The organism is Vibrio metschnikovii CIP 69.14 (assembly GCF_000176155.1).
Taxonomy (GTDB): domain Bacteria; phylum Pseudomonadota; class Gammaproteobacteria; order Enterobacterales; family Vibrionaceae; genus Vibrio; species Vibrio metschnikovii.
On sequence record NZ_ACZO01000003.1, the window covers coordinates 57,672 to 113,990 of the forward strand.

Here is a 56,319-nt window from a genome sequence, read left to right on the forward strand (position 1 = left end):
AACCCCTTTTATATTCAGGAAGGAGTTCACCCCCTTGAACATATTGATTATTTGAAGGCCATCTTTAATGCAAGTTTCTCGCTTTATGGCCCAATGCCCAGCATCGTCGAAAAATGCCTTCATTCTATATATATAAAGAAAGGGTGGGATCTGACTTTAGGCACCCACCCTAATTTTATAGATAAGAATGGGGATTATGATGGAGGCCGATACCAGTTTGATGAGCACTATTACTGCTTTCCCACACTGAGCGACCTTAAAAATGAGGTGGATCGTTATATCAAGACGGAGCTCGATTATAAAGGTGAGCTGCGGGACAATATCCGCACAGCCATCATTGTTCGCCTTGAGAGCCTTTGCGTTGGGACCAAAGGACTGATGTTCAATACTCATGACTTCTTTGCAATGGACAAGCTCTTACACAAAAACACTATTTTTGAAATGGAGAGTTTAGCTGATGATGATGACAAGGCATTTTTTGTTGGTCTAGTCCTTGTCCTAATCAGTGAATATCGACAGAAAGAAAATCCGGCAGTAAACCCGGGAATGGGAAATAAAGGATTGCGTCATTTCATGGTTATTGAAGAGGCTCATCGGCTGCTTAAAAATGTTGAGACTGAGCGGTCAAGTGAGATGATGGGCAACCCTAAAGGCAAAGCAGTTGAAGTATTTTGTAATATCCTTGCTGAAATGCGCTCGCTTGGTCAGGGTGTTGCTGTTGTAGAACAAATACCATCAAAAATTTCGCCTGATGTAATCAAAAATTCAAACACAAAAATTGTACATCGTCTCGTCTCGAAGGACGATCAATCTCTTCTTGCGGGGTCTCTTAGCATAGATGATTATGATGCACTCTATCTTAACAGGTTAAAAACCGGTCATACTCTATGCCACAAGGAGGGAATGGGAAGACCTGTAGAGTGTTCTGTTTTATGCAATGTGGACTCTCATGCTATTAGCGATCACAAGGTCAAAAGGTTAATGACATCGTTGAATTATAAGTCCTTGCACACTTATCAGGCCTATCAGATAGATGCATGGCTTGGCGATGCGGGGCGAGAGTTGTGTATCCGATTTTTCAATTCACTCATAACAATACAAGCTGAGGGTTTAAACCATCTCATTGGAGTAGCTCATAACGAACTGAAAAAATTGCTCATTTTATATGATGTCCACTATCAGGTTGATATGTTACTTTTACAGGATTATTTTAGCTTGCAGATTATGATGTTATTAAATAAGGGCCTTTACGCTCGGAGAAATGCCATGCCGAATGATTTAAAAGCAATATTTAGTAGCGCGATAAGTAAGCCAACTAAAGAATGTAGGGATCGGTTGGTCGACAGCTTGAATCTGCTATGGCAGCCCTTTGTTGCGGGTGATTATATAAACGACATTATTGACAATCTGACTATTCAGTACTTGTACAAGAACGATCTTAAATTTAATCAGGAAGAAGTTGAAGGTGTAGTTTCCTCATTTTTGTTATGCATGGATAATGACCTGACACGGAATATTGCGCGTAATATCTTAAACAATGAGAGGGACGCCCATGCTTGAACAACTTAGTGCAATTGCCTCCAAAGGGGTGGAGTCAATAAAAGACGCTTTCAAGGAAGTAGCGGCCCAAAGCTTTAAGGAGTCATCCCCACTCAGATCTTCCATGGAGATAATTGAAAACGCTTCGCTTGAACGGCTGAAGGCTCAAAACGAGACCATGCCGTTTACTGAAACGGATAATATAACCCCATCAGAAACCGAAGAAGGTGATAACAGCGAGGAAAACAAAGGGCTCTCAGAAGAAGAAAAACAACAAATTAAGAATGAAACCGGTTGGTCTGATGAGATAATTGACGCCATTGGCTCTATGGAAGAGTATAGAATTTATAGAGATGCGGGACTTCAAGAAGTGGAGATAAACGGTAGAAAATGTTTGGTTAGAAGCGATATTGACTGGGATCAAAAGGATTCAATGGGGCGCACTAACAAAGAAAGAGTAGAGGCTAAGCCTAATGGTCTTTCCCCAATTAATAAAGATGGAGAAAAAGTTGAACTACATCATATAGGCCAAAAAAGCAATAGCCCGCTCGCCGAGTTAACTGAGAGTGAACATCGAAAACCTCCAAATAACTTGACATTGCACAAAATTCGCGATGGATCTGAAGTAGAGCATGGTAGTGGCTGGAAAAAAGAAAAAGAATCTCATTGGAATGAAAGAGCAGGCGAAGGAGTTCAAAATGCGTAATACGATCAAGAGAATTGAAGAGAAATATAAACTTTACAGGACAAAAGGCGCTTCCGAGGAGCTCATTGCCGAGGCTGAAAGGCAACTCAATTTGAGTTTCCCGGAGGATTACAAAGAATATTTATTAGAGTTTGGAGCAATTTCCTTTGGCTCAACAGAGCTAACGGGGCTTAATATTGATAGCTATGCAAATGTTGTCAGCGTCACGTTGAAAGAAGCACAATGGAATAAATCCTTCCCAAAAGGATCTATAGTTCTGGAAAATACTGGTATCGAAGGGCTATTAATATTGCAGCGGCAGGATGGCGAAGTATACGAATGGCAGAATGGCATCAAGGGAGCCACGTTCAAAAACTTAGAGCTGTTTTTAGAAAGTAGGCTGAATTAATCAGAGGTTACAATAGCCTCTGATTAATTCAATGTATCGTTTGAGAAGAACAAATAACCATACTCTCGCATGGTAACTTGGGTCACTTGAACAAGGCTTATAAGTTATGGCTTTTATAGTTAAGAAGACAGGCAGCCTCAACAAGATATCTAAAATATTTAGTTTAGAACCTTCACTTAAACCTACTCAGAGCCATATATTTTCTGTAAGCGCGTCATAAACACCGCATTCTAATCAACCTCAGCACGCTATACGATCAAATCTCCAACCTCAAGGAGATCTGAAATGGCAAAACGACGCACATGCGCCTCTAACCAGTAAGACTTTCCTTGGCTGGGGAAGGCTTCCACATAAGTGTAGTTGGACGCGCCTAAGCTTGCTACGAACACTTCTGCTTCGCGCACTTCGCCTGTGTCAGGATTGACTACCTGAAGCCGAGGCCCACAGTAATCGATAAACAGCTTATCACCTGCCACATGGAGCTGACGCATACTGCGCTTTTGGGTTTTGAGCCAGCGAGTGAAGTGCTCGCAGAACTGAGTGTAAGCGTAAGCTTTCTCTTGATATTGCTCATGATATTCCTGCCAGAGCAGCATCTTCGTCATGCCTTTGCGTCTGAGTTCGACAGCGTATTGCGTAAAGTCTGACATCACCTTATCGCGACAGGCTTTCTTGCCGTGATACAACACCTGAGTGAGTTCTGTGTCACTGCAACCTTCGGGTAGAGGCCAGCCAAGTTGGCTTTGTTTAAAGCGAGTGAGGAGTTCCGAGATGGTGGACGGCCCGAGTTTCAGGCAGGAAGCGATGCTGCGGTTTGAGAGACCGCAGTCGTACTTCAGGCGTAATACCTCTTTAATTTTGTTCATTGGAGTTCTCTTTTTAGCCATGGTCGCTTCCTTACGTTCTTGTTTAAGAAGTAAAGAATAGCGAGTGATTGATTTAAAAGAGAAAAAGGAAGGATTTCGGGCATTCCGATCGCGGTTTTCGCTATTCCGATCACCGATTTCGGAGTTAGGCTAAAAGTGATCGGATAATCGCTGAATCAGCGATCGGTTTAAACCGAAATGGGTGATCGGATAATCCCGAAATGACTGATCGGAATGCTCCGAAATATGCACTCACTCTTGTCGGTGGAGTCAATGCCGATTTTAATTATTGCCTTTATATTCATTGGCATAAAGTTTGTTCGTTCAACTAACTATGACTATTGGCTTAAAAAAGCATAAATTTCTTCATAAAGGTAAAGCTTATTATGAAGACTCTGGTCAATTTGATGGTTTTTACATAGCATTTGAGCTCGCGAAAACTACAATTATGCTTTTGTGTCAAAATCGCTTGTGGTTACTTTCATGAATGCTGACAAAAGTTTTGCTCTAATATTGAAGGGCGAGGCTTGGGTACAGAATGTCTGATTTGCGTTCAGTCGTAATAAATACCGTACCAACATTTCAAGCAAGATAACCAACGTGTGACATTTTTACTATATGTTGGTTTTTTGTGAATACAGAGTTGTGCACTTAGTTGGTAGTGGCCTCCTCCCCTAAAACGAAGATTTTTTTGCCGATTTTGGTAAAAATCTAATAGTGTTATATAATTATATTTATATAACACTATCGGGCACGGTTTATCATGGCGGACTCCTCTAAACAGATAGTAAAACTGCAAAGCCAAGTGACACTGTCACAATTAAAATCTCAAGAAGATGTCGGTAACAAGTGGCAAGAAAGTAAAAGAAAACTAAAAAGATTTAAGGTTGAGTTTCCAGATCTATCGAAGAGTTTTGATCCAGACTGGCATGAATTACCGAAAGCACTATTTAACTTGAAAAGCTTCGACGAAGATAGAGGCGGTTACAGTATTAATACTTTAAGGATGCTTTCTTTTGTTGTTGGGAAGTGGGACAAATATTGCAAAAATGCATCGGTTTACAGTTTTCCAATCAGTGAGCACATCTTTCTAAATTGGCTCAAGGAACTAAAGTTAAATTTAGATATAAAAATTAATACCTTGAAGCAATATCGAGCCCAGATTAGTTTGTTTCTTAACATTATGGGGGCTCAAGATGTCACTAAAAAACCTATTGTAAAAAACTTTTTCAATTCTTTAGCGAAAGATGAAGTTGAATTAACCGGGTCTCAATTAATCGAGCTACAAGCTAAACCTTTTAGAAAGCATCATTTGACATCACTTATGTCAATATGGAGTAATGAGCAAAACGTAATCCAATACCGAGATCTAACGGTTTTAACCGTGGCCTATGGAACAATGTTAAGAGAAGCAGAAATAGGTGCCATTAGAAAAAAACACATCAAAATATTAACCAATGGTGATGTAAATATTGAGCGTGTTACATCAAAAACGTCAATTAACCCAGAACCGAAACGCTTAACGGGAAAGTTTTCTTTCATCTTAAGACGTTATTTAGAACTATATTGTCATAGCTTAGATGACGACAACTATATCTTCAGCTGGTTAACTAAAAACGGCTTAAGACCCGTTGAATATAGAGAAACACCTATGTCAGGTATGACAATTGATAGAATTTATCGCCGTGCACACGATGCGCTGGGTGAAAGATGTGACGGCGTCACTTTTGGGGCTGTACAAAGAAAGAAATGGAGCGGTCATTCGAGTCGAGTAGGCGCTTTACAAGATGGTTATTTGGCGGGAATGAATTTAACTCAATTGATCCAGCTAGGGGACTGGAAAAGCAATGAAATGGTCTTGCGCTATTTAAGAGGTTTAAATAATGATCAGAGCCCTAACTTACTCTTGCAAGATTGAGTAAAAAGGATGCATGAGTTGATGAGATAATAACTATATTTAAATAAACGAGTTATAGTGCATCAGGGCGCGTTAAGTTGATTTCGAGGTAGTTTTACCAAATTTCGTGACTACTCACCGCCTCTATCTTAGCTAATGTTCGATAGCATCGAGAGTTCGAGAAACTTTGTGTTGAAAATCAGCACAAGCATTAGCTACTTTTTCATATCACTTGGCTACGAGCCGGCAATCTAGCTTTCGCTCTATTTTCAATGTCTTTTGCTTTTCTAGATAGCTGACGCAGCTTACGCCTGAGGTTCTTCTCAGCGTGTTTTACAAATCTTGGATTAGCTATATTTCTGACCTTTGGGGCTTTGTTGCGTAATTCGAGGGAACTAAATCAGAAGGTTGCGATCTGATCGGCTAAGTAAGTTAATCATCCTAGTCTCATGCCGAAACCTCGCTACAAAACAACGAACTGGAAACAGTACAACAAAGCCTTAATCAACCGCGGTTCACTCACTTTCTGGATTGATGAAGAAGCCATTCGCCAGTGGAAGCAGAGCAAACAAAATAAACGAGGTAGACCTCGTCAGTTCAGCGACTTAGCCATTACTACTGCGCTTATGGTGAAACGAGTTTTCTCAATGCCGTTGAGAGCATTGCAAGGGTTTATCGATTCTGTTTTTTCATTGGCTAACGTCCCTATAGTCTGCCCACATTACAGTTGTATCAGTCGAAGAGCTAAGCAAGTCGAGGTTTCATTTAAACCAAAGAGTAGAGGCGCAATACAGCATCTAGCTATTGATGCAACAGGTCTCAAGGTTTATGGCGAAGGTGAATGGAAGGTCAAGAAGCATGGTACTGACGGGAAGCGTAGAGTCTGGAGAAAGTTGCATTTAGCGGTAGACACCAGCACTCACGAAATCGTCGCGGCAGAACTGAGTTTATCTAATGTTACCGATGCAGAAGTCCTCCCTAACTTGCTCAAGCAAACCCGCCGAAGAATTATCGAGATATCTGGCGATGGCGCTTATGACACAAGGGATTGCTACGATGCCATACGGTTCAAGCGAGCTGTTCCACTCATCCCTCCAAGAGAAGGGGCAGCCTTCTGGGAGAATGGTCACCCTAGGAATTTAGCGGTAGGTTGCCAGAAGCTCTACGGCTCCAACAATAAGTGGAAAAAGCGGTACGGCTATCATCAACGCTCACTATCAGAGACAGCAATGTATCGAGTGAAGCAGTTGTTAGGTGGGCGATTAAGTCTGAGAAACTACAATGCTCAGGTTGGTGAAACTTACGCGATGATTAAAGCGCTGAACAAACTTACAGGGCTTGGTATGCCAGAAACTCAGTGTATTGTATAAGAATCAACCAATTGCAGGCAGTTTAGTTCTCTGACCGAATTACGCAACAAAGCCGCATAAACGTAACAAATTTAGTATGCAACTTTATTACTCATCGATTTTTATTTTGTGTACATAATCAATTAGTATCAAATTTACCAAAAATTGATAATTCGTGTCACGATATAGATTCGGTACAACAGAATCGCTTGGTGATCACAAGTCTAAGCAGGTCTCTGTAACAAATAAATCCATGTTAGGGAGTTATTAAATTAGAATCTGACGAGTTGAATCCCTACCTTTTCACAGACAAGAAGAGCCCTACGATGAGGGCTCGTAGTCGTTAAGTGTCAGTCCCTATTAGTACTTAAAGCGACTTATCTGATTCGACAAGTCACCAGTGTGATGAGAAATCTCATCAGCTAGAGTTTGCAAGTTAGAGTTAACTGCCTCTAGTTCACCTGCGCTAACATCAAGCTGGTTTATATCTTCTGTAATGTTTGCACTTACGTTTGATTGCTCTTCACAAGCAGAGGCCACAGAGTGAACCATGCCATTGATTGAAGATACTGACTCAATAATCACACCAAGCGCAGACTCGATTTCATCTGAACTTTGTTTAGTTTTCTCAATTAATTCTTTTGATTCTTGAGTCGCTTCGAAAGACGCTTTGGTTTCGCTCTGCAGACGTTCAATGATGGACTCAATCTCATTAGTCGATTCATGCGTTTTAGAGGCAAGGGCACGCACTTCATCGGCAACAACCGCAAAACCACGACCACTTTCACCAGCACGTGCGGCTTCAATAGCGGCGTTCAATGCCAGTAGGTTAGTCTGCTCTGCAATTGCTTTGATTACTTCTATCACGCGACCTATGTCTTCACTACTAATGTTAAGTGAGTTAGCACACTCTGCAGCACTTTCTAAGCTGCTAACAAGCTGATCGATATTTTGAGCGTTAAGCTTGATAGTCTCGCCACTCTTATGACTAAGATCTAGCGCTTCGTTAGTTTTCGAAAGTGTGCTGTCCGTGTTTGAAGCAATCTCTTTGATAGCCAAGTTGAATTGCTCAATCTTGCTTAGGCTCTCGTGGGTTAGAGCTGATTGAAGCTGAGTCTTCTGGTTCATCTCATCTCGCAGGCGGCTGATCTCTTGACCGTTAGTACTAAGCTCTGCGGTTGTTTGTGCCGTATCTACGATGATTGATTGTACCGTTTTAACAAATTTGTTGAACGCGTTAGCCAGTTCCGCAACTTCATCATCACCTTGAGCTTTTACACGTGACGTTAGGTCACCACCACCTGCTGCAATATCATTCATTCGATCAGACATCAGTTTAATTGGTGTTACTACGCCTTTATCTAGTACAAAGCCGATTAGCAAAATATTTACGACAACGATCGCAAAGATAATCGCTGACGAAGTCTTAGTCATGTTAGCTAGTTCGTGTCGTTCCGCGGCTCGGTTATAACCAATTTCTACTTCACCAACAGGCAGGTTATCCCACGTGATTTTGATGTTAGCGCGAGATTCAATTTCACGTAGGTTAACTTGAGCCAATGCCTTTCCGTTCTGATCATTAACCTTAATTGAAGATATCAGTGATTTTTGCGCGTAGGCATCAATGATATTGTGAATCAATGATTTGTCATAAACGTAAACAGGCTCTTGCAGAATGACCGCTAATTCACTTTCCATTGCTTGAATGGTCTGTTGTGTTTTCAACTCAATCGAGCTTTTATTGATAAAATACTGTGTTGGTAGTGCGATTGCAGACACTATAGCCATGACGACAGTAACTAGCACCATTATTTTTTTTGTAAGTTTATTCATATTTAACTCAACTATGGCTGAAGTGGGTTATAGAAGAATCGCTCCGGAATCGAACGAGTTTCACCTGTTAAGTAAGGATTTTCAAGATCGATAATCACTCTGTTCTTGAGATTAGCTTGAGATAGCACAGCTTTAATTTCAGAGTCGTTAAAGAACATTTCGTCGTACAAGCCTTCATCGAAAATTTCAGTCATAATTTCAAGCAAGTGCTCAGCGAGATCTGGGTTACTCTTGCTGACAAACAACATATATGGCATGCGGTAACGCAGCATGATGTGGGAATCAACAGTGAGTGGTAGTTCAGGATGAGAGGCAACCTCAGCAAACGGCTCCATTACGCCTCGAGCGAAAAAGTGGCAGCGGTTTCCTGCAAGCATCATTTCAAATATGTTTGGATACTTAAGCGATTTCGCGGTGACTAATCCGTTTGCATCCAAGATGTGAGTATCTGGCCAAGTTTTACCTGTACAGATCTTAAAGCGCATTAAATCGGCTTTGGATTGAACACTAGATAGCAGTTGGCTGTCTTTTTGGTGGATCAAACCTATACGCATTCCAAGCAATCCGCGAAAAATCGGAAAACGCACAGGAATGAATCTCTTTTCAAGATCTGTACTGGTTGCAGTCCATACTATATCAAGCTTTCCAGACTCAAGGTCAGATAGAACTCGAGTGGCTGCAGGCTCACCAGTTTTGGCATAAATATATTCGATGCCGTCAAATCGTTCTGAGCGTTTAACGACTTCCTTGACTAAAGTAAGGTGCAGCTTTTTATCATCAGGTCTACCTGCCACTTTTAAAGGTGCAGCAGAAGCAATTGATGACAAAGAAGCTAGCAAGACCAAAGCAATCGATTGTTGAAGCTTCATATATCCTCGTTACTAAATATCTTATCTTGTTGGTATTTATCGGCGGTTATATCATTTACTTGAGTAGAAGTTTATTCTAATCGACGTATTCGCTAAAAAGGGTCATAAGGCCAAAAGTAAACATTTCATTGGGATCATGCGCAGGGTGAGATTGCGAACACTTTTTAACCAAACTCATGATCGATTTGACGATCACATTTAGTTGTGATCATATACTCCCTTTTTAGGGAGAGCACTATGTACATTGACCACTTCAAAGAACATTTTCAAACGATTATCGACCAACGCCAAGGTGCAAAGGTTACATATTGCCTGTTTTATCCGTTGGACACCAGGCGCGAAGTTGGAGGTTCACTGAACTGTCAGCCAGCATGTGGACAATCACTTGAGGCTCAGGATCTTTAAGAATGTGTGGCTGAGATAATGCCAGTTCTTTAAGCACATTCAATCCGACCTCGACTGAATCTTGGTAAGAGATGCAAACCGTGATATCCATACGACGTTTGCTGTTTCGACTAAAATTACGGATAGTTGAATTCCAAACGGCACTGTTCGGGCTGGAAATGTAGAGGCCATCCGCCGTCTTGAACACAGAAGTGAATAGGCCAATATCGACCACGCGACCAGAGTAGCTTCCGAATTCAACGAACTCGCCTTTTTTGATCGGTTTCAGAAATAAAATCATGATACCTGCGGCAATGTTGCTCAGTGTGTCTTTCAGAGCAAGGCCAATAGCTAAACCCGCAGCACCGACTAAGGCAACCAAGCTGGCGGTATTCACACCAAAGAGGTCTAAAACGATGACCAACGCGACTAAATAAACCGCATAAGAAGCCACTTGAGAAAGCAAGCGAGCGATAATTTCATCCCTACCGCTAATTTTCTCTGTCGCTTTAAATACCCCGTGATTGACGAGCTTAGATATCACAGAAGCCAAGATAAAAATAAAAATCGTCAAGAGTGCATTTTGCAAGATCTGCATAATAAGCGCCTGATGCGTATCGTAAAAACCCGTGATATGTTCCATGGTTACTCCTCTATCTCTTTTTGTACGGATTGATAATGGTTACTACGTGAATCAATAAGTTCACCGTTCAGTATTTGTCTATTACAGCGCTCCATAGATGAGATAACCGTTGTACCCCAAATAACACAACAACAGAACAGCGCCTTCACTGCGAGAAATCGTCTGTGATTTGCCAAAACGAGCGGCGGTCAACAGCAGTAATCCCGTGACAAAAAGCATCGATGTCCAGTCACGCCAGAAGACTTCAGCACCAATATTGGCAATAGGTTCAATGGTACCAGCAATACCGATGACGGCTAAGGAGTTAAACATATTTGAGCCGACCACATTACCCACAGCTATATCATGCTCGCCTTTACGAGCTGCCACGATGGATGCTGCTAATTCGGGTAAGGACGTTCCTAAGGCAACAATAGTTAGGCCAATCAATAAATCGCTGACACCGAGTTGTTGTGCGATTTCCACCGCTCCCCACACCAAAATACGCGAGCTGATAATCAGTAACACTAACCCTGTAATCAGCCAGAAAATGGATGACTTCAGTGACATACTTTGTCTAGACAGTTCGTCGTCCATCTCTTGTTCTAAGTGGTCTCCCTTTGAGCGTAAGACGCTCCAGATTGACCAACCAATCAAAAGCATGAATCCACCAATCAACGCCCAGGCTTCTAATGTGCTGATATGGTGATCCCACAGCATTGCGCCAATGACAAGCGTGACGACCAAAAGAATGGGAAGTTCTTTACGGATGATGCTTGAATGCACAGCAATCGGTGCAATGATCGCGGTTACACCGAGTATTAAGGTAATGTTGACAATGTTCGAACCGACGGCATTTCCAAGCGCCAGAGCAGGATTGCCATCCATAGCCGCCATAGCCGAAACCACCATTTCAGGTGCCGATGTACCGAATCCGACGACCAGCATACCAATCAATAAAGGTGGCATTCCTGCGTAGTTGGCACTAGCGGCTGCTCCTTCAACAAATTTATCTGCACTCCAGACAAGCAGTGCAAAGCCAGCGATAATCGCGAGTGAAGCTAATAGCATGTTTAATCCCTATTAAATAACGTAAAAGTATAGAATAACGGCCAAAATTAATCGGTAGATGACATAAGGCATCATCCCAAATTGATTCAGGAATTTGAGGAAGTAGTGGATCGCAAGTATTGCGGTGAGAAAAGATGTAACGCTACCCATTAAAAGTGCCAGCCAATCTACGGTTACCGAACTATCCATCGCTACTTCAGCGATTTTAGCTGCTGCCGCGAGAGCAGTAATCGGTATGGCAAGCAAAAAGGACAGGCGAGAGGCTGCTTGTCGATTAAATCCTAGTATCAATGCTGCGGTGATGGTTACACCTGAACGAGAGGTGCCAGGGATTAAGGCTAATGCTTGCGCACACCCGACAATCAGTACATCTCTCCAACCGAAAGATTCTAACTCTCTAACTTTTCGACCAAAGATATCGGCTAAGCCCAGCATCACGCCATAACCAACGGTTGTAAACAGAATAACTATAACAGAGCGAAGCTGGTCATTGGTTAAGTCAAGAAGAAATAACCCAGCTAATGCCGCAGGAAAGGTTCCCCACAAAATCGCCCAACCTAAGCGACTGTGGGCAGAGAAATATTGACGATGAATGATCGACTTCCCCCATTCAGTGATCAATAGAACAATATCTCGTCGAAAATAGACGAGTACGGCGAGCAGCGTACCGATATGAGTGGCGAGATCAAAGCTAACTCCCTGGTCGACTACACCAAGGAAGGTAGGCATTAAGATCAAATGAGCAGAGCTAGAAATGGGGAGAAACTCGGTGATCCCTTGCACAATCCCTAAAAACAAAGCGTACCATGCATCCACAGCAGGTTTCCTTTTGTCATTTCGGGCAGGCAAAAAACAAAAGCTAAATCGCGATCCTACCCGTATCGCGATTTAGCTTAAGTCTTGCCAGAACATGTCGAACGTGAATACCACAAGCGTGAGGCTTGGAGACTGTTGATATTCACTCCACTACTAATCGGTGGTGGAAGGCTACTCCCTTAAACGAGCGGAATTGTAACTAATAAATACAATTTATATCAAATGTTAAATGAATAAGTTGAAATAAGAAAAAGTTTGGGCTGATAGTATGTGTACGAGTTTTTGCTCTAACTAACAATACACAGTTTCACAATTCATCAGAGATAAGTTTTGTGAGGGCTACGCATAGTACAGTTGACAGTAATGCGCTTTGCTGCAAAGAAGGAATGGGGCAAAGGTGTGTTTGCCACGATTAGCTTTAGCACACCTCTGTCGGATAGGCGACACCTGTTACCAGATGCCGCCCTCCTAAGAACCGTACGTGCAACTTTCACTGCATACGGCTCAAGCCTCCACTAAGGCGTTATTGTTACCCAGCAACTCACAAAGCAGTGGCGACAGGATCAAACCATGAGTTGCGACCTGTATTTTTCACCTTACGTTCATTGAGAAAACCTTCCCAAAAAGGATCAAACGGATTCGCTTGACTCATGATTTTAACATGTCGCTTAATTGGCACCTTAGCGATGTCAAACAGCCTGAACACGCCATACTTTCCTGCCTTTTTGAACCAGCCATGGAAAGTCCACTCATCCCTCCAAGAGAAGGGGCAGCCTTCTGGGAGAATGGTCACCCTAGGAATTTAGCGGTAGGTTGCCAGAAGCTCTACGGCTCCAACAATAAGTGGAAAAAGCGGTACGGCTATCATCAACGCTCACTATCAGAGACAGCAATGTATCGAGTGAAGCAGTTGTTAGGTGGGCGATTAAGTCTGAGAAACTACAATGCTCAGGTTGGTGAAACTTACGCGATGATTAAAGCGCTGAACAAACTTACAGGGCTTGGTATGCCAGAAACTCAGTGTATTGTATAAGAATCAACCAATTACAGGCAGTTTGGTTCTCTGACCGAATTACGCAACAAAGCCACGGATGCCTAGATCTAAATAGCGAGGTTTGTAATTCTCAACCACAATATTCATCACGCCGTTGATATTGACCGCTTTAGCCGTCGCCCCCCAACCGCCAAGTTCTTTGGCAACTTCATAAGCGCCTTTCAGTCCCATTCCAACGCCAGTGTAATCTTTCCCAACAGAAAGCTGTCCATGCGTATCTTTGATCAATAAATCCAAATATTCGTTCGCTTCTTCAAGTGTCAAAATGGCAATACTGACATTCTCTTGTTGGGATGTATCCCATTGATATTCTTTAGCCAGCTTTTGTAAGTCTTTGTTCCACTCTTTTTCTGTGAGTTGATACGCTGAATTAGCCGCACGTCTATTCGCTAAGGTTTCAGCTCTTTGTGCTGCATAGCGATCTTCATTTGCTTGCACGTATTGCCAATTACGTTCACTTTGAGCAAAGCGCTCACTGCGTTGTCGTTCGATTTTTTCTTTCAGCGTTTCTTTTATTGGTTCCGGCTCTGAAACAGCGTTCACACTAGAAAAGCGTCTTCCTATGTGAGCCAAATTACGGGCTTCCGCCGCTCTTAAGGCCGCCTGACTTTTTGCCATCTCATTTTTTAAATGGCAGGAGCTACAGGTACAGGTTTGGGGATTTGGACTTCCTATTGGGCAGCGATAAGTTTGATCAAACATTGATGATTTCTCTTCATTTATTTATCGAGCACTCTCTCAGCCATGAGATAAGCTTCTTTTCTTTCACGTTTACCGATGGCAAGCACGAGAACAAGCAGCTCACCATCTTCCACTTTATAGACCAACCGATAGCCAGATTGTTTAAGTTTTATCTTGTAACAACCAGACAAAGCGCCATAAAGCCTATTGGCTTCGATGTGTGGGTTTTCGAGCACTTTTCTGAGCTTCTCTTTGAACTGAGACTTTACGGGCTCACCGAGTTTTGAAAATAACTTTTGGGCTTTACGCTCAAATTTGAGGTTATAAGTTGTCAAGATCGACCTCGACAAAATCACCGTCTTCATAGGCTTGCTGTGCCATTTTCATCAGTTCGATATTTTCAAGCTCTTCAACCATATGCTCATAAAGAGCGACGGGAACGGCATAGAACGCAGGCTTATTTCGATTTAGGATAGCCACAGGAGCGCCGTGTCCTTCTTCCAGTACCCCCATCGGGTTTGATTTCAGTTGGGTAAGCCCCGCACTGACTTCCGTCAATATGTTGTTCGTTAGACTCATGATATAACCCTCGCTATGGAGACTCTTAAAAGACTTTAATAAGGGTTATTATAATATCTTTAAAAAGCCTTGTCATCATCTACCTGATTACCATTATAAAAACAAGCATCAGTTAAGAATAAATCAGTTCTTTTAAAGTATACCTCATGAAAACCACACACTAACGCTGCAAAATTGGTTCGTTTATTATGGAAATAAAACCCTACGCGAACTATTATTGTGAACTCTACCCAAAACGAACCAGTAGGTTGAAAAATGTTCATAAGAGGCTACTTAAGAGCATCAACAGATGAACAAGATGCTCATCGTGCAAAATCTGAACTTATCCAGTTTGCAAAGCAAAAAGGTGTACGCATAGCCAGTTTCTATACTGAGAACCAATCTGGTTCAAAATTAGAAAGAGCGGAGTTGTCTCGCTTAATTGAGGACTCACATCAAAATGATATTTTGCTGATCGAAAAGGTAGATCGGCTATCCCGATTACCTTATGAACAATGGAAGCTGCTCAAACATCAATTAGTTGATGCGGGCATTCATATCGTCGTTCTTGATCAGCCAATGACGCATTCCATTTTAAATGGGATAGCTGAAAACTCGATGATATCAAAAGTGCTGACAGAATTTATGATTGACCTGGCCGCTGCAATGGCCAGAGATGATTATGAAACTCGACAAAAGCGTCAGGCGCAAGGGATAGAAAAGGCGAAAGCTTTGGGAAAATATCAAGGTAGACAGCCTGATCACCAACTAAGGAAAAATATTGCGCTTCTTCTAGGCAAAGGAAAAAGCTGGTCGAAAATACAGAGTTTATTGGGTTGCAGCCGCTCAACGGTCGCTAAAGTGAAGAATTTAACCAATTGATTAATAATTATATTTTAGACTTTATGGAACGTTTCGGTGAATGGGACGTAATACATTAACGCCTTATCGTACGTTTTCGTTCCATTGGACTTCACAGAGAATAATATGATTAATATCAGTCTGTTAACCCTCTTGGCGTTGTTTTCTGTACCGTTGGACTTCAAACCCCATAACCATTAGCCCAACAAGGAAACTACCAATAATCGACAAAGCACTTACTGAAGCTGTGATTTCGAAGCCATCAATAAACGAACCCAAGTACTTATAAATGATGCTCAAATCAAACATAAAATCGCAATCCATTCGCAAAGTGAAATCGATTTCACTCTATTCCTTTACATGACAACGTCAAATAATATTTACGCTATCGTGACAAATTTCACATTTATGCATCAATTTGTCTGGTGAATTGTTCGCTGATTGAAATGAAATATCTGAATGGCAGTCAAGGTTAAAAACTGTTGAGTAGACGAGAGAAAACTCTCGCATTTGGCTTAGCACCATCAATTTCTGAGTAGCGTATATACTTGAGGTAAGTGAACGCTATTGAGGAGGTCGATAATGGAAATATATCAACACGGTATGCCGGAGCTATTTAAGCAGCTTGGTTTAGGGCATTCACCTAAAGAAATCAAAGAGTTCGTGAAGAACCACCGGCATACCCGAGATTCAGCTCCAATACATAAAGCGAGTTTTTGGACAAGGTCACAATCGGATTTTTTGAAACAAGCTATCGAACAAGATGCCGACTGGGCAGAGGTAGTGGATCAGCTCGACATTATGTTGCGAGACTAACTGAACCCTTAATAAATCCGTCAATGTATTCAAAATCTTATTAATATTCAGAGAACTATTCCTACGCTGCGGGCACAGTCACTCTGTCCCGCAGCTTCGTTTATACAAGTCCACCACGCGTTAATGTTTTAGGATCAAGATGGTGCTCTAATTCTTCGCGGCTCAAATCGGTTTCTTCTTCCGCGACATCAATGACAGCTCTGCCTTCCTTATAGGCTTTTTTCGCTATTTCGGCCGCTTTCAAATAACCTACCACCGGATTTAGAGCGGTAATAAGGATGGGATTTTTGGCAAGAGCCTTATCAATATTTTCCTGACGCACTTTGAACGGCTTAATCGCTTTATCTGCCAATGAAATGCATGAATTGGTGAGCAAATGTATCGATTCAAGCAGGTTGTAAGCAATGACGGGCAACATAACATTAAGTTGGAAGTTGCCTGACTGGCCGGCAACTGTAATGGTTGTATCGTTACCTATTACCTGTGCCGAAGCCATTGCCACAGCCTCGGGGATCACTGGGTTTACTTTGCCCGGCATGATTGATGAACCCGGTTGTAAAGCTTCCAGCTCAATTTCACCTAGCCCTGCAAGCGGACCTGAATTCATCCAACGTAAATCATTGGATATTTTCATCAAGGCAACAGCCAGCGTCTTTAACTGACCAGATAGAGAAACAATCGAATCCTGACAGCTCAAATTAAAATAGAAGTTGTCACTTGGCTTAAAGGATAAGCCACTGAGCTGACTTAAGTCTGCAGCAAAGCCTGTATGAGCATTGATACCCGTTCCCACTGCGGTTCCTCCCTGCCCAAGTGCTCTTACCGATTCCAAAGCAGAGGTAATTGACTGCGAAGCGTGTTGTATTTGAGCTTCCCAGCCACTTAGTTCCTGACTAAACGTAATTGGCATCGCGTCCATTAGATGCGTTCTGCCCGTTTTAACAATCCCGTTCAGTTCCTTCTGTTTGCTTCTGAGTGTTTCAGCTAAATGAGTGAGTGCCGGAATCAACAATTTCTCACATGTCATGACAGCACTCACTTGAATGGAAGTTGGAATCACATCATTACTGCTCTGCCCCATGTTAACGTGGTCGTTAGGGCTTACTTTCTCGTTCAATATTTGGCTTGCCAGAGTCGCCAATACTTCATTGGCATTCATATTTGTATTGGTGCCTGAACCCGTCTGAAAGACATCAATCGGAAACTGGTCATGATACTGACCATCAATAATGCTTTGCGCAGCTTTGATTATGGCATCAGCGATGTGGCTATTTAATGTGCCTAACTTGGCGTTTGTCTTTGCTGCAGCCTGTTTGATATAAGCTAACGCCACAATCAAGTTTTTAGGCATCTTATGCTCACTGATGTTGAAGTTATCGATGGCTCTTTGTGTTTGAGCCTGATAGAGGGCATCAGAAGGAACGTTAACTTCCCCCATACTATCTTTCTCAATTCGATATTTCTTATTCATAATACATCCTTGAATTAACCTGAAATCGGTTTTTGTATACCGTAATTATAACCGTTGAAATCAGGCCGTATGCCTACTTGGGAAATTGGACTAGAGCAATGAAATAGATAAAGGTAAACAGGAAGTAGCTATTTCAGTCATCACAAGAGACTTAGTTGCGGATGCACAGAAACGGTTTAGATTTATTGTTCCAAACCGCTTCTTACAGGATAGGAAAGGCTTTTAGTTCTGAAATGCCGATTATGAGCGAACTTCTTGCTGCCAGTATTGATAAAGGTTGACCACGTGACCGGAGCAAAGATGCTTCATGCCGCCTTTAATTCGACTTTCACTGCGGTCTTCACCGATTTTATGCAGACTATGTTGGCAGCAAGCGCACTGCTTTTCATCGTCGTCTAAATCGAGTTCGATAACCTCACGAGGCAAGCTCTTTGGCAGGGGCTGACGTTTACCGCGTTTCTTCGTTGTGGTGGTCGTTGTGACAACGTCAACCTCTTCTTCCTTAGCGGCTTCACGTTCCGCTTCGTTGAAGAGGTCACCTTGAGCTTCATCGTAAGGTTTTAACGCCTCTGAGCGTTTAGCGAACTGACGGTCGAAGGCAAGCTTGAGCTGTTCAAGTAGGGATTGACGCTCTTGTTGCCACTCATTTTTCTCCGACATCAGCGCTTTCACCATCGCTTGTAGCTCGGCAACATCTTGGCTTTCTGGGTTGAGATTTGGCGTCTTCTTCATGGCATTTATTATACTAAAATCATGCCGTTAACGCTTGGTGGATAAGGCTATATTATCGATTAAGTCATTGTAAAATCTTCTATTTTAACGGGTTTATGGCCGATAATCGTGAAGCCTGAAAGCAGCCTATCAAGCTCGAAATGAGTCAGGGTAAACACGTCATTTTTCTCTTTGGAAGGCCATTTATATTTGGCTTTTTCAAGGCGCTTGTACCAAAGAGCAAAGCCTGTTTTATCCCAGTACAACACTTTGACTTTATCGCGCTGTTTGTTGGTGAACAGGAACAGTGCGCCGCTGCCCAAGGGCAAGTCGGTGTCATTTTCGATAATCGCAGCGAGGCCGTTGATGGACTTTCTAAAATCGACGCTTTCGCGATAGAGATAGATTTCGGGAGCACTGAGCATACGTTTCATGACAGCGCACCGATAAGTTCTGCAAGATAGGTCGCTGGCGTGCCTTGTGGGATGCTCAGTTCAACATCATTGACGAGCAGGGTCATATTGGCAACGGCAAGGTGAGTGGCTTGATACTTTGTGGTCTTTTCAACGACTTCTGCTTTAACAAAGCCAACCGTGTTCGGTTTTTCGATGTGCTTTAACTGTTGGCGCTTAGCGTAAAAAGTGGAGAGGCTCAGTCCGTTACGTTCACAGAATAATCGTTGTGATAGCTGGCTGGATTCATAGCGTTCGAACAGGGTTCGCCATTCTTGGTTAGTGCGTCGTTTGGCCATTTCAAATCTCCTTTGCTCCTTTGGGTTGGAGGTTTGATCTTATTATTCGGGCTAGACGATTAGAATGCGGGGTTTATGATGCGCTTACAATTTACCAATATCGAATTTCTTGTTCTCAATCGACTGTTGACTCAGAACAAGTAGTGGGGCTCTAACGCATTAGACATTACACAGATTAGAAAAAGTAGGTTAAATAACCTCACTATGATTTGTGAGGTTGAGCACAGCTGGCAAGAAATGGGGCATTTTCGAGCTAGAAGATGCCGAGTGTAGCCGTGGTTTATGCAACAGGCTGTTTCATAATTAGAAAGCTTGTTTGGTCCGTTTGACTACAACCAGAATAGCTTATCTAAATATCAAACTTAGAATCATCCTTTAGTCGGTCATACTCAGCTTTCACGTCTGGATCTTCAAATGCTTTGAGTTTTAATACTTCGAGCTGACTGAGCTTCCTTAAAGTAAAACTTCCATCACCATTATCAACCCATTCTATTGGATCACCTTCGTTCCAAAACAAGTCTTTTTGTAATTCATCAGGTATTAAGAAGTAGCGTTCGCCATCTTCATTTTGTTCAATTTTCACTCGCATTAAATACATGCTCATACTAAATCTAAGGTATGTTTTAGGTTTATCGCATAAAAATGTTAGGGTAAATCTAGGCTAGATTAGACTGGGGCACTAACGCGCCATAAAAGATAGCCTGACACGCCTTTGGTGAACTTTCAATCAAAGCCTTAATTTGTGGTAAGTTGTGGTAAATGATTTACCACAACTTACCACAAGCCATTTTGGGGAAAAAGTGAGTTAGCGATAGTCGCCCCAACACGTCTATGGACAAAAGTTTGTCAGTGACTTTGCTAATTTAGCACCTCATGGATTAGTTCAGGTATTGGAAACCTCTAATCAAGTAGCGAGAACGAGCAAAAGAAGCTCGAATAGACCGAATGAAGAAAGTTCGTCAATGGACATTTCGAGACTAGAGATAGGTTATGAGATATTTATTAACAACTGGGCATCGCGTTCCCAGATTCTACAAAGCAGATGGTTCGATTGTAGAGATCGAATTGAACTACGTTGACACTAAATTAATTTCATCTATCGATGAGAGTGGCAAGCTAACTCACAAGCAAGTCGGCGGAACACCACCTTGCACTGGCAACGTTTGGCTGGTGGACTCTGTAGATGAGTCGCTACACCGCTTAGCTGCGCATGATGTTTACCCGTTCATTAATAAAGTGGCAGCGAGGGAGAATGCTAAACGTTTGGGTTTGCAGACGTTTAAATACATTGCTGTACCCTAGAAACGAAAAAACCTGCACGATGGCAGGTTTTCTCTTTATCATATGTCTTTGGTGGGCTGCCGAAACAGGGATATCCAAAGCTCTCAAGACATATACTAGGCCATTTTGCCCAGCAGGTCAATAACCAACGATATTCAAGGAACTTCAATGCCTCACAATGCTATTGAACAAACTCTGTCGGTGAGTCGGTTTTCTACATACCGAAATGCCATTATTGCAGCTCAAGGGGCTGACTGTCCAATTAGCGCACTTCAACTCTATGAGTGGAATGCTCAGTTGGCCTCAAGATTTTTCTTTCCTTTACATATCTACGAAGTTGCACTACGTAATGCGATCTCCGAAGCCCTATCAAAGCGATATGGACAAGACTGGCCTACAAATGCTGTATTCGTAAATTCACTCAATAGCCAAGACAAACATACATTGAATCAAGCGCTTTCAGGTGGGTATAACGGTGTAGGTAAACTATTGCCTGAACTTAAATTTGTATTCTTTGAGAACATATTAACCAAACGCCACGATGGGCGCATTTGGAAGCCATATATAAATGATGTATTTCCTAATGCACCCAAAACCATTACAGCACCAGAGCTAAGGAAACAACTTAAAGATGCGTGCTATGTCATCAGGAAATTTAGGAATCGTTGTGGTCATCATGAGCCTGTGTTCAACAACCAGAACCTTGCCAACATCATGCCTTACATGGCAAAAACTATGAAATGGCGATGCTCCGACACATACCACTGGTTCAATCAACAAGAAACCGTTTCAGACCTGCTTGCTTACCCCATTATTTGAGATTGTAATGACTATAAAACCAAGCAAAACCCGAACCTCTTTTTTAAGGCGGCCCAACGACTAAGCCTCCCAAAGCGCCGCCAGGTGGCACTGGACAAGATATGATTAAGAACAACGCGGCGCAGACACCGCTTGAGATAGAAAGAAGACAAAAAAGACTCAATAACCAAGCTTAATCTTGGTTACCCAATTGTTTATCACACCATTTTTCAATATTGGGTGCATAGAGAGCCAATAAGCCAATGCTCATCGCAATACCACAAATAATGTAACAATATCGCCCCGTGGGATCATGGGGCGGATACCTTTAAATGTGTAGGGTATTAGATCTAAACGATTTCGGGCATAAGTTTGCCAGCAATTCCTGCATGATGTCACCGATTATGAATAACTAGATTTGAATTCGATAGATTACAAGCATATACTTCCGATACATGCTACAAGAAACGCGGCTCCGGCGTAAGCGCATCATAAACACCGCATTCTAATCAACCTCAGCACGCTATACGATCAAATCTCCAACCTCAAGGAGATCTGAAATGGCAAAACGACGTACCGACCAAGAATGGCAAACCCTGTTTGAAAAATACCAATCCAGTCAACTATCCCAGCGTGTTTTCTGCGAGCGCCATAGTCTGAGTCTTTCGACCTTTTATGCAAAACGTCAACAATTGCAGTGCTTTGGGCAATCTCAAACTGGTGGCTTTATCAAAGCTGAAGTCGTTGAAAAAACGACTCGCTACCAAGTAACTCAAACACCCGTCGCCAACATGACATTATTTATTAATGACGCTGAACTCAGCATTCCACAGGGTACACCTGCCTCGTATCTGGCAGAGTTAATCGGAGCACTATCATGAAAAACGAATGTTGAGCGCCCCGAATGTTTACCTGTATCGAGAGTTCGTGGATTTTAGAAAGTCCATCAATGGCCTAGCGGCGATTATCGAGTCTGAAACCGATTTGCCGCTCGGCACAGGCGCACTGTTCCTATTTACCAATAAACAACGCGATAAAATCAAAGTGTTGTACTGGGATAAAACGGGCTTTGCCCTGTGGTACAAACGGCTCGAAAAAGCCAAATTCAAATGGCCCACTCAAGAGAAAAAACAGATGTACACCCTGACTCAATTTGACTTAGATAGACTGTTATCTGGCTTCACAATAATCGGCCATAAACAGATAAAAATAGACAATTTTACAATGAGTTAACCTCGATAAAAGTCAGTTATACCAAGCCTTATCGTGGTGTTTTTAGTATAATCAATGCCATGAAAAAGACGCCCGATATTAACCCAGAAAGCCAAGACATCGCCGAGCTTCAAGCTATGGTGAAAGCGTTGATGTCGGAGAAAAGTGAGCTGCAAAAGAAGGAAGCGCAATGGCAACAAGAGCGCCAATCCTTAATTGAGCAGTTTAAACTGGCCCTTGACCGTCAATTCGCCAAACGCTCGGAAGCGTTAAAACCGTATAACGAAGCACAGGGTGACCTCTTTAATGAGGTGGAATGTGAAGCGGCGAAATCGGAAGATGAGGTTATCACCACCACAACGACGGCAATCAAACGTCGTGGTAAACGTCAACCGCTTCCTAAAGACTTGCCACGTGAAATACTCGTACTTGACCTAGATGAGCACGACAAGCAGTGCTCATGCTGCCAACACATTTTGCATAAAATCGGCGAAGACCGCAGTGAAAAGCTCGAGTTCACGCCCGCCGTCCTAAAAGTATTGGAAGTCGTTCGTCCGAAATACGCCTGTCGTCAGTGTGAACAACAGGCTGAAAAAAGCCACATTCACCAACAACCCGCACCGATAAGTATCATCCCCAAAAGCTTCGCTACCGAAAGTCTGCTTGCCAATATTATCTTAGGCAAATATCAGTATGCGCTTCCGCTGTATCGTCAGGAAACATTGTTCACCCAATCAGGTATCGAGTTATCGAGAACGACCATGGCAAGGTGGGTAATCCAGGTGAGTGAAAAGTTCAAACCGCTTTATCAGGCACTGAAGGCTCACTTACTCGAACAAGTGGTGGTTCAGGCCGATGAAACGCCGCTCAATGTGCTCAAGGAAGACAAGCAATGTTATATGTGGTTGTACTGCTCGGGAGCCGACTCCCCTGAAGCTAAACTCCCTGACATGAAAAATATCGTCTTGTTCGACTATCAAAACAGTCGTGCGAGAGTGTGCCCCGTGAACTTCTTGGGTGATTACTCAGGCTATCTGCAAAGTGATGGTTACGCTAACTCCTATCACTTAACGTGTTTGGAGCGAACAGGGTAGCGAGTTTTACTCATACGAACGGTCCTGGATTTGGGCCGTTTTTTTCGTTCTGGCAGAATGTAACGCTTTACTCGCTCTCGCATTGCCCTCAGCTTTTTAGGGATTGAGCCGGGTGAGGCTATCGCACACCACATCAGTTCATCTTGGATATCTCGAAGTGCCATCATAAAGCTTATCCGAAGAGGTGATACCTTGGCTTCTTTCGCAATGCGGCTGATTTCTAAGCGAACCAGATTGTAAGCAATCAGTATTCCCCATACCTCTTGTTCTATCCCTTCTACAGACTGGCTTCGGAGAAGAAGTTCATCCTCTAGCATGTCGTGCTTTATCTCTCCATAACTGCTCTCAATTTCCCAACGTTCGAAGTAAACATCCAACAGGGATTGAAGGTCATATTGGCTATCTGTTAAAGAAGTGAGTACGCCTTTTATATGGGTAGGTTGCTCTGATTCAGGATATAAGGCCAATCTCGCTTGCCATTTCTCTGGGAGAGTTGGGTCTTGCTTGCGCGCATGTTGTGAAACATCCATTTCGACAATTAAATCTCGTCCCTCCTTGTCTAGTTTCCTAATGACCTCATACTGTGTATTCGATTTTATTGGGGTCATCCAGTGACTAGAGCCGTGTTGACGCTGCCAGTTAATCATTAGCTCGGCACTTAAATAACATCGGTCAAAAATTGTGAGGGAGTTAGGCACTGTTGATGAGATTAACTGTTTAGCGTAGCTCACTTCTCCGGTTGAACTAGGGCCAAAAGCGACATCATGGAGTAAGCGGCTGCGAAGAGAACAAAGCGCGCATAGCCGAACAATAGGGTATGCGGTGTGACGATTTTTACTGTGCTTTACGTACTGATAATGCTCTGCAAGCGCCTCGGTATCATGGGTTCTAAATTGAGTTCCATCAACTGAAAACAGTCTTAAACCAAACCATTTATCCTCACTATCTTCGGACTGGGTCCAGTGTTGAGCAGTCATAGTAAATAGCGCTTTTAGTGGCTCTGCCGTGAGACGTTTTCTGGCTTGAGGAATGGCACTTGGCGCAATGGATTCACCTAAAGAGCTGGACAGTTTTAAGTCTAACTTGTCCAAAACGTCAGTAATCGGTCTGTCGCGATATAAGCCAATACCCACTAGCAGCCACACGACCAACTCAGCAGGTAGCTTTCGTCTTCTCATGCTGGCTTTATTCGTTTCATCAAGTGCTTGATTTATCCATTCCAATGGAAGCTCTTTTTGAAAAAGCGCAAGTGAATCAGGAGAAGCGAAGTCATCAACATCAATAAGCCAGTGAGCCAGTGAGCCAACATAAAAAATACCCTCAAACATGAAATGCTTGAGGGTATTTTCAACCAATCACAGGATCGTTCAACTGATCATTTGCTTAACTGATCGGTGTTAGCCCATCAGCGTGGCAGTTTTGCAAACACGACCACGCTGCTCCCCCGAATGTCACACATCCCCATTCGGGGGTCATGATAGGTATAACCATTAAGGAACCCGCATGCTTTTGCTTACGATATACGTCACTGTGGCGATTAGCGTATCGTTTATTTGTTCTGTGCTTGAAGCCGTTTTACTCAGCCTAACGCCCAGCTATCTGGCGCAGTTGCGCCAACAAGCGCATCCGTCCGCTGAAAAACTGGCTCGACTCAAAGGCGACATTGACCGCCCACTGGCGTCGATCCTCACCTTAAATACCATTGCCCACACCATTGGAGCGGCGAGCGCAGGCGCACAAGCCGCCGTCGTCTTTGGCAGCCAATGGCTCGGCGTGTTCTCAGCCGTGTTGACGCTGGGCATTCTGGTGCTATCTGAAATTGTGCCCAAAACCATTGGCGCGGCATACTGGCGCCAACTGGCACCAGCCAGTGCAGTGATCCTCGATTGGATGGTATGGTGTCTGACGCCGTTTGTCTGGTTCTCGCAGCAAATCACCAAACGCTTGGCGCGCAACATTGAAGTGCCACGCATACGCGATGAACTGTCGGCCATGGCGCTGCTCGCCAACGAAAGCGGAGAACTGGCAGAAGGAGAATCGAAGATTCTCAACAACCTGCTGAGCATCAGCGATGTGCCGGTCACGCAAGTGATGACGCCGCGTACCGTGCTGTTTCGCGTCAATGCCGCGTTAACCATCAACGAATTTCTCTCCCAGCACAGCGACACACCGTTCTCGCGCCCGCTGGTGTACAGCGAAGACATCGACGACATCATCGGCTTTGTCCATCGCCTTGAACTGTTTAAGTTGCAACAAAGCGGCTTTGGTGACAAACAACTGGGCATGGTGATGCGCCCGATTCACGTGTTGCTCAACACCCAAACGCTCCCCAAAGCGTTTGCTCAGATGATGAAAAACCGCCTGCAGCTGTCCTTAGTGGTGGATGAATACGGCACCGTGCAAGGATTGTTGACGCTAGAAGATGTGTTTGAACATCTGCTTGGCGAAGAGATCATCGACGAAGCGGACCGCACCACCGACATGCAAAAACTCGCGACCGAACGCTGGGAAAGCTGGAAACGCGAGCACGGCGTGATTGAAAGCCGCGACGAAGAAGAGGACGCGCCGCTCGATAGCCGCAAATAACCCACTGCCAAAAAAAACGCCCCGAAAAATAAGGGGCGTTGTTGTATTTACGACGTGACGTGCAAATGACGGAAATCGTGCCCAGTTGGCGCTTGCGCCGCCCGTAACCCAAAGTCCGGCAACACCGCATACAGATGATCAAAAATGTCCGACTGAATGCGCTCATAATCCACCCACGCGGTGGTGTTGGTAAAACAGTACAACTCCAGTGAAATGCCTTCATGCGTCGGCGCTAACTGTCGCACCATCAACGTCATGCCTTGATGAATATCAGGATGTGCACGCAGGTAGCGTTCCAGATAAGCGCGGAAGCTGCCCAAATTGGTCAGGCGACGCCCATTGATTAAGCATTCCTCGTCAAACTGCTGACTGTGGTTGTGCTGCGTGATCTCTTCCAACTTGGTTTTGATGTACGGCTCCAACAGTTTCGCGCGCGTCAAATACTCAATATCCTGTTGCGATAAAAAGTGCACACTGGTGGCGTCAATCAACACACTGCGTTTGATGCGGCGGCCGCCAGAGTCTTGCATGCCTTTCCAGTTCTTAAACGAATCGGAAATCAGCGCGTAAGTTGGAATCGTGGTGATGGTTCTGTCCCAGTTTTGTACTTTCACGGTGGTCAAACTGATGTCAATCACATCACCATCGGCGCCATATTTAGGCATTTCCAACCAATCGCCCACACTGAGCATTTTGTTGGCTGACAACTGAATCCCAGCCACCAACCCAAGGATGGGATCTTTAAACACCAACATGATGACCGCGGTCAGTGCGCCAAGTCCGCTGAGCAGAATCACCGGCGATTTGCCCACTAAAATCGACGTGGTCAGCAGCGCCGCGATGACAAAGAAGACGATTTTCAGGCTCTGTACAATGCCGCGAATCGGCATGTTGCGGCCCAATGGCGTACGCGAGAGCAGTGTGTCCGCCACATCCAGCAGCGAATACAAGGCGAGCAACGCAAACAGCACAATCCACAGTGCCACCAGCGTCAGAATCCCATCGCGAATCACGCTCTCCGGCGCCAGCCATAGGTTGGTTTGCACACCAATCAAGAGGCCCTGAATCACCAGTGCGATGCGGCTAAACAATTTGCCCGCAAACAGCGCGTGACGCCAAACCGCATCGGATTTTTCTGCGCGGCGTTTCAGCCACGCGACCACGCCTCGATGGAGCACAATGTGCACCACCACCGCGATCAGCACGATCAAACCTAACGCTTCTGACAACTTAATAAACTGAGACATTTCGATGCCAAACTGGCCCAGCCAAGTCTCCAAAGACTGCAACATCCTTTACTCCTACATTTTGGACTACGTGATACACATCCTAACGCATTATGGGGTATCGTGCTGTGGCAGCTAACAATTTATAACAATATTGGCCGCGGGCAGGCCGAGAGGGGAAAAACAGACAGGTCGTCGCAGGCAGGAGGCGTGCTCCCGCCCGCATCCATCAATTACAGTGACACACCAATGTTGCTGATGCAGTCGTCACGTAGCTCTTGACGCAAATCTTTGATCAAGTCGATATCGCGCTCAATCGCTTCACGCAGTGGTCGGTAGATGGCCCATTGCACATCCCACTCTTCGCACACGGCTTCGTTCTCTTTCTGATTGTCGTTGGTGATGGTTTCACCGGTTTGTGCTTCTTCCAATTGCGCGACGGTTTGTACCGAAATCTGGCTGACTTTCTGCATCGATTCGTACAAATCATCGCGATCCAACAGGCCATGCAGCGCTGTCGGGCTTTGTTGCTTAAATCGATGGAACTAAATCTAGAAGCTACGATCTGATCGGCTACACCCATCAATCGTCGTAGCCTCATGCCTAAACCTCGTTACAAAACAACTAACTGGAAACAGTACAACAAAGCCTTAATCAACCGTGGTTCTCTGACCTTTTGGATTGATGAGGAAACGATAGCTGAGTGGAAACAAAACAAACAAGGCAAGCGTGGTAGACCTCGTCGATTCAGCGACTTAGCCATTACTACAGCACTGATGGTAAAACGCGTTTTCTCTATGCCGTTGAGAGCGCTACAAGGTTTTCTAGACTCTGTATTTAAGCTGGCTAACATCCCGCTTGTTTGCCCGCACTACACCTGTATAAGCCGCCGAGCTAAGGAAGTTGAGGTTTCATTTAAAACCAAAACCAGAGGAGCAATACAACACCTGGCAATTGATGCCACTGGCCTCAAGGTTTATGGCGAGGGTAAATGGAAGGTCAAGAAGCATGGTACTGATGGGAAGCGCAGAGTCTGGCGTAAACTGCATATTGCAGTAGATACAAGCACTCACGAAATAGTCGCAGCAGAGCTGAGTTTATCTAACGTAACCGATGCCGAAGTGCTCCCCAACTTACTCAAGCAAACGCGTCGTAAAATAATTGAAATATCAGGTGATGGTGCTTATGACACAAGGAATTGTCATGATGCGATAAGGATTAAGCAAGCGGTTGCGCTTATCCCACCACGAGAAGGGGCTGCATTCTGGGAACAAGGGCACCCTCGTAATTTAGCAGTAGGTTGTCAAAAGCTCTACGGCTCCAACAGAAATGGAAAAAGCGGTATGGCTATCATAAGCGCTCACTATCAGAGACAGCAATGTACCGAGTAAAACAGCTGCTAGGTGGGAAATTAAGCCTAAGAAATTACAATGCTCAGGTTGGCGAGACTTACGCTATGATCAAAGCGCTGAACAAGCTTACAGGACTTGGTATGCCTGAAACTCAGTATATTGCTTAATAACTGAACAACTTTGGACTGCCATGTCTTACAACCGAATTAAGCAACAAAGCCGGTGGGCGATTAAGTCTGAGAAACTACAATGCTCAGGTTGGTGAAACTTACGCGATGATTAAAGCGCTGAACAAACTTACAGGGCTTGGTATGCCAGAAACTCAGTGTATTGTATAAGAATCAACCAATTGCAGGCAGTTTGGTTCTCTGACCGAATTACGCAACAAAGCCATAGAGAGCCAATAACCAATGCTCATCGCAATACCACAAATAATGTAATAATATCGCACCGTGGGGGGTCATGGGGCGGATACCTTTAAATATGTAGGGTATTAGACCTAAACGATTTCGGGCATAAGTTTGCCAGCAATTCCTGCATGATGTCACCGATTATGAATAACTAGATTTGAATTCGATAGATTACAAGCATATACTTCCGATGCATGCTACAAGAAACGCGGCTCCGGCTCCACTTGTAGAGAGATGAATTCAAATAGCCCTGTTCTCTTCCGCTCATTGAGTATTGACTGCAGGTAGCGCGTAATAGAGCCACTTTTAGTGGCTCTTGTCGTATCTTAATGTTAGAAAAGGTAACCTCTCACCGCCTTATCAGGCTATGCTTCTTATTCATTTGACCATAATTTTAACCAAAATAAGCAACGACATAATTCTGTTTGTTTACCTTTTAATACAGGATGGTAAAGTGGTAAATAAACAATATCAAATAAGTTATAGTGCATTAATTGATGGGTAGAGATGAGAGCTTTCTTTTTGATGATTTTATCAGCTTTGTTAAATGGCTGCTTGGGTATGCCCGAATCAGTAAAACCCGTGTCTGATTTTGAACTGAATAATTATTTAGGCAAATGATACGAGATAGCACGACTTGACCACTCCTTTGAAAGGGGGTTAAGCCAGGTCACAGCGGAATACCGAGTTAGAAATGATGGCGGTGTTTCGGTTCTTAATCGTGGTTATTCGGAAGATAAAGGCCAGTGGAAAGAGGCTGAAGGTAAAGCTTATTTTGTCAATAGCCCGACAGATGGCTATCTGAAAGTTTCATTTTTTGGCCCATTTTATGGTTCCTACGTGATTTTTGAGTTAGATCGTGAAAACTACAGTTACGCTTTTGTGTCAGGACCAAATACAGGATATCTGTGGTTACTTTAAAGAACGCCAACTGTCGAACCTAATGTTGTTGAGAAATTCGTTCAGATGTCGAAAGAACGAGGTTTTGATACAAATCGGCTCATTTACGTTCAACAGCAATAAATTCAACTCTATTTCTGATTGAAATGCCAAATATATACTTATACCCAAACCACTTGGAGTTGCAGGTCGGCGTCAGTGAGTGAATCCCCATGAGCATAGACAGACTATGTTCATGGAGTAAACGAAGGTATCCAACACCGCTGCAGCTTCAAGTAAGCGATAAGATACAACCCTGATAGCCTCACAATGAGGGAGACGCCTTGTTAATAAATTATTCCATAGCTCCGTCAAGTTCATCCACAACATCACTCAACAGATCATTTGTCTGAGCAAAAATAAACTGCTTTAAAAACTGATCGATGCGAATATTGAGCTTAAAGGGTGGAATGCTTAGGCCATCTAATTTTTCAAAATAAACTTTGGCTTTTGCCTTATCAACGGTTTCTTTAAGTGCATCGAAGCGGCCGAAATTATTCAGATTTTTGTCATTAACACTGTCATTAAGTAAGTTGACAAGCAGGCTTTTATCTAAACCTAACGCATTAACAATGGCATTAATCTGGGCATTTTCAGCGTTGTCTTTGTAGGTGTTGATGTAATCTCTGAAAGTATGACCTTCGATTAACTTTGCATCACCGCGCTGTAAATCGTGTAAGAAAAGCTTGGCGTACTTTTGTTCTGCTTGAGTCAATGATGAGAATGACTTATGCAGCTCGTTGAGAGTAAGCTCAATGCTGGCTTGATCATTATGCTGGTTTAGCTCTTTTAAATATTTATCAAAGCGACTGTTCATGTAGTCAGCATCAATCTTTCCAGTATCAATTTCAGTTAAATAGCCACTGATATCAAAAGGCACATCGCCGCCACCTGCACCGCTGCCATCAGCTTTTGATGATAGTTCTTTATAACGCAGGGCTAACCCCAAATAGGTTTGCTCTTCAATGGTTAACGACACTTCACGCTTAAGACCGTTATCATCTTCTGAAGCGTCTATAACCGTGTAGACAGACTGCCCCCAATGCATCCCTTGCACTTTGGCCGCTTCTAGATGTTTGTTAAATTTGTTAAAGAGCTGGGCGAATTTGGCGCAAACGTCAAGATCATCGGGCAAGGTTTCAAAATTCGCGACGCCAGCGTTAGCAAAAAGCTCGGTCATCTCAGCCGCTAATTCATTCATTGCTTCTAAGTTACTTTCTAGCCTATCAACAAATAATCCTATCGGCTTATCGCCGGAATAGAGTTTTACCGCATCGTTGATATGCTGCTCCATCGTGTGCGGATAACGATAATAGCGGATGATACCGTGAGGCTTATCGGGACCAAACAAGCGATTGGTGCGCGAGAAAGCTTGAATAATGTTTTGGTATTTAATGACCTTATCTAAATACAGGGTATTGAGCCACTTGGAATCAAACCCCGTAAGCATTTGGTCGACGACAATCAATAAATCGAGCTGCTTTTCAGGAGCGTTATGAATGCGCTCATAAGGCTTCTTATGAGCTAACCGTGCAGCAAGATCTTTTTTAAACGCGGCATGACGTGCAAAATCAAAATCTTGACCGTATCGAGCGTTATAGTCGGCCATGATTTCTTCTAGGCCATCACCTTTAAAGGTTGGGCCTCGATCGCCACTGCCGTCATTATCGATGTTCGGGTCAAAGAGCGCTGATACCTTAAGTTCCGGTTTGGAGACCTTTAGGCGGCGGTAATAGTCAATGGCCTCTGCGATACTATTGGTGGCTAAAATGGCGTGGAATTTATTACCTTGGCTGAGCACATCCCATTTATCTAAGATGTCACTGACGACTTTTTCTTGGTGAGCATCCGTTAAATATTGGCTTTTAGGTACGTAGTCTTCGATGCCTTTATGATATTTCCCTGTGGCATCTTTGTAGCCCGCCATCGGCACTTCATTCATAAAGTGATTAAATTTTTTCTTTTTGACGGGATCCGCCATCGCATCAGCCACCGACTCAGCCTTAGCTTGCTGTAACGCGACTTCTTTTTTTACGTCGCCATCCTTAAAAGTGGCCACTTTATAGGGATCAAAGCCCAGTACGTTACCATCGCGAATGCCATCGGCGATGCTGTAGCGGTGTAACTCGTTACCAAATACATCGGTGGTGGTATTGTTATTGACCTTATTTTCTTCATGAATCGGTGTACCGGTAAAACCAAAGAAAAGGGCTTTAGGGAAGGTTTTTTTCACCCTTACCAACATGCCTTCTTTGTTTTCTTTGCCGCCACTCATTGTCGAGCGATGCGCCTCATCAATAATAAATACCAAGCGTTTAGCACGGATTTTTTCAATATCTGCCGAGTTAGTTGCGGCCCCCTCATCATCTACTGCTTCAAAAATATTACTCATTTTTTGAATAGAGCTAACAATGAGCGTATCGGCTGGGGAAGTGCTTTTTAGCTTGGTGACCAATACATGGGTATTTTCGGTGGCTTGTATATCTTCACCATCGCTCGCAAAATTACGGTATTCGGCCAGAGACTGGGTGCCTAGCTCGATGCGATCCATCAAAAAAATGACTTTATCGGCATCTTTAGATTGGGCAATCAGCTGCGCCGATTTAAAGCTGGTCATGGTTTTGCCTGAGCCTGTGGTATGCCACACATAACCGCCTAATCGATCTTTGTTATTCGCACTACCCAGTTGCTGCCAGTTGGTTTTGGCCACCTTGTCCGATATCGCATTAGCGGCGAAATACTGATAGCTGCGCATCACTTTCAGCACGCCATCAGTATCATCGGCTACAGTATAAAAACCGATTAATTGGTGCGCCATGGGAATGGATAACAAGGTTGAAGAGATGTCTTTCCAGTCGTTTATGGCTTCGTTATTCTTGGTTTCGTTATTAAAGTCCCCCCAGTTAAATTGATAATCGGGGTTAAACTTGCCATCCATGCCCGGATTAGCAAAGTATTTTGCCTCATTAGGCTCCATGGCGACAAACACTTGGATCAGTGAAAATAGGCCACTAAAAATACCTTCTTTGGAATACTTTTCGATTTGGTTAACCGCTTGGCTTACTGGCACACCACTGCGTTTAAGTTCCACATGAATGACAGGCATACCGTTAATCAATAGCAGCACATCACCACGGCGGTCATTACGCAGCGGGCTACCACGTTCAAATTTAGGCTGTTGCACAATTTGGTAACGGCTTTGGCCTGCGGCAATCTCTTGGCGGTCATAGATTTTTAGGCTGACTTCTTTGCCAAGATGCAAGGCATCAGCGGGGTTATCGCGCTTAATGGCCACGGTTTTTCCGTTGATTAAACCATTGAGTTTAAGCGGTGTTTTCAGCTCTTTGACCTGCTCAATAATCTGCTGCATTTCCGTTGCCGTCAGTGGCACGTCGTTTAATCTGTCTTGCTGGCGATTGTTCTCAAATAAAATGTTCGCCCAGTTTTGCAGTAAATCCGCTTCGGTTTTGTTTTTAAGTATATCGCTTTCCCAGCCCTTGTGGGTAAGCACCTCGATAAAGGCCTGCTCAAATTGTGCTTCGGTTTTAAACGTCGTCATGGTGGTGCTCCCTGCTAAACAAACATTTTGCTCAAGCAGGCCTGCTTGATGTTATTAAGTTTGGTGATCTGTTGTTGGTGTTGGTTGATTAAGCTGTCGAGCTTTTGGAAAGTGTTGCCGATGGCGGTTTGTTCTTGTCCCTCAGGGAACATAAATACCATGCCATTAAAAGCGCCGTTGGTAATCTGATTAATAGTTGCGCCTAAGTTTTTCTCAACTTGCGCTGTAAATTTATCAGTATCAAACAATGCATTAATAAACTCGGGGTGACCGGCTCGCACCCCGGTCATAAAAGCTCCAATAACGGTGTTATCCATCAATGAATTAACTTGTGCATGTTTTCCAATTAAAGCTCTTGAACCGTTACGAACAACAACAATAATGTCACCTTTTTGTACATTGCTGCAATTAACTACTTCAGGATTCACATACACATTATCGGCTTGAACAATTTGTCCATTCTTAACATTCGAAGAGCGAATTACAAAAACACCCTGTTTTCTAATATCTTTTGGTGAGTATGTAAGTCCGCTAAAAAGCTCAACCTCATGATTTAGTGGCTTTTCCACCCACTCCCCACTAAACCCTTTAAAGCGAATTTCCGGCGTGGTTTCGCCTGGTTTGGGAAACATCTTTTCCAGCATGGCTTTTTTGATATTGCTGAGCTTGTCATGCTTTTTTTGGTGTTGGTTGATTAAGCTGTCGAGCTTTTGGAAAGTGTTGCCGATGGCGGTTTGTTCTTGTCCCTCAGGGAACATAAATACCATGCCATTAAAAGCGCCGTTGGTAATCTGATTAATAGTTGCGCCTAAGTTTTTCTCAACTTGCGCTGTAAATTTATCAGTATCAAACAATGCATTAATAAACTCGGGGTGACCGGCTCGCACCCCGGTCATAAAAGCTCCAATAACGGTGTTATCCATCAATGAATTAACTTGTGCATGTTTTCCAATTAAAGCTCTTGAACCGTTACGAACAACAACAATAATGTCACCTTTTTGTACATTGCTGCAATTAACTACTTCAGGATTCACATACACATTATCGGCTTGAACAATTTGTCCATTCTTAACATTCGAAGAGCGAATTACAAAAACACCCTGTTTTCTAATATCTTTTGGTGAGTATGTAAGTCCGCTAAAAAGCTCAACCTCATGATTTAGTGGCTTTTCCACCCACTCCCCACTAAACCCCTTAAAGCGAATCTCAGGCACATTATTTTCCACACTCATCTTATACGCCCTTCAATAAGTTGGTGAGTTCAGCCAAGCCCTGAAGATCAAACTCATTGCCCGTAAGTTCGCCCATCATTTTGGCCAGCTCTTGCTCGGTGGTTTTAATATCACTCGCCACTTGTGAATAGGTCACCGCGTATTTATCGGCAAGGGCTTGCACTTGGCTGGTGAGCTGAGTAATCACGGCGCTTGGCATGGCAGCTAGCTCTTGGCTTAACGGTGTGATCCATTTTAGGTGCAGCAATTCATTGACTTGATCATCGGTTAAGCCTTCGATGGTGGTTTTGGTTTTTAAGTGCAACGCGATTTGTGCTTCTTTGACCGCTTTTTTCAGGGCTTTTTCTTCCTCAATTAGAATGTTTGCCGCAATTATTTTTGCTTTGTAACTTTCTTCTGGCTCCGGGCTGTCTTGATCAAATTTAACTTTGCTGTCTTTTTGCTCTTTTAAGAAGGCTTTGGCCGCCTTGGCGACTTCGGCATTGGCAAAGCCGTCTTTACTCTCTTTGACGGTGTCTTGCTCTTTGTCTTCTTCAGAAAGGGATTCGAGTATTTCTTCCAGCGTGCTGGCAATTTCGGCAAGGCGGTTTTCTTGTTTTGCCAGTGCCGCTAGGTCATCGCTCAAGTGGGTTTGTTGTACTAACTCAAAGGGCATGATATGACCTTTCCAGCCATCTTGTACTTCGGCGTCTTTGCCCTTAACCTTTTTGATGACAATATTGGGGTCTACTTGTTTCGTGGCAGCAAAACCTTCGGTTTGCATCATTTCTAAATCGCTACTTATCACTTGCCATTGATTGTTTAGATATTGATAGGCTTGGTATTTGTCAATCAGGGTGATCGGTTTCAAACGAGTAAAGAGCTCTGTGCTTAATAGCGGCTCTTGTTGGTTACGGTTAACCCCTTGCCAGCCTTGAATCAAGCTAGTCTGTAAATAGTCATCAAAACCTGCAAAAGCGCTGTTGAAAGCTCTGATAAAATCACCGACTTGCGCATTTTGCGTTATCTTCACGTTAACGTCTTGTTTGGCTATGGCTAATTCACTGTAGGCGGCAGATTTGGCCACAAATAGAGCATCGTGCAATTGTGGGAATGCTTGCCAATAGGGGTGTAGCTGCGCAATTTCACTGTTGGGGATGCCACCGAGCATCGTGGCGTGTAAATCCCAACTTTGTGCGGCCGGTGAGGAGTCAACATAGCGTGGTATGTTTAAATTGTAACCGTTGTCGCGCAGCGTTGCTTTACTCACTACTTGCGAGAATTTATCGATGCTGTCGCGGTTGATGACCGCATCAACAATACGCTTGATGTCACTGGCTTGCAGTTTGTTGTTTTTGCCTTCTTTAACAAAGTGCTTGGAAGCATCCACAATTAGTACATCGGTATTTTGCCTTTTTTGTTTGAGCACGATAATCACGGTCGGTATACCGGTGCCAAAAAAGATGTTGCTCGGTAAGCCGATTATGGCATCAATGTGATTTTGCTCTATCAGTTGTTTGCGAATTTCACCTTCCTCACCACCACGAAACAGCACGCCATGGGGCAAGACAATGGTCATTATGCCATCGGGTTTTAGATGGTAAAGGTCGTGCAGCAAAAAGGCAAAATCGGCTTTGGTTTTAGGCGCTAAGCCAAAACGCGAATAACGTGGGTCACTGTCTTTAAAACTTGGGTCCCAAGCCTGCGAGTAAGGAGGGTTAGAGACAACGGCATCCACATACAGTGCATGATAAGTACCTTGCGGATCGTTTTCATCAAAATACGGCCAATCGTCTTCTAAGGTATCACCGTTACGGGTTTTGATGTTGCTGGCTTTTATCCCGCGCATGATGAGGTTCATACGGGTTAAGTTGTAGGTTTTGTCTTTTAGTTCTTGGGCATAATAGGTAATGCTGTCTTTGTTTTTGGCGTATTTTCCAACTGCTTCACCGATATTGATCAGTAGCGAACCAGAACCCGATGTTGGGTCGTAAATCTCGATGGTGTCTTTATGTTTTAACTCATGGGCAATGATGTGCGACATCAGTACCGAGACTTCATGGGGCGTGTAAAACTCGCCGGCTTTTTTTCCGGCATTGGCGGCAAATTTTTCAATCAGGTACTCGTAGATATAACCCAGTACGTCATAGCCTTGCTTACCGTTCATTGGGATGCTTTTGATTAAATGCAGTAGGTCACTAATGGCTTTTGTACGCTTACCCGCGCTTTCACCGAGCTGGCTAAGTCCCTTTTCTAGGGTAGTGAAAATACCTTCGAACAATTTTTTGTAGGTGGGAGAAATCAAGCGGCTGAACGCTGAAAGCGCATCACGAACGTTGGACTCGTCAAAGTCATGCGTTGGATCAATCCAAGTTGAAAACAGGTTATCGTAAGCGATGAAATAGCCGAGATTGTCTTGGATGTATTTGACCGTGTCCGCGTCCTCTTCGTTTAGGGCTTTAATGTCTTCAGGGGTCATGCCCTGTTTGGTAACAAACTGCACCTGTTGATCGCTGAGGTATTTATAGAAGATGAAACCTAAAATGTAGTCTTTGTATTCGTTGGCTTCGATTTTTGAGCGCATCTGGTTGGCTGATTCCCAGATTTTTGCGGCTAATTGTTGCTTGTTCATGTTATTTCCTATTCTGTGACCATGTCAAAACCAGGCGCAATGGCAAGGTTACCGACACCGTATAAAGTTTGATAATTTTTTAGCCATAAATGGAATTCGGGGGTTTTTAGCTGAGCCGCTTTGGAACAATCCACATGCCATTGGCGAAGCAAATAGCCAGCGGTTGCTGCTCTAATCTCAACCTTTAGAACGCCACCTTTCATGCCATAGTCCAGCTCTATCGCTTCGCTGTACTCTATGCGTGGGTGCGGCACTAACTCCAGCTCTACAAATCGGTTCCATTGTCGGTCCTGGGTTTCAAGTTCAACTTCAGATAACCTTGAGTCTTCAAGCACAACCGCTGCTTTAATTCGGGTCAGTACAAAATCACGGAACTCATTATGCTTGCGGTCAAAACCACGAACGTGCCAACGCAGGCCATTGTCTACCAGCGTATGCGGCACAATTTCACGCGTGGTTTCACCGCTCGATAACGACACATAGGTGATACGCAAGGCTTTGCCTTTGTGTATGGCCTCGGTAACTTTGGCCACTATCGATAAGTTCGGTTTGTTAAGGTGATAAGGCGCTTCACAGGCCAGCGGTGGTTTTATCTTTCCAGTAAAGCCATCGCCGTAACCTTGGCTAATCGTCGCCAGCGTTCTCACAACGTCATAATCGAACAAAGGATCAAAAGCCTCACCACGCTTATGCAACTTGAGCTTTTGATCATACTCAATGTTGCCTGGTGCAAGCTCTCGGTATAGGGTGAAGTCTTTGGTTGCCTGTGTGGCGGCGATGCTGAAGCGATCGACTAAATCTGCCCGCACCGCCTCCCCCTTAAACATTAAGGTGAAATCGATGTGGGCAATGCGATCTCTGGTTGCTTGTGGCAACTGTGCTATCTGCGAAAGCCTATCTGGCTTGCCTTTCACATTTTCTTGAGCGAGTGCACTCGCTGGTACCGTTTGTTTCAGACCATCATTTGACATGCTTCTTGTTTATCCAATTCAACCAGTTTTTTAAAACTCTGTTTCTTGTTTATAAAGTACGGTCGGACATCACTTAATCACATTGAGCGGCAACGCACAACGCCGATCTTAATCCGCAATGACAAATCAATCTCTAGCGGTTGAAGTTGGACAAATGGGCATAAAACACTGAACAGACTTCAACCTAATTAATTTTATTAGGTAACATCATATCACAAATTATTTTGTAGGGTAGATTAAGCGACAACTTTTTGATCTGGACTGCAATTATCGCTCAGATATGGGCGTGAAGACCTTGTTTCGTATCGTTGCTGATAGCCGTCGTGATCAATGTGCTACCCGAAGCAATGGCACCTCGATATTACTGCTTTGAGACTCACCTTTGTCCGAGTCTGTAGACATCAGGGCTCGTTGCTCACTTTCCCGAACGCGCTTGGCAACTACTGCCTGGGCTGGTAGCAATGGCAGCATCCCTTCAGCAATCGCGTCCGGTGCAGACTCTTGGCCACAGGACATCAAGTGCATCCATGGGTCTTTAAGAAAGCGCTCGAACGTAATGCCAAATTCAATGATGCGGGCAGAGACGAAGATTTCGCCCCAGTATTCAATGTAGGTGTCTTGGTACATGGAAAGTTTCCTTTTGTTGGTTCAACCATGAGTTAACTTTCTATTTTCCAGAGGTTTTTAAATATGCAAGGTTTACCTTATAGAGAGCGACAAAGCTTTAAATCGATTGCGAGCATCTTTGTAGTCATGGTGGGTGGGCATGTTCTTTTAACCAAGCAAATTCTTTGGGTTCCGCCTTACTTAACAGTGATTTTATGAAGTGAGGAGTACATTATGGTTGCTTGGAATAAAGGAAAATAGCAGGGCAGAAGTAAGCATTCAAATTGGAAGACATTTGGCGCATTCGAATTCGGTTGGAGCTTGAGTAACGGTTATTTAAATTGCCGCTGTTTGCTAGATAGGGATTTCTTTTTAACTTGTGCGAATTTTCATCCCAACTCAATCCACTACGCACTGCGTTGTGTTTTGGATAACTCAATAAAATTGGTGAATATTACGCCTGTTCGCGACTTTTTCGAATCTCCGACAAATACTTGAATGGAAAAGGTCGAACTGTTGCCAGTTTATTGCGAATAAAATAGCTCTTTGTTAACTCTAAACAGACTTATTTTAACTCTTCAGGACCTTCGATATACCTAGGATGATTAAATTGACCTCGACTAAACTTGAAGCCGCCCTTTTCACTACCAACAAAATAGATTGAATGATTGGCATCATAAAATCGACACCAACGCGCGCAATAAAAGATGGCCTGACACGCCTTTGGTGAATTTTCAATCAAAGCATTAATTTGTGGTAAGTTGTGGTAAATCATTTACCACAAGCCATTTTGGGGCACTTCTGGGTTACGAAATGCCGCCTATGAAAGTTTTGGACATTTCGGAGTTATGAACCATACAGAGCCCTGATTTTTCGAATCACTTCTAGGGCCTGTTTATCTTTCGAGCTGATTTTTGCAGCTGTTTGTGGCTTCTTTATACAAGGCAGAGGCTTTGAAATGTAGTTATTCTACCTGAGAAGCCGATAACTCCGTAGAAAGGAGCCACAAACGCTGCCCTAAGGGTTCGGCTAAAAGTGTTTTACTCTTTGTTGAGAGGTCTTTTGTCTAGAATACTAGGCTACAAACCTCTCGCCGCGATTAAAACTCTTTTATCTCGAACAAAATTTAACCGCGAAAGATAAACAGACCCTAGTATTGCAACTATGCGGCCAGCCTACATGTGGCAGGCCAAATTCCCTCATTCGCTACGTCGCACCAAGGCTTCTTTGATCTATCCCAAAACCAAGAACTTACGTGCTATCCCGTTACTTCTCGGTCATGCTAATTAACCTATATAACAGGAAGCCTGTTCATTGCAACATGCACGTCACACCATGTAGTATTAGACGCAAACCAAACGCATTTTTTAGATTTTGAAATGCAAACATCATAAAAACAACTGGAAAAACTTACCATAATGGTAAATAATCAACTCAACGTTAGTGCTTTTGAACAGCAGCCACCCGCTACTACTACTACTGAGCGGATCCATATTGATGGTCCATTGTATGTGGTAGAAGACGTTCTAAGAATTCTCGAATCTGAGGCGAACACGGCGATTCCTTGGACTCGTAAGTGTATACAAAACATAGAATCTCTTGCACTTGATACTGACGATATTCGAGATTTATTAAAACAAGCCATAACCCAAGGCCAATACGTGAACTCCGAATGGTGCGTTCAAAAGCCAACAGGACCTTGGGCTGCATGTGATAGCTACCGCTTACAAAGAGAGGAGTGGCGCGAGCATGCATATAAGTATATGAGCTGTAATTATTATGTGAAATTTGCGATTGGTAAGACAGGTAAAATTCTTTTACTTGTGTCATGCCATGTATCGCAATAAGGATTGAGCAATGAAAACCAAAATTTGTCCGATCTGCGAACAAGGCCGCTTGAGTAACCAAGAAGAAATTATCCATGTTGAACACATGGGGCAGCAAGGTTCAATTTCTAGTCAATTTTCAACTTGTGATGTATGTGGAAGTGAACAAGCAACACCTGAAAATGCTCGTTTTAACAAACGTGCAATGATTGCTTTCAAAAAGCAAGTTCAAGGTCTTTTGACAGGAATGGAAGTACGAGAACTTCGTAAAGACTGGAATTTCAGTCAAGAAGATGCTGCAAAAATATTTGGTGGCGGCCCCGTAGCATTTTCTAAATACGAGTCTGATGACGTAATGCAATCCGAAGCAATGGATAGACTAATTAGAATCGCTCGTGATGTGCCAGCCTCTCTCGATAAACTAATCGCTGATGCTGGTGTTAAGCGCAAAATCGATGCCGAATGGACCACAGTAGCAGTGGTCAATTTCCACGAAAAATCAAATATCAAGCGAACTCACGTTGTGTGCCAACATGAATTTAGCTTAGAGGCGAATTATGGCTCCTAAAAATAGTAATCAATTACAGAAAGCCATTGAAAATCTAGTAATTGAAGATGTGTACCAAAAAAGTTCAAGATCATTTTGTGCTGATGACTTTGATCCTAAATCTTATAGTGAGATGGAACATCTACATATCCAACAAATGCACGTTGTTCATAAGAGCGAAACTATTCAGGTTGAAGATGACGGTGAACTACTTCGTGTCTTCGTGCGCCTTGGTACACGATGGGTTGTACCATCTGATGATGAAAGTGAGCCCGATATCAAAGCCACTATTGAAAGCGACTTTATAGCGGAATATAGAATAAACGCTCATTTAGAACAAGAATGCATCGACGAGTTCTCATTGAAAAATGCGAGCTATCATGTTTGGCCATACTGGCGCGAATACTTAAGCTCCCAATGTGAACGCATGAGACTACCACGAGTTATCCTCCCTACCGCGCAGTTTACTAAATAACTAAACACTCCTTGCCAAACCAGTGCTACCTGCGCTGGTTTTTCAATTCCTAAGGCGCTTTTGTCTAGAATAGAACTAGAAATCCCGGAATCGTAAGAAGTTTCTGGCCAGAAACGAATTAGTGGTATTGCTAATTTAGCATCTCACGGATTAGTTCAGGTATTGGAAACCTCTAATCAAGTACTTAGCTACTAAAGCTGAAAATTAAATTTTGACGCCATAGTCTCTTGTTAGCTTGCGTGCCAAAGTGACACAATGATTGCTTTTTGTATATTTAAACACCATAATAAAAATGTGACATTTTGACACAAAGGAGAACACATTATGGCTACCACTTTACCTCGTATCACTGCGAGAGTTGATGTCGATACACAAAACCTATTAACCAAAGCAGCTGCTCTCGCTGGCATGTCTAGTATTAACTCATTTGTACTCAATGCTGCAATCGAAAAAGCAAAACAAGTGATTGAACGCGAGCAAACACTAAAATTAAGCCAAGCAGACGCCATTTTACTTATGGAAGCTCTCGATAAACCAACAACATTAAATCAAAAGCTTAAAACTGCCGCCGAACGCTATGAGACCAAAAACCAATGATGAAAACGGTATTGCTCGATAAAGATAAACACGACAGAAACCGATTCAACTGCGGAATTGATGCGCTTAATAACTATTTGAAAGTCATGGCAAGTCAGCAAGCTAAAAAAGATAATACCCGAACATTTGTTTTAGAGGATGAAAATAACACCTCACTTATCATCGGTTTTTACACTTTAACAATGACACCCATTGACCTAAAAGCATTACCCGATAAGTTACAGAAAAAGCATCAGTCATCAACGTCTGGCGGACTCATTGCTCGCTTAGCTATCGATGAGCGCTATAAAGGTAAAGGATTTGGCGAATGGTTACTTATCGATGCTCTACGAAAACTACTAGCCGCTAGTGATAGCGTGGCATTCCCCGTCGTTATTGTTGACGCAAAAGATGGCGCTAAACATTTCTATGAGCGCTATGGTTTTAAAGCGTTTCAAGATGCAGAAAATAAGCTATTTATCACCATTTCAGATATTAGGGCAAGTTTAGGCTAGTATTGCTAGCCTTTAGCAAGCTAACGCCCAATTAAATGAAAATTCACTTTGTACGCTAAATACTATACCAGATGTACGCTAACTACGATAGTTTTCTGCGCATCACTAGATCTTTTAAGGATCTTTTAAGTACTCTTTAGTACTTAAAAGAAAGAATACAGCTCTGATTCAGATCATCTCAATAGTCATGATCAATCGATCTAATCAACAGCCTATTTTTGATATCACTAAAGTGACGAATTGACTGCTCCCCTCCCTAAAGGAAGGGGATTCTTGTTTCAAGGCGTTATGCCCGAAGTTCATTAAAACAATCGGGACTTACTTACGCTCCACAAGCTAACACCGCTTGCCCAGCGGCTTTGATATTAATAGCGGCATTGGTATCACGGTCTAAGCGCGCTTCACACGCTGGACAAGTCCAATGCCTTATATGTAACGGTAGAGAATCAACTACGTGACCACAGCAATTACAACGCTTACTAGACGGATACCACTTGTCAATCTGGACAAGTGTTCTGCCGCGCCATTCTGCTTTGTACTCAAGCTGCCTAACCATTTCGCCCCAATTGGCGTCACCAATGGCCTTAGCAAGTCGCGGATTCTTGACCATGTTTTTAACGCTCAAACTCTCACAGCTAATCACTTGGTTTTCGTTTATCAACGTAGTGGTGAGTTTGTGGGTAAAGTCGCGGCGGCAGTCGGCAATCTTCGCCTGAATGCGAGCAACTTTGATTCTGGCTTTGTGGAAGTTGGCAGTTCCTTTCTTCTTCTTGAAAAGGTGGCGTTGCGCCTGAGCCAATTTCTTCTCGTACTTTGCAGTATGGCGGGGATTGCCAGATTTAAACCCGTCAGCGGTAATCACAAGGTCGGTCAAACCCAAATCAATACCCGTTGTCTTTTTGGTAACAGGCAGTAGTTTAGGCTCGAAGCGGCAAAGCATAGACACGAAGTAGCGGCCTGCACTGTCTTTCGAGATAGTGACGGTAGTTGGTTCGCTAGGAAGTTCACGCGACCAGCGAATATCAAGCGGCTGTTTGGACTTGGCAATGTAGATATTGCCATCTTTGAACTTAAACGCCGACTTCGTGAATTCTGCGCTTTGCTTGCTGCGCTTCTTCTTAAAGGCTGGATACTTCGCCCTTCCTTCAAAGAAGTTCTTAAACGCAGTTTGTTGATGGCGCAAAGATTGTTGGAGCGGTACACACGACACGCTGTTAAGCCATTCAAACTCAGTTTGCTTCTTGAGTTCAGTCAGCTTAGAGCTTGCCGTGTTGTAGTTAACCTTTTTGCTTTCGTTGTAGAAAGCGTCGGTACGCCATTTAAGGATCGCGTTGTAAACGAAACGCACACAGCCGAAAGTCTGCGCAAGCAATTGAGCCTGTTCAGTCGTTGGGTAAAAGCGTTGTTTAATAGCGATCTCTTTCATGGATCACAAGAATACAGTTGTTTTTGTGAAAGTAAATATTAACATTAACCAATCGGGTAGTTTTTGCTCCTTCGGAGCAACCGCTATCCCTCCTCGCCCTAGAAGGACGGGGTTTCTCGCGGGATTTAGATGAATTTCGAACTCAAACTGGATTCAAGATGGGTTCTCTATCTTAGTCATAGGGATAATCATACAAGTAAGTTAACTATCGTCAGTGACGACTCTATGAGTCCCTGATTGAATTTAAACCAAATTATTTATCAAATTGCTTTGTTTTCAGTATTTTGACTCTCCCAAAGAGGCTGAACAGTGGCTACTTGAAGAGATCCGCTTGTTTGAGGAAGATGGTATGGAGCATCGTTCAAATGATTTTAAATCCATGCTTGAAAATAAGATTGAGGAGCCTGTCATTATTGGAAACAGCCATCAAGATGGAATGGCATTATGGGACGGTGTTCATCGCTTGGCGGCTGCATTTGCTACAGGCCGAACTTTACCTGCCTTTGTGGGTACAAGAATCCCCCTCCCCCCATGCGTTTGATTGAATCCAGCTTCTTGTTCGTCACTAGCGGTTTGCTGGAAAGCACAAAATAAATAGCCGTTTATCCTCTTGCATTAAAAAAAGCCGTGATAGTCTGGTGTTAACGTTGGGAGTTCCCCCTGACCTTTATTTGTAGGTGATTTATGATCAAGTTTAATTTTGTTTCTGATGGAAAGGTGAATGTACATGGCATTATCTTTGTTGGCTTAATGGTAGGTTCCGCACTGTATTACAACTCGCTTTTGCTGCCGTGGATGTTTCACTCAATGGAGGTGAGTCATTATCTTTTGTACCCACTGATGTTCTATGCTTGCTTTTTTCTGGCATCGCCATTGTTGAGTGGCATATTTATGACGTGGTTTACTTATAACTATTTGGATTATGGTCTTATCCAAGCTGGCGTTTTGTTCTTTATCCAGCTTGGTATTTTCGCCTATGCGATGATTAACCCTAGCTCAGTGCGGTGCTTTACCATTAGTGGCTTGAGCGCTTTGAGTGGTTCAGGTCGGTGAGTCTTTGCAATACAGGCAAGTTCCCTCCACGATGGGTTTATACCCCTTTAGCAACAAATGTTTTTTGTCATTTTCCTGAAAGTCTGGTAACGGGCTGACTTCCATAGGTTGTCGGCTCTGTATCAGCGCTATCATTGGCGAATGCACCTTTCTGGTTTCAACAAAAACCTCCCCTGTTTCCTCATTGTAATACTTCACTAGCGCTTGAGGGTGTGTTCTCACATTCGTCACCTTGTACGCCGAGGCTGAGTTCATTAATCGCTCCATGTTTTTTGCAGCTTGCCAAGGCGGAGTGTTGGCATCAAATCGCTGCAACATACTGACGGCTTGCTCAGTGGAAAGTTTCTTGACGCTTTTTTGTTGTTCGCACCAAGAGAAATCAATCCTTGTGCTGGTGTCTGGCAATAAGGGGATTTTTCTGTTTACCGTCTGATATAGCGTGTCAGGAAAGAGCCGTTGGGATAATCTGGCCCGTTTTCGGTAATCTGTTTCTTTTTCCGCAATGTAGTTAACGATGGTAGCCCTAAGTTCGTTGATTTGATGCGTGAGTGCTTGAGCTTGCTCATATTCCTTTTCGTTGGCTTCCAATTGGATAAGTCCAGCAAAGCGCTTGGGGATATTGTGCGGGTACTCAAACACCTTTTGAGGCTCAATGCTCACCCTTAAGGCTTCATGAAGCGGCATAGAATCGAGTCGCTTGGCGTGAATGGTTGGCGGTAGGGCTTCCCCACGCTGAAACTGAGGGACGTCTTGTACATGCTTTTGGATAAGTTTGAGAGCGATAAGAAAGTTGTACAGCTCCTGCTCTTGATCTTTTAATTGCATGACGGTGCTTTCGATGTCGATGTCTAAGTCAATTTCCATTGATTATCGCTCTATCAGATTGAGTTTATTGTTTTATTTTCGGCGTGAACGTTTTTATTTTTACATTGTTGCGATTAAAAATCCACCGCCTTAATCCTTAATGATAGCTCCCCCTTGCTATTTCTGTGTTTTTTTGTTGCAGGCATAAAAAAGGCCAGAGCGCGAACGCTGCTGGCTTCTTGTTGTAAAGGCATTAATTTACCGTTGTTGTCTTATTGTGCGTAGTACCACCATCAGTAGTAGAGAGAATAGCCCCATTGAGCCGCCACTACTACCAGTGTCACCGCCACCGTCACCATTGTTTTCATCTGGATTGTCACCATTATTTTCATCTGGATTAACGATCTCTTTAATAGACAATGATATTGGCATCTCGGTGTTTCGGTTGTCACCAAAATGCAACACAGTGCTCCCTAATCCGTTCATAGATACGGTCATTTCACAAAACTGAGACGGTTGTAGCGTTTTGCTTTCACAGCCTGTTACGGTCACTTCAACGTTGCTGCCTTGCAAGAAAGGATCAAGCGTTAATGTTTCGTTGGTTAGGTTTTGCACCACAAACGAGGTGGTGATGGGCTCTAACTCAAGTTGCTCCCACGTTAACCCGCTTTTTTCTATAGCCCCCTCAAATTCCACTTCCACTTCGAATACTTCTTGAATGGAAGCAGGAGCCGCCAATGTGTCGATGCGGTCAATCAATAGCGGAATGTAGTGACCGACGTGAGTGAACTCCACAAATTCAGGGTTCAAGTGCATGTGAGTGCTCTTTGCAATGGCAATCGCTTGGTTGCTATTGAGCATCAACGGGGTTCCTGAGTCACCCGATAACGGCAATGATCCTTTTCTTGTAGGGAAAAGAGGGACGTAATCATCCCGCCCGTAAAAGCAATTGTGAGTATTATCAGTGCAGCTTTCTACAGGAGGTGTTCCTCCTGTCCATTGTTTAGCAAAACTGGGCGCGTAAGTGGCATCGTTTACCCATTTTCCTGTCCCACCAAACTCTTCTGTGCCTCCAGTATATCGCCAGATTAACTCGGTTTTTTGCATGGTGGTGGTAGGCTGTGGGTGTTTATCGGTTCTTCCCCACCCTTTAAAGGTGAAGCGCTGCTCATCCGATATGCGAAAGGTTTGCTCAATTGAATCGAACGCTGCCACAATTGCAGCGTGTGTCATTTGAGGGATGGCCTTTTCTAGCTTGATTAAGCCAATATCTTGGTGGCGATGAGTCTTGGGTTTACCTGTTTGTGTTGATGATAATTCCCACTCCATTTGCCCCCAGTCAAACTCAGGGTGCCGGTTTTTGACAAACTCGTATTCTTCATGCCAAGCAGCATCAATCACGTCGTGGTCAGCGCTGGTGGTGTCAATATCAATCACGCTGTACTTGAGCGTGGTGCGATTGGGCGTATCAACCTCAATACCCTGAAAAACCGTAATTTCATTCTCAGCACCGTTATCAACGTACCAGTCATAGCGTTTGTTTTCATCATCTTGCGTTGATATTCTCGTACCAATGCAATGCCCAGCGGTTAAGATGTATTGACCCGCAATAAGCAGTCCACCACAAGTGGTTTTGTTTTTATCTCCTCCGTCTGATGGATGAAAGACCTCAAATCGAACGGTGTGGTCTTGATATTCTGAGGTAAGAACGTCCTCTCCGTAGGCAACGGCGTGAACGTTTGCTGAAATCAGTAGTGTACTCATTGTAAGGCTGAGTATGGTGCGTTTCATGGTGTTAATCCCTGTTGTTTTCTTTGATGATGCTATCGTAATGCCATTATTGAGAATGCAATAGCCAAGCCGTTGTTTTTTTCAATAGTACCACGGTGTTCGTCTGACTTAACCCCCCCTGTTGTGTCCAACAGTTCTCCTTTTTTAAATTTTTTGTTGATCATTTCCACAATTGAGCCATTCCCCATACACTAGCTAGGATATGCACGATTAAAGGAATGTTGCCCAGTGGAGAGTAGTTTTGTTCATCTTAACGAGAAAGAGCTTCCCGCCTTTATCGCTCGAAGCGTTTTGAGTCTGGATGATTTCTTGGATTCTGATATTTCAACCTCCCCTTGCTTTGTGTATTGCCAGTTTGAGAGGGACAGGCTTTGCTACAGCCATTTAAGACGACTGTCGTCCAGTGGTGTAAATTATGTGAAATTTGCCGACGGAGCGGTGTTTCACAAGGAGTTTGGTCGGTTCCCCGACAAGTTGATCATCTCTAAATATATTGGCTCAGTGCGCATGTCTGGCTTTTTTTGATGATGGTGTAGCATTCGTTGGTAGCGGTAGTGAAAGGCAGAGGTAAATACAGGTGGTGTTACCCTGCCCGTCATGATTACCATAACTAAATATTTTAGCTGTTTACTCTTGATACTCACTCAGAGCGCTTCCATCAAATTCAGTTAATGCTTGAGCATTCAGATGAGCAATCAGCTCTAAGCGAGCGCTCATTGGGCTAAATGATGACGTAGAGCCAGCACTCTTTCTTTCTAATACTTTTAAAAAATCAGCGTTCATTTCATTATTAGATAGTGCCACGACGGGTTCTCCAGATAAGCAATCTTCAAAGCACTTTCTTGCCTCGCTTGATGACACGGCTTTCTCAGCATAAATTGTACTTGTTTTCATAATACGCTCATGTACTTTGTTATGTACTTAACATTGTATATTGATGATTCAAATTTTTACAGATTCACATTAAAGAGGGGGTATCGGTGACAAAATGATCCCACTATTAGATAGAAGCCGTCATTGGCTTTTCTTCTATTAGTCAATCTTCACCACGCACGTAAATAGTGATTAAACCGTCCACGCCTAGCTTTATCTCAATGTGATTCATATCAGATAATTTCTCTTTTAAATCGGTTGTTCGTCTTTCGCTTTCGTTAACAGCGGTTTTCTGGTGATAGCAATAAGGCTTGCTGATAACGAATCGTTTGGCTGATTAATTTGTCTCGTGTGCAGCTAGACAGTGCAGCCCAATGCTTACGGACAATCGCTCCTTCGAGTTTAAGCAGCAAACTCTCTTCCACGTTTTGATAGAGCGATTTAATGGCATCCTCCCGCCTAGCTTCGCTTATTTCGGCGGTGGAGGATGTCAATTATAGTAATGCAGAGAGAGCTCTCAGCTCCTCATCGGAGGGTATGTTCAGGCTGAACTTTGTCAATGTTCAGCCTGAACAATTGAGCTAAACACCGACAAATCATCCTCAAGTTTTTAATTGAACAGTTTCAATTTCCCAAAATTAAGCTATACCTACACTTCCTAAAATTAAGCTATAAATCTATAAATACGGCTATTCATTGTCTAATTTTAAGGTATAAATCACATTTACCAAGCTAATTTTCCTCTTTTTAAGGTATATGGTATGCTTAATAAAATTGTAAATAGGTACAGGCAATGAGTAGTAATACGGATAATTTAGAAGGCTACTTTCCGGCTGAAATAGTCAACGAAGCATTTGGCAACAGACCATCAACTACCACTTTGATGGATTGCATTTTTCTCCCAGGTCGAGTTCCACGTGACCTAACGTCAAAAATAAGCGCGGATCCAGGGCATTTAGAGCAGCAGCTTTTAGCTCAAAAACCGTTAATGTCTACCAGTCTTTCCAAGCCATACTGGAAAAAGGGAGCTAACAAAAGAGAATTCGATACTGTTCGTATTGATGTCTATAGCGCTGTTTGCTTAGCTGATGATAGACATCTACTAGAAGGTATTGTCAGTGTCGGAGGAATGTATGTTGATTTGTCTGGATTAACATTAAGACAAGCGATTGAGATCGCACAAATTAACGTCGAGATTGATAGGCTTTCTAATCAATACCACGATCTTCTAGATACAAAAATGTTTAGTGGTGTATATGATTATTTTTTATGTGATTTTACTACCTTATTTGATTTTCTTAATCTAAAAAATCAAAAGGCAAACAAGAACACAGTAATGACGAGACTACAAAGACTCTCACAAATGCTGTTAATCTTAGATTACGAGAAACAAGGCGAAACACTCCCACAATTTCATACAAGAATGAAACTCGTAGACAGTAACTACATCCCTCTACTTGTACTGGACGGAGTCAAGAATAAAAGCTCAATTAGAGCCGATACCATTACTCACTTTATTGTCGGTGTACATAAAACGTTTACTGCTTCTTTACGGCAAGAGGGGGCAATAAGTCGTAAAAGATTCTTAAAAGTCTATCCACAACTGACAGGAAAACATGCTGTCACTGATTTTTGTAAATACCTTGATGCACATAAACGGGAATTCTTGCATGGTAAGTATTTAACTGAGCTCATCAAAGACTATTATGCAAATAAGATCAGAGTATCAAAACAGCACGTTAGTCGTCATATCAACAATACCATGACTGAAGTCGTGTTAAAAAAAGAAGTTCTGTATCGAGATTTTGGGTTACTACTTCAAGAAAAAAACAATCATGATAAAAAGAAAGATTATATCTTACTTTATATCGGCGATGACGAAAAAGAGGAGACGACAAAATGACATCTTCTATAAATAATCAAGATGTTATAGCCTTAAGCGAACAGGAAATCACCAGTAATTTAGCCTCTAATCAGAAAGAACAAATATTGAAAGGGTTATTTAGAGGTAGTATTGGCTTTCTGATCGCTCCACCTGATTCGGGAAAAAGTTATCTCGCTCTTTCAATTGCTTATGAAATGGCGTTACCAGAATATCCACTAATCGGGGTAAGCCATAGTAATAACAAAGCGCTTAAAACGTTAATCTGGCCAATTGAAGATTCATTACCTGGAACTCTACCTCGCATCCAAACCCATTTGTCGCGGTTTTCGATTAGTGTGAAAGAGCGCTTGAAGGAAAATGTGGGGATTTACTGTCATGCCGATCCTATTTGTTGCTCAGGCGGAGCAAAACATACCAAAGAATGGCAAGAATCATCCAAAGCTCTAGATAAATTAATAAATACGGCCAAATCATTTGACCTCATAATTATAGATACTCTTCGAGATGCCATTGGCTCTGCAAACGTTGTTGAAGATGACTATTACATAAGAATAGCGTTAGAAAAACTCGCACAGGAAGCAGATGCCGCCGTTTTAGTTGTCCATCATCCAACAAAAGATGTGAGTAGGGGAAAAGACGTTATAAACAGTGTCTCTGGCTCAGGTTTATCTTCGACGTTATCTAAATCGAAACTGCATTTATACTTAGATCAAGTTGTAGATAAAAAGGATGGTACAATCCAAGAGACTCGCTTGCGACATATCAAGGCGAATTACATTCCATATGATCAACAATGGAAAAGGCCAATTCAATTGCATTGGAGCGAAGGTTCCTTGTTACATCTAGATAGTAAAAGTCTGATGCAATTGGAACTAGAAGAGGTTAGTCAAGAGAGAAAGACTCAAAAAGTATCTAGAAAGCGCCTAAGTCAATTATCTGAAAAGCAAGTAATCATTGAACGCAATGATTCTCTCTTATCTGAAGAATCAAAACGTTTGGCTGAGCAAACAACACATGGTCCATTTGGGAGCGGAATGGCTTCTGAATTGTCTGAGCTAAGAACGACAAAATCAAAATTATAACTCTCTGTTTATTTGTTATTTTTACTCTTTTCCTGTCTTGAAATGTTATAAATTTCCTATTATTAAGCTATTTTTAGGATTGTTTCATTTCCTAATATTAAGCTTAATATTAGGCTTACTTCCTAACATTAAGCTATTGGAACAAGCGTTATTTCCTAATAATAAGCTTTAACTTCCTAACATTAAGCTATCACCACCACAAACAAAGCTTAAAATTAGGAAATTTCCTTTTATTAAGCTTTGTTTTTACTCCTATGATCTTATGATCCTATGGATCTATATATGATCAGTAACGTGCGTCGCTGATGCGACTTCGTTGATCATCATAGATGCATTCACTGCTATGCGCAGTAAATGCATCTATGATGATTTAAGTTTTTAAAGCTCCCATCTTAAGACTAATCAGTTAAAAGACTCGTTACAGTTAAAAATTACTAATGATGTTTAAAGCATTTTAAGTTGTAACGTTTGTATGTATATTTTAGTTATTGTGATCTCTTGATTGTTGTCATTGTCAAGACCATCTGTCATGGCGCGTGAGTGAGTGTCCCGTTCCAATTTAGCCCAGATTTATCTAACACTTTTCAGCTATCTTCTTTGCCTAATCGATTGTAATGCGATAAACCTATAACATACCTTAGATTTAGTATGAGGATGTATTTAGTGCGAGTGAAAATTGAACAAAATGAAGATGGCGAACGCTACTTCTTAATACCTGATGAATTACAAAAAGACTTGGCTTGGAACGAAGGTGATCCAATAGAATGGATTGATAATGGTGATGGAAGTTTGACTTTAAGGAAGCTCAGTAAGCTCGAAGCATTAAAGTTAAAAGCATTTGAAGACCCATACGTGAAAGCTGAGTATGACTGACTAAAGCATGATTCTAAGTTTGATCCACAACTTCTACGCAATGAGTCGCACCTTAGTACCTAAGCCAAGGCGTGAAAGTCGATAAACCGTGAGCTTACGGCAGCATAGCTCAACTTAACTCGCCAGCTCTGGTTTACTAAGTGCTTATCCAATATAAGGAAGGCACCATGCAAAACCAGAAAAACCTGATTCAGGCCACTGCTGACTTTGAGCACTGGCGACAAACCCGCATTAATAAACATGCCAGTATCCCCGATGAACTACGCTGCTTAGCACTCAAGCTGCTTGAAGAATATCCGATCAGTCACGTGACCAAAGCACTACGGATCTGCACCACCCAGCTCAATGACTGGCGCAAGCAACTTCCCGTTAAGTCGTCCGCTCCTGATTTTGTTCCGTTACAGATAGAGCCTGATTTACTACCTAAATCAGACCTGAGCCTTCAGCTCACTCTTCCTAATTCAAGTCAGATCCGTATCAGCGGCCTTGTCTCTCCTGACTTATTGCGAGCTCTGATACAAGAAGCAGGAGAAGTAAAATGATCCACCTGACTGCTGAGAGTAAAATCCTGCTTGCGACTCAACCAGCCGATTTTCGCTGTGGTATTGATGGACTCGCCGCCCTGTGTCGTCATCAGCTAAAACAGTCGCCTCGTAGCGGAACCCTGTTTGTGTTTACCAACCGCCGTCAAACCATGCTTAGAGCATTATGTTATGACGGCTCTGGCTTCTGGTTAATCAATAAACGCCTGAGCAAAGGCCGCTTTCAAGATTGGCCCCGTCATCACCAAGATGGGGTGACCCCTGTCGCCGCGAAGCAGCTTAAAGCTCTGTTGGTGGGGCTGCCTGGCTGGCAAAAAGTATGACCGTACGCACACTATTCCCCTTTAAGTTATCGATCCTCACGATCATGTTGACCGATCCCACAATGCTGGAATAATTGAGCACATCAGCACTGCAAGCCAGCCGACAGGAACTTAAATGGCGCAAGACTTTACCGATATTGACAGCGAAGAGCTGGACAGGCTTATCCAGCGAGTGCACGAGGCAAAGGAGCACGACTTAGCACTGAGTGCGGAAGATTGCCACATCTTGTTGAAGGCATTAAAGACGCTGGCTGCCTTGCAAGAGCGTCTGTCTGACAACGATATCACCCTGCATAAATTGCGTAAGTTGGTTGGCATGGTCAAGTCATCTGAAACGATGGACACTCTACTCGGCCAGAAAAATAAGAAAAACAAAAACCGCGGTCAAAAACGTCCTAAGCCTAAAAATACCCAACCCAGCACACCACCAGTGAAACCGAAAGTCACTCAGCATAAACTGGACGATCTAAAGAAAGGCGATAGTTGCCCCGAGTGTCAAAAAGGCAAGTTATATAAATACGAGCCCGCTACGCTGTTGCGGATCACTGGGCAAAGTCAGAAGTGGACCCCAACGGTTGGACACATAAGCTCATTTCTTAAGTGGTTGACCCAGCTCATGCTGCGTATCTTTGCCTACCGAAGTAGGCCTCATCAGGAGTGAGGTTATTGAGTCCTTGATGGTTACGCTCTTCATTATAAAACACCATGTAGTTGCCGATTTCAAGTTCGGCTTCACGGGGCGTGGTATAAGCCTTTAAGTAAACCTCCTCATATTTCAGGCTTCGCCATAATCGCTCAATGAAAACATTGTCAACCCAGCGGCCTTTCCCATCCATGCTTATACGTACGTTATGCTCAATTAACTTCTGTGTGAACTCTGTGCTGGTAAACTGGCTGCCTTGATCTGAGTTAAAGATATCAGGTGGCCCATAATGCTTCAGCGCTTCCTCAAGCGCTTCGATACAAAAACTCGTGTCCATGGTGTTGGATAGTCGCCAAGCCAGCACTTTGCGGCTATACCAGTCGATAATCGCAACGAGGTACAGGAACCCCTTCGCCATTGGGATATATGTGATATCAATCGCCCAAGCTTGGTTTGGGTAAGTGACTTCGATATCACGCAACAGGTAGGGATACACCTTGTGTGCTTTGTTCGCCAGCGTCGTTTTGGGCTTGGGGTAAATCGCCCCAATCCCCATATCGCGCATGAGTCGAACAACACGCTTACGATTAACGCTATGGCCATTTTTAGCCAGCTCAGTTCGAATGCGCCGACTGCCCATAAACGGATACTGCAGATGAATTTCGTCAATCATTCGTCGTAACGTGATCTCCTCAGCAGAGAGTCCGATGGGTTGATAGTAAGCGGTAGAGCGAGCAATATTGAGCAGCTCACATTGGCGCTTTATCGGCAATGGGGTGGATTTAACCAGCGAACTCTTTCGCTGGGCTCGGTCTAACGACCGAGCACTTTGGCCAAAAAATCATTTTCCATGGTCAATTGACCGATCTTGGCGTGAAGTTTGTCCACTTCTTCGGAACTCTCTTTACCTGAGTGATTTTCGGTGGCAAAAATCATGGCTGCGTTTTCAAGCAGCTCCTTTTTCCATGTTGAGATCTGGTTAGCGTGCAGGTTATATTTCTGAGCTAGCTCAGCGACGGTTTGTGCGCCGAGCATGGCGTTGATCTAGGAGGTGAAAGTCCTCTACGGGCTCAGTCGAGCGGGAACCGTTAGCCTATGCAAGGGTGTTCATCGTGAGGTGAAATCTGAAGGAAGCAAATGGCAAAACGTGGTGATGACGAACAGAAATCTGATAGTAGGCTGTGTCGACTTGGGTAACCTAGCAATAGATAGAATAGCCCAACGACTCGACGAGAAGTGCGATGCAGTAAATCAGGAATGACCACGAGAAAGAACAACGTCTTACCTCGGGAGATCTTATTATCTTATTATCTGTTTCGGACGAAACTAAGCAGCCAGTGATGGATGCTGATGGGTAATAAGGAGTCAGCAGAAGGCATAGTACCTTGAGGAAGTACAACTTAAGGGAAGGCCGGAACTGAATAGGTCAAGAAGCAGTCGCCAGATATTCAAATCAGTGGAGTAACAGTAACGATGCGACCCATCTCTACGTTCCGATTGGTGAAGCCAAAAGTGGAACTGACGGAAACGAAGCGTAACAAGCTGATTTGGCATAGAAAGAAGGACGAGTCTTGATGGACACCACTCGATTACTCGAACAGATGTTCAGTCCGGGTAATTTAAACGCTGCGACCAAACAGGTGAAGCGCAACAAGGGGTGCGGTGGGGTAGATAGACTGACGATCACAGCGACCTTGGAAAAGCTTCGCCAGTTGGATAATGGGCAGCAACTTCGCCAGTCTTTACTGGATGGAAGTTACCAACCGTCTCCCGTTCTGGGTGTAGAAATCCCCAAGCCAAAAGGTGGAGTACGCCAACTGGGTATCCCAACCGTTCAGGATCGCATCGTACAACAAGCGATGGCACAGCTCCTGACACAGTTGTATGAGCCGAAGTTCTCAAAGAGCAGCTTCGGGTTCAGACCAAGAAGGAGTGCTCATCATGCTTTGTCGAAAGCGAGTGAAT

51 protein-coding genes and 10 pseudogenes (1 of these 61 cut by a window edge) are annotated in these 56,319 nt (G+C 43.3%); 32 read left to right on the forward strand and 29 right to left on the reverse strand.

The window, feature by feature from the left end:
* The 3 genes in view from VIB_RS00870 to VIB_RS00880 are tightly spaced (each overlapping or abutting the next) and all read left to right on the forward strand, a layout consistent with a single transcriptional unit that may run on beyond the window.
* Positions 1-1,560, forward strand: partial view of a helicase HerA domain-containing protein gene (locus VIB_RS00870; RefSeq protein WP_004394043.1) — the 3' portion only. It extends 1,617 nt beyond the left edge of the window; only the last 1,560 of its 3,177 coding nucleotides appear in the window; the start codon falls outside the window, past its left edge; its stop codon occupies positions 1,558-1,560.
* Complete coding sequence (locus VIB_RS00875; RefSeq protein WP_115152543.1) at positions 1,553-2,245, forward strand: HNH/ENDO VII family nuclease; 693 nt, start codon at positions 1,553-1,555, stop codon at positions 2,243-2,245. Before VIB_RS00870 ends, VIB_RS00875 begins: the two co-directional genes overlap by 8 nt.
* Positions 2,238-2,633, forward strand: a complete 396-nt coding sequence (locus tag VIB_RS00880) for an SMI1/KNR4 family protein (RefSeq protein ID WP_050782699.1) — start codon at positions 2,238-2,240, stop codon at positions 2,631-2,633. The genes VIB_RS00875 and VIB_RS00880 overlap by 8 nt, the downstream gene beginning before the upstream one ends.
* A gap of 290 nt (positions 2,634-2,923) precedes the next feature.
* Here the strand turns inward: VIB_RS00880 and VIB_RS00885 are convergent.
* Positions 2,924-3,520 (reverse strand): annotated as a pseudogene (locus VIB_RS00885) (IS21 family transposase); the annotation flags it as partial.
* A gap of 742 nt (positions 3,521-4,262) precedes the next feature.
* Here VIB_RS00885 and VIB_RS00890 point away from each other — a divergent pair.
* A complete protein-coding gene (locus VIB_RS00890; RefSeq protein WP_004394048.1) occupies positions 4,263-5,417 on the forward strand; it encodes a tyrosine-type recombinase/integrase in 1,155 nt (384 codons plus the stop codon).
* A gap of 428 nt (positions 5,418-5,845) precedes the next feature.
* The gene (locus VIB_RS00895; protein ID WP_004393974.1) at positions 5,846-6,766 is read left to right on the forward strand and encodes an IS5-like element ISVpa3 family transposase; all 921 of its coding nucleotides are present in this window, start codon (positions 5,846-5,848) and stop codon (positions 6,764-6,766) included.
* 339 nt (positions 6,767-7,105) lie between these two features.
* On the opposite strand, the gene VIB_RS00900 is transcribed toward VIB_RS00895, so the two are convergent.
* The 5 genes from VIB_RS00900 to VIB_RS00920 all read right to left on the reverse strand — a co-directional run bounded on the left by VIB_RS00900 (position 7,106) and on the right by VIB_RS00920 (position 12,340).
* Positions 7,106-8,578 (reverse strand): methyl-accepting chemotaxis protein, encoded by a 1,473-nt coding sequence (locus VIB_RS00900; RefSeq protein ID WP_001038240.1) that lies wholly within the window; start codon positions 8,576-8,578, stop codon positions 7,106-7,108.
* An 11-nt stretch (positions 8,579-8,589) separates the two neighbouring features.
* The gene (locus VIB_RS00905; protein ID WP_004394052.1) at positions 8,590-9,447 is read right to left on the reverse strand and encodes a hypothetical protein; all 858 of its coding nucleotides are present in this window, start codon (positions 9,445-9,447) and stop codon (positions 8,590-8,592) included.
* Positions 9,448-9,748: 301 nt separating this feature from the next.
* On the reverse strand, positions 9,749-10,474 hold the full coding sequence (locus tag VIB_RS00910; protein WP_004394055.1) for a mechanosensitive ion channel family protein: 726 nt from the start codon (positions 10,472-10,474) through the stop codon (positions 9,749-9,751).
* 81 nt (positions 10,475-10,555) lie between these two features.
* The gene (locus tag VIB_RS00915; RefSeq protein WP_004394057.1) at positions 10,556-11,524 is read right to left on the reverse strand and encodes a calcium/sodium antiporter; all 969 of its coding nucleotides are present in this window, start codon (positions 11,522-11,524) and stop codon (positions 10,556-10,558) included.
* 12 nt (positions 11,525-11,536) lie between these two features.
* Positions 11,537-12,340 carry an undecaprenyl-diphosphate phosphatase gene (locus VIB_RS00920; protein ID WP_004394059.1) on the reverse strand — a complete coding sequence of 268 codons (804 nt, stop codon included), beginning with the start codon at positions 12,338-12,340 and terminating at the stop codon, positions 11,537-11,539.
* Between the two features lie 748 nt (positions 12,341-13,088).
* On the opposite strand from VIB_RS00920, the pseudogene VIB_RS17560 reads away from it, so the two are divergent.
* A pseudogene (locus VIB_RS17560) lies at positions 13,089-13,373 on the forward strand (IS5/IS1182 family transposase); the annotation flags it as partial.
* A gap of 39 nt (positions 13,374-13,412) precedes the next feature.
* Here VIB_RS17560 and VIB_RS00930 read toward each other — a convergent pair.
* The 3 genes from VIB_RS00930 to VIB_RS00940 are packed head-to-tail and all read right to left on the reverse strand — an operon-like array spanning position 13,413 to position 14,654.
* A complete protein-coding gene (locus VIB_RS00930) occupies positions 13,413-14,096 on the reverse strand; it encodes a hypothetical protein (RefSeq protein ID WP_244262417.1) in 684 nt (227 codons plus the stop codon).
* Positions 14,097-14,113: 17 nt separating this feature from the next.
* A complete protein-coding gene (locus VIB_RS00935; protein WP_004394065.1) occupies positions 14,114-14,410 on the reverse strand; it encodes a type II toxin-antitoxin system RelE family toxin in 297 nt (98 codons plus the stop codon).
* Positions 14,397-14,654: a type II toxin-antitoxin system Phd/YefM family antitoxin gene (locus VIB_RS00940; RefSeq protein WP_019280871.1), complete on the reverse strand. Its 258-nt coding sequence runs from the start codon at positions 14,652-14,654 to the stop codon at positions 14,397-14,399. Before VIB_RS00940 ends, VIB_RS00935 begins: the two co-directional genes overlap by 14 nt.
* A gap of 255 nt (positions 14,655-14,909) precedes the next feature.
* Here VIB_RS00940 and VIB_RS00945 point away from each other — a divergent pair, with 255 nt between their 5' ends.
* Positions 14,910-15,515: a recombinase family protein gene (locus VIB_RS00945; RefSeq protein WP_040903691.1), complete on the forward strand. Its 606-nt coding sequence runs from the start codon at positions 14,910-14,912 to the stop codon at positions 15,513-15,515.
* 561 nt (positions 15,516-16,076) lie between these two features.
* Positions 16,077-16,310, forward strand: coding sequence for a DUF2789 domain-containing protein (locus VIB_RS00955; RefSeq protein ID WP_040903696.1), 234 nt, complete (start codon positions 16,077-16,079; stop codon positions 16,308-16,310).
* A 100-nt stretch (positions 16,311-16,410) separates the two neighbouring features.
* On the opposite strand, the gene VIB_RS00960 is transcribed toward VIB_RS00955, so the two are convergent.
* The 5 genes and pseudogenes from VIB_RS00960 to VIB_RS00980 form a co-directional block, all read right to left on the reverse strand.
* Positions 16,411-17,781 (reverse strand): class II fumarate hydratase, encoded by a 1,371-nt coding sequence (locus tag VIB_RS00960; RefSeq protein WP_004394068.1) that lies wholly within the window; start codon positions 17,779-17,781, stop codon positions 16,411-16,413.
* A 327-nt stretch (positions 17,782-18,108) separates the two neighbouring features.
* A pseudogene (locus VIB_RS00965) lies at positions 18,109-18,513 on the reverse strand (IS66 family transposase); the annotation flags it as partial.
* Between the two features lie 59 nt (positions 18,514-18,572).
* Positions 18,573-18,926: an IS66 family insertion sequence element accessory protein TnpB gene (tnpB, locus tag VIB_RS00970; RefSeq protein WP_025794881.1), complete on the reverse strand. Its 354-nt coding sequence runs from the start codon at positions 18,924-18,926 to the stop codon at positions 18,573-18,575.
* Positions 18,923-19,243, reverse strand: a complete 321-nt coding sequence (gene tnpA / locus VIB_RS00975; protein WP_004394070.1) for an IS66 family insertion sequence element accessory protein TnpA — start codon at positions 19,241-19,243, stop codon at positions 18,923-18,925. The genes tnpB (VIB_RS00970) and tnpA (VIB_RS00975) overlap by 4 nt, the downstream gene beginning before the upstream one ends.
* A gap of 349 nt (positions 19,244-19,592) precedes the next feature.
* On the reverse strand, positions 19,593-19,847 hold the full coding sequence (locus VIB_RS00980; RefSeq protein ID WP_244262416.1) for a hypothetical protein: 255 nt from the start codon (positions 19,845-19,847) through the stop codon (positions 19,593-19,595).
* A gap of 386 nt (positions 19,848-20,233) precedes the next feature.
* On the opposite strand from VIB_RS00980, the gene VIB_RS00985 reads away from it, so the two are divergent.
* From VIB_RS00985 to tnpC, 5 genes and pseudogenes are all read left to right on the forward strand, one after another.
* The gene (locus VIB_RS00985) at positions 20,234-20,545 is read left to right on the forward strand and encodes a hypothetical protein (RefSeq protein WP_040903700.1); all 312 of its coding nucleotides are present in this window, start codon (positions 20,234-20,236) and stop codon (positions 20,543-20,545) included.
* A 147-nt stretch (positions 20,546-20,692) separates the two neighbouring features.
* The gene (locus VIB_RS00990) at positions 20,693-21,343 is read left to right on the forward strand and encodes a hypothetical protein (RefSeq protein WP_004394071.1); all 651 of its coding nucleotides are present in this window, start codon (positions 20,693-20,695) and stop codon (positions 21,341-21,343) included.
* A gap of 539 nt (positions 21,344-21,882) precedes the next feature.
* Positions 21,883-22,203, forward strand: a complete 321-nt coding sequence (tnpA, locus tag VIB_RS00995) for an IS66 family insertion sequence element accessory protein TnpA (protein ID WP_004394072.1) — start codon at positions 21,883-21,885, stop codon at positions 22,201-22,203.
* A gap of 7 nt (positions 22,204-22,210) precedes the next feature.
* Positions 22,211-22,555 (forward strand): IS66 family insertion sequence element accessory protein TnpB, encoded by a 345-nt coding sequence (gene tnpB / locus VIB_RS01000; protein ID WP_040903701.1) that lies wholly within the window; start codon positions 22,211-22,213, stop codon positions 22,553-22,555.
* Between the two features lie 59 nt (positions 22,556-22,614).
* A pseudogene (gene tnpC / locus VIB_RS01005) lies at positions 22,615-23,625 on the forward strand (IS66 family transposase); the annotation flags it as partial.
* Here tnpC and VIB_RS01010 read toward each other — a convergent pair.
* Positions 23,598-24,956, reverse strand: a complete 1,359-nt coding sequence (locus tag VIB_RS01010; RefSeq protein WP_050782700.1) for an IS4 family transposase — start codon at positions 24,954-24,956, stop codon at positions 23,598-23,600. The pseudogene tnpC and the gene VIB_RS01010 sit on opposite strands and share 28 nt — an antisense overlap.
* A gap of 175 nt (positions 24,957-25,131) precedes the next feature.
* On the opposite strand from VIB_RS01010, the gene VIB_RS01015 reads away from it, so the two are divergent.
* A complete protein-coding gene (locus tag VIB_RS01015; protein ID WP_040903702.1) occupies positions 25,132-26,214 on the forward strand; it encodes a CNNM domain-containing protein in 1,083 nt (360 codons plus the stop codon).
* A gap of 47 nt (positions 26,215-26,261) precedes the next feature.
* Here the strand turns inward: VIB_RS01015 and VIB_RS01020 are convergent, their stop codons facing one another.
* Both VIB_RS01020 and VIB_RS01025 read right to left on the reverse strand, forming a co-directional pair.
* Positions 26,262-27,506: a mechanosensitive ion channel family protein gene (locus VIB_RS01020; protein WP_004394077.1), complete on the reverse strand. Its 1,245-nt coding sequence runs from the start codon at positions 27,504-27,506 to the stop codon at positions 26,262-26,264.
* A gap of 167 nt (positions 27,507-27,673) precedes the next feature.
* Positions 27,674-27,958, reverse strand: a pseudogene (locus VIB_RS01025) (DUF416 family protein); the annotation flags it as partial.
* Positions 27,959-28,039: 81 nt separating this feature from the next.
* Here VIB_RS01025 and VIB_RS01030 point away from each other — a divergent pair.
* Both VIB_RS01030 and VIB_RS17190 read left to right on the forward strand, forming a co-directional pair.
* Positions 28,040-28,959 (forward strand): annotated as a pseudogene (locus VIB_RS01030) (IS5-like element ISVa2 family transposase).
* Positions 28,960-29,709: 750 nt separating this feature from the next.
* Positions 29,710-30,225 (forward strand): annotated as a pseudogene (locus tag VIB_RS17190) (lipocalin family protein).
* A gap of 211 nt (positions 30,226-30,436) precedes the next feature.
* Here the strand turns inward: VIB_RS17190 and VIB_RS01040 are convergent.
* The 5 genes from VIB_RS01040 to VIB_RS01060 all read right to left on the reverse strand — a co-directional run bounded on the left by VIB_RS01040 (position 30,437) and on the right by VIB_RS01060 (position 39,141).
* Positions 30,437-33,700, reverse strand: a complete 3,264-nt coding sequence (locus tag VIB_RS01040) for a type I restriction endonuclease subunit R, EcoR124 family (protein WP_004394081.1) — start codon at positions 33,698-33,700, stop codon at positions 30,437-30,439.
* A 14-nt stretch (positions 33,701-33,714) separates the two neighbouring features.
* Positions 33,715-34,932, reverse strand: coding sequence for a restriction endonuclease subunit S (locus VIB_RS01045; RefSeq protein ID WP_004394082.1), 1,218 nt, complete (start codon positions 34,930-34,932; stop codon positions 33,715-33,717).
* A 1-nt stretch (position 34,933) separates the two neighbouring features.
* Positions 34,934-37,543: a type I restriction-modification system subunit M gene (locus VIB_RS01050; RefSeq protein ID WP_004394083.1), complete on the reverse strand. Its 2,610-nt coding sequence runs from the start codon at positions 37,541-37,543 to the stop codon at positions 34,934-34,936.
* Between the two features lie 8 nt (positions 37,544-37,551).
* Positions 37,552-38,514 (reverse strand): WYL domain-containing protein, encoded by a 963-nt coding sequence (locus VIB_RS01055; RefSeq protein ID WP_004394084.1) that lies wholly within the window; start codon positions 38,512-38,514, stop codon positions 37,552-37,554.
* A 327-nt stretch (positions 38,515-38,841) separates the two neighbouring features.
* Complete coding sequence (locus VIB_RS01060) at positions 38,842-39,141, reverse strand: hypothetical protein (protein ID WP_004394085.1); 300 nt, start codon at positions 39,139-39,141, stop codon at positions 38,842-38,844.
* A gap of 213 nt (positions 39,142-39,354) precedes the next feature.
* Between VIB_RS01060 and VIB_RS18270 the strand changes: the two are divergent.
* Positions 39,355-39,446: pseudogene (locus VIB_RS18270) on the forward strand (integrase); the annotation flags it as partial.
* Between the two features lie 239 nt (positions 39,447-39,685).
* Here VIB_RS18270 and VIB_RS17860 read toward each other — a convergent pair.
* On the reverse strand, positions 39,686-39,895 hold the full coding sequence (locus VIB_RS17860; protein WP_040903704.1) for a hypothetical protein: 210 nt from the start codon (positions 39,893-39,895) through the stop codon (positions 39,686-39,688).
* 425 nt (positions 39,896-40,320) lie between these two features.
* On the opposite strand from VIB_RS17860, the pseudogene VIB_RS17865 reads away from it, so the two are divergent.
* From VIB_RS17865 to VIB_RS01090, 6 genes and pseudogenes are all read left to right on the forward strand, one after another.
* Positions 40,321-40,401: pseudogene (locus VIB_RS17865) on the forward strand (integrase); the annotation flags it as partial.
* Between the two features lie 137 nt (positions 40,402-40,538).
* On the forward strand, positions 40,539-40,967 hold the full coding sequence (locus VIB_RS01070; protein WP_040903705.1) for a hypothetical protein: 429 nt from the start codon (positions 40,539-40,541) through the stop codon (positions 40,965-40,967).
* A gap of 10 nt (positions 40,968-40,977) precedes the next feature.
* Positions 40,978-41,514: a type II toxin-antitoxin system MqsA family antitoxin gene (locus VIB_RS01075; protein ID WP_004394086.1), complete on the forward strand. Its 537-nt coding sequence runs from the start codon at positions 40,978-40,980 to the stop codon at positions 41,512-41,514.
* Positions 41,504-41,968: a hypothetical protein gene (locus VIB_RS01080; RefSeq protein WP_040903706.1), complete on the forward strand. Its 465-nt coding sequence runs from the start codon at positions 41,504-41,506 to the stop codon at positions 41,966-41,968. Before VIB_RS01075 ends, VIB_RS01080 begins: the two co-directional genes overlap by 11 nt.
* Before the next feature lie 324 nt (positions 41,969-42,292).
* The gene (locus VIB_RS01085) at positions 42,293-42,565 is read left to right on the forward strand and encodes a type II toxin-antitoxin system TacA family antitoxin (protein WP_004394087.1); all 273 of its coding nucleotides are present in this window, start codon (positions 42,293-42,295) and stop codon (positions 42,563-42,565) included.
* Positions 42,562-43,059 (forward strand): GNAT family N-acetyltransferase, encoded by a 498-nt coding sequence (locus VIB_RS01090; RefSeq protein WP_010319335.1) that lies wholly within the window; start codon positions 42,562-42,564, stop codon positions 43,057-43,059. The genes VIB_RS01085 and VIB_RS01090 overlap by 4 nt, the downstream gene beginning before the upstream one ends.
* A gap of 322 nt (positions 43,060-43,381) precedes the next feature.
* Here VIB_RS01090 and VIB_RS01095 read toward each other — a convergent pair whose 3' ends face one another.
* Positions 43,382-44,485 carry an RNA-guided endonuclease InsQ/TnpB family protein gene (locus VIB_RS01095; RefSeq protein WP_004394089.1) on the reverse strand — a complete coding sequence of 368 codons (1,104 nt, stop codon included), beginning with the start codon at positions 44,483-44,485 and terminating at the stop codon, positions 43,382-43,384.
* Between the two features lie 331 nt (positions 44,486-44,816).
* On the opposite strand from VIB_RS01095, the gene VIB_RS01100 reads away from it, so the two are divergent.
* A complete protein-coding gene (locus tag VIB_RS01100) occupies positions 44,817-45,026 on the forward strand; it encodes a hypothetical protein (RefSeq protein ID WP_147285758.1) in 210 nt (69 codons plus the stop codon).
* Between the two features lie 143 nt (positions 45,027-45,169).
* Positions 45,170-45,538 carry a hypothetical protein gene (locus VIB_RS01105; RefSeq protein WP_040903708.1) on the forward strand — a complete coding sequence of 123 codons (369 nt, stop codon included), beginning with the start codon at positions 45,170-45,172 and terminating at the stop codon, positions 45,536-45,538.
* Here the strand turns inward: VIB_RS01105 and VIB_RS01110 are convergent.
* From VIB_RS01110 to VIB_RS18275, 4 genes are all read right to left on the reverse strand, one after another.
* A complete protein-coding gene (locus VIB_RS01110) occupies positions 45,527-46,402 on the reverse strand; it encodes a DNA replication terminus site-binding protein (RefSeq protein WP_004394091.1) in 876 nt (291 codons plus the stop codon). The two genes, VIB_RS01105 and VIB_RS01110, sit on opposite strands and share 12 nt — an antisense overlap.
* A 198-nt stretch (positions 46,403-46,600) precedes the next feature.
* Positions 46,601-48,133, reverse strand: coding sequence for a trypsin-like serine protease (locus tag VIB_RS17745; protein WP_004394092.1), 1,533 nt, complete (start codon positions 48,131-48,133; stop codon positions 46,601-46,603).
* A 627-nt stretch (positions 48,134-48,760) separates the two neighbouring features.
* Positions 48,761-49,027, reverse strand: a complete 267-nt coding sequence (locus tag VIB_RS01120; protein ID WP_040903714.1) for a type II toxin-antitoxin system Phd/YefM family antitoxin — start codon at positions 49,025-49,027, stop codon at positions 48,761-48,763.
* Positions 49,028-49,284: 257 nt separating this feature from the next.
* Positions 49,285-49,500, reverse strand: a complete 216-nt coding sequence (locus tag VIB_RS18275; RefSeq protein WP_115152539.1) for a TfoX/Sxy family DNA transformation protein — start codon at positions 49,498-49,500, stop codon at positions 49,285-49,287.
* Between the two features lie 299 nt (positions 49,501-49,799).
* Between VIB_RS18275 and VIB_RS01125 the strand changes: the two genes are divergently transcribed.
* The 6 genes from VIB_RS01125 (at position 49,800) to VIB_RS01150 (ending at position 54,372) form a co-directional block, all read left to right on the forward strand.
* On the forward strand, positions 49,800-50,909 hold the full coding sequence (locus tag VIB_RS01125; protein ID WP_004394097.1) for a hypothetical protein: 1,110 nt from the start codon (positions 49,800-49,802) through the stop codon (positions 50,907-50,909).
* The gene (locus VIB_RS01130) at positions 50,906-51,973 is read left to right on the forward strand and encodes an AAA family ATPase (RefSeq protein WP_004394098.1); all 1,068 of its coding nucleotides are present in this window, start codon (positions 50,906-50,908) and stop codon (positions 51,971-51,973) included. The genes VIB_RS01125 and VIB_RS01130 overlap by 4 nt, the downstream gene beginning before the upstream one ends.
* Positions 51,974-52,627: 654 nt before the next feature.
* Entirely contained in the window at positions 52,628-52,846 is a 219-nt protein-coding gene (locus tag VIB_RS01135) for a hypothetical protein (protein ID WP_115152540.1), read from the forward strand.
* A 167-nt stretch (positions 52,847-53,013) separates the two neighbouring features.
* Positions 53,014-53,388 (forward strand): hypothetical protein, encoded by a 375-nt coding sequence (locus VIB_RS01140; protein ID WP_020433901.1) that lies wholly within the window; start codon positions 53,014-53,016, stop codon positions 53,386-53,388.
* On the forward strand, positions 53,385-53,711 hold the full coding sequence (gene tnpB / locus VIB_RS01145) for an IS66 family insertion sequence element accessory protein TnpB (RefSeq protein WP_004393962.1): 327 nt from the start codon (positions 53,385-53,387) through the stop codon (positions 53,709-53,711). The genes VIB_RS01140 and tnpB (VIB_RS01145) overlap by 4 nt, the downstream gene beginning before the upstream one ends.
* A gap of 115 nt (positions 53,712-53,826) precedes the next feature.
* Positions 53,827-54,372, forward strand: a complete 546-nt coding sequence (locus VIB_RS01150; RefSeq protein ID WP_244262418.1) for a hypothetical protein — start codon at positions 53,827-53,829, stop codon at positions 54,370-54,372.
* Here VIB_RS01150 and VIB_RS01155 read toward each other — a convergent pair.
* Positions 54,326-55,389 (reverse strand): IS3 family transposase gene (locus VIB_RS01155; protein ID WP_244262419.1). Its coding sequence is split into 2 segments (ribosomal slippage): positions 54,326-55,197 and positions 55,197-55,389, totalling 1,065 coding nucleotides; the frame shifts between segments, so codons are not numbered across the junction. The genes VIB_RS01150 and VIB_RS01155 overlap by 47 nt on opposite strands.
* Positions 55,390-55,928: 539 nt before the next feature.
* Here VIB_RS01155 and VIB_RS01170 point away from each other — a divergent pair.
* Positions 55,929-56,319, forward strand: a pseudogene (locus tag VIB_RS01170) (group II intron reverse transcriptase/maturase); the annotation flags it as partial.

Coding starts and splice junctions, on each gene's coding strand:
- VIB_RS00875 (WP_115152543.1), top strand. CDS start 1,553: ATGCTTGAACAACTTAGTGCAATTGCCTCCAAAGGGGTGGAGTCAATA.
- VIB_RS00880 (WP_050782699.1), top strand. CDS start 2,238: ATGCGTAATACGATCAAGAGAATTGAAGAGAAATATAAACTTTACAGG.
- VIB_RS00890 (WP_004394048.1), top strand. CDS start 4,263: ATGGCGGACTCCTCTAAACAGATAGTAAAACTGCAAAGCCAAGTGACA.
- VIB_RS00895 (WP_004393974.1), top strand. CDS start 5,846: ATGCCGAAACCTCGCTACAAAACAACGAACTGGAAACAGTACAACAAA.
- VIB_RS00900 (WP_001038240.1), bottom strand. CDS start 8,578: ATGAATAAACTTACAAAAAAAATAATGGTGCTAGTTACTGTCGTCATG.
- VIB_RS00905 (WP_004394052.1), bottom strand. CDS start 9,447: ATGAAGCTTCAACAATCGATTGCTTTGGTCTTGCTAGCTTCTTTGTCA.
- VIB_RS00910 (WP_004394055.1), bottom strand. CDS start 10,474: ATGGAACATATCACGGGTTTTTACGATACGCATCAGGCGCTTATTATG.
- VIB_RS00915 (WP_004394057.1), bottom strand. CDS start 11,524: ATGCTATTAGCTTCACTCGCGATTATCGCTGGCTTTGCACTGCTTGTC.
- VIB_RS00930 (WP_244262417.1), bottom strand. CDS start 14,096: ATGTTTGATCAAACTTATCGCTGCCCAATAGGAAGTCCAAATCCCCAA.
- VIB_RS00940 (WP_019280871.1), bottom strand. CDS start 14,654: ATGAGTCTAACGAACAACATATTGACGGAAGTCAGTGCGGGGCTTACC.
- VIB_RS00945 (WP_040903691.1), top strand. CDS start 14,910: ATGTTCATAAGAGGCTACTTAAGAGCATCAACAGATGAACAAGATGCT.
- VIB_RS00955 (WP_040903696.1), top strand. CDS start 16,077: ATGGAAATATATCAACACGGTATGCCGGAGCTATTTAAGCAGCTTGGT.
- VIB_RS00960 (WP_004394068.1), bottom strand. CDS start 17,781: ATGAATAAGAAATATCGAATTGAGAAAGATAGTATGGGGGAAGTTAAC.
- tnpB (WP_025794881.1), bottom strand. CDS start 18,926: ATGAAACGTATGCTCAGTGCTCCCGAAATCTATCTCTATCGCGAAAGC.
- tnpA (WP_004394070.1), bottom strand. CDS start 19,243: ATGGCCAAACGACGCACTAACCAAGAATGGCGAACCCTGTTCGAACGC.
- VIB_RS00980 (WP_244262416.1), bottom strand. CDS start 19,847: ATGAGCATGTATTTAATGCGAGTGAAAATTGAACAAAATGAAGATGGC.
- VIB_RS00985 (WP_040903700.1), top strand. CDS start 20,234: ATGAGATATTTATTAACAACTGGGCATCGCGTTCCCAGATTCTACAAA.
- VIB_RS00990 (WP_004394071.1), top strand. CDS start 20,693: ATGCCTCACAATGCTATTGAACAAACTCTGTCGGTGAGTCGGTTTTCT.
- tnpA (WP_004394072.1), top strand. CDS start 21,883: ATGGCAAAACGACGTACCGACCAAGAATGGCAAACCCTGTTTGAAAAA.
- tnpB (WP_040903701.1), top strand. CDS start 22,211: ATGTTGAGCGCCCCGAATGTTTACCTGTATCGAGAGTTCGTGGATTTT.
- VIB_RS01010 (WP_050782700.1), bottom strand. CDS start 24,956: ATGTTTGAGGGTATTTTTTATGTTGGCTCACTGGCTCACTGGCTTATT.
- VIB_RS01015 (WP_040903702.1), top strand. CDS start 25,132: ATGCTTTTGCTTACGATATACGTCACTGTGGCGATTAGCGTATCGTTT.
- VIB_RS01020 (WP_004394077.1), bottom strand. CDS start 27,506: ATGTTGCAGTCTTTGGAGACTTGGCTGGGCCAGTTTGGCATCGAAATG.
- VIB_RS01040 (WP_004394081.1), bottom strand. CDS start 33,700: ATGACGACGTTTAAAACCGAAGCACAATTTGAGCAGGCCTTTATCGAG.
- VIB_RS01045 (WP_004394082.1), bottom strand. CDS start 34,932: ATGAGTGTGGAAAATAATGTGCCTGAGATTCGCTTTAAGGGGTTTAGT.
- VIB_RS01050 (WP_004394083.1), bottom strand. CDS start 37,543: ATGAACAAGCAACAATTAGCCGCAAAAATCTGGGAATCAGCCAACCAG.
- VIB_RS01055 (WP_004394084.1), bottom strand. CDS start 38,514: ATGTCAAATGATGGTCTGAAACAAACGGTACCAGCGAGTGCACTCGCT.
- VIB_RS01060 (WP_004394085.1), bottom strand. CDS start 39,141: ATGTACCAAGACACCTACATTGAATACTGGGGCGAAATCTTCGTCTCT.
- VIB_RS17860 (WP_040903704.1), bottom strand. CDS start 39,895: ATGATTTACCACAACTTACCACAAATTAATGCTTTGATTGAAAATTCA.
- VIB_RS01070 (WP_040903705.1), top strand. CDS start 40,539: ATGGTAAATAATCAACTCAACGTTAGTGCTTTTGAACAGCAGCCACCC.
- VIB_RS01075 (WP_004394086.1), top strand. CDS start 40,978: ATGAAAACCAAAATTTGTCCGATCTGCGAACAAGGCCGCTTGAGTAAC.
- VIB_RS01080 (WP_040903706.1), top strand. CDS start 41,504: ATGGCTCCTAAAAATAGTAATCAATTACAGAAAGCCATTGAAAATCTA.
- VIB_RS01085 (WP_004394087.1), top strand. CDS start 42,293: ATGGCTACCACTTTACCTCGTATCACTGCGAGAGTTGATGTCGATACA.
- VIB_RS01090 (WP_010319335.1), top strand. CDS start 42,562: ATGATGAAAACGGTATTGCTCGATAAAGATAAACACGACAGAAACCGA.
- VIB_RS01095 (WP_004394089.1), bottom strand. CDS start 44,485: ATGAAAGAGATCGCTATTAAACAACGCTTTTACCCAACGACTGAACAG.
- VIB_RS01105 (WP_040903708.1), top strand. CDS start 45,170: ATGATCAAGTTTAATTTTGTTTCTGATGGAAAGGTGAATGTACATGGC.
- VIB_RS01110 (WP_004394091.1), bottom strand. CDS start 46,402: ATGGAAATTGACTTAGACATCGACATCGAAAGCACCGTCATGCAATTA.
- VIB_RS17745 (WP_004394092.1), bottom strand. CDS start 48,133: ATGAAACGCACCATACTCAGCCTTACAATGAGTACACTACTGATTTCA.
- VIB_RS01120 (WP_040903714.1), bottom strand. CDS start 49,027: ATGAAAACAAGTACAATTTATGCTGAGAAAGCCGTGTCATCAAGCGAG.
- VIB_RS01125 (WP_004394097.1), top strand. CDS start 49,800: ATGAGTAGTAATACGGATAATTTAGAAGGCTACTTTCCGGCTGAAATA.
- VIB_RS01130 (WP_004394098.1), top strand. CDS start 50,906: ATGACATCTTCTATAAATAATCAAGATGTTATAGCCTTAAGCGAACAG.
- VIB_RS01135 (WP_115152540.1), top strand. CDS start 52,628: ATGTATTTAGTGCGAGTGAAAATTGAACAAAATGAAGATGGCGAACGC.
- VIB_RS01140 (WP_020433901.1), top strand. CDS start 53,014: ATGCAAAACCAGAAAAACCTGATTCAGGCCACTGCTGACTTTGAGCAC.
- tnpB (WP_004393962.1), top strand. CDS start 53,385: ATGATCCACCTGACTGCTGAGAGTAAAATCCTGCTTGCGACTCAACCA.
- VIB_RS01150 (WP_244262418.1), top strand. CDS start 53,827: ATGGCGCAAGACTTTACCGATATTGACAGCGAAGAGCTGGACAGGCTT.